Origin of the sequence: Allorhodopirellula solitaria (assembly GCF_007859855.1) — a bacterium.
Taxonomy (GTDB): Bacteria; Planctomycetota; Planctomycetia; order Pirellulales; family Pirellulaceae; genus Rhodopirellula; species Rhodopirellula solitaria.
The window spans coordinates 62,311-119,981 of record NZ_SJPK01000008.1 but is presented as its reverse complement, the minus strand read 5'-3'; the positions used below and the strand labels follow the sequence as shown (position 1 = coordinate 119,981).

The following is a 57,671-nucleotide window of genomic DNA, read 5'->3' as shown; positions in this document are numbered from 1 at the left end:
TGGTTGAGCGTTTTGTTTGGCTCGGTTTCGTTCTTGTCTATGCAGTAGTAGTTGAAGTTGAAATGGATGCTACCATCGGGCTTGATGTCGATAATCTTCTCGGTCCGTGCCTGCTCAGACTTGCGATAGGTTACTGGGGCGGTGGTCAATCGCTCTAGTAGTTCCGACGCGTTTTCCTGCAGATATTTGACAAGAACCGGTCCGTCGACGAATGTGGTAGCACCACCTTTGAGCGCTTTGTTCACGCTGTAGAAGACCATGATATCGGCAGGATCTGGAATATAGGACTCGTCTGTGTGCAGCGGTTGGGCGTTCTTGCTGTGCCGGTAGGCTGAAACGTCTGGGATGTCGGCGTCGTAGCGGATCTCCAGCCACTTCTCTCCGGTCTGAGCCCCCCCCTTTGTAAAATCCTCCCCGATATTCTGTGCTACACCGATATTATCAGTAAAGACGTCGTAGAACGCACGGAGGTCGCCAAGGTACCACTCTGGGACAACTTTGACGACTTTCGAGCCTTCGAGGGCTTTTCTCGCAATCTCCGACGCTTCCATTGGGTCAGCAGTGCGAAGCTTGATTTCCGTCAAAAATTCCATGTTACTTGCTGTCGGTGGGAGGGGGGCGAGCCTGGAGATCAGGCATTCTAGCAGTGTGAGGCGGGATCATCATCCCCAGATGCATCTCGCGACGTGGCAATAGGAATAGAGTTTAGTGACAGTCTGCTTGAAGTCAACGTTACAGAAGGCATTCTGTGTCGCAGATCGAATGCTGTCTTGGAATGGTGGCGTTATCGCTCGTACGATCTGATCGCGTGCCAGCAGAGGTATTCGCTGCTGAGCCATGTCAACCGAGAGCAGAGGAGGAGACTCAGGCGGGGTTCGGTCGCAAGGGGCAACTGCCGTTTCAACGAACGCCGTCACTTCGTCATTGCGCGAGAGCACAGGTGTGACGCTGCGTTTCCTGGTCGTGGCATTCAATCGCATGGATTCGGTGTCCAATCGCCAGTGGTGCATTCTCGCAATCTGCTGGCTCAGCACCTCAGGGCGAAGCAGTTGCTTGTTGTGGTTCAACACCTCCAGCGCTCCACCACAATTCCCCGCTTGCCTCCACCATTGGCATTAAAAACGGAAGGCTCCCAGGGCAAGGCAACGCACCTCCTTCACGTCGGGTTTCGCAGATAAGCTGAAAAGGCTTCACGGTTCGCGGGCCACGCTCGCCAGGACACACGCTAGTTTTGGTTCTGCGGAATATAGCTATTGGGTGGAGAGGTGGTTCTTCTAGAGTCTTTCGTCCATGGAATTCCGAGAAGTTGGAATTGCTGAACGCAGGTGGTGCAACTATGCTTTGGGTGTTGATCTGCTGCATGCCCTCTTTGGGTCGAGGGCGTGTTTGAAACAAGCTGTCCTAAGTACGTCTGGCAAATTCCTTGGCGTCATGACCCAGCGGCGAGAACGGTGGATCCCCCACAAGTAGCGTCTTCGTCTCAATAGAGACCTGCAGAATGATTTTGCCGGAGTTGCTCAAAGAATACCGACGTTTGCAGGCGAGTCGCAGATTGCGATGCAACAGAAAAAAAGTGGAATCAACTGATGTCAAAACTGACGAGATGGATGGACCGTGCCTTTTACCCCAGCTTTCAAGACAAATGGGATAACCAGATCTTTCGAGAGATCGTCTTGCCTCACCTGGATCGGTCGTCCACTGTCTTGCTCGACGCGGGTGCGGGACGCGGATACCTTGAGCATATGAACTTCAGGGACCAAGTCAGGCGAGCTATCGGTGTTGACCCGTCACCTGAAGTGAAGGGCAATCCATTCCTCCATGAATCCTACATTGGCATGTGTGACGACATGCCTTTTTTAGACAGCGAGTCAGTCGACATTGCTGTCAGCAATAATGTGCTGGAGCACGTTGAAACGCCGCGTGATTTTCTAGCTGAAGTGCATCGAGTCTTGAAGCCTGGCGGTTTGCTGGTCGTTAAAACCCCTAATTTCTGGCACTACATGGCATTAATGGCAACGGTGACGCCAACGTGGTTTCACACAAAATACAATAGGTGGAGAGGTCGGCCAACTGCTGACACTTTCCCAACGCAGTATAGAATCAATACAAGACATGATCTCTATCGACTGGCGTCGCAGGCTGGGTTCTGTGTAGAGGAGTTTAAGCTAGTCGAAGGACGCCCGGAGTATCTGCGAATCGCGGCGCCTCTCTATGCAATGGGTATTGTTTATGAGCGGATGGTTAACTGCCTTCGGATCGACCGGATTAAGATAGTCTATTTTGCAACGCTCAGGAAATTGTAATCGGTTTATCTTATCGGTGGTGTGCGTCTGCCGTTGCTAGGGTGCTGATCTGTAGCCTGGGTGTTCGAGGCAACTGTATTCGCCTGCAAAAGGACTCTGTTATGTTGTCGAGTTTTGTGTGTTTTGACTGGCGTTTGAGGGTTTGGCTCTCTCGTCGTCGTTCGGACACTGTTTTCAAGCAGTGTCTTTTATGTTTCCATATAACAATTAACGCAAGTTTAAGATGCCGCAAGTACAGCAGGATATTCGCAGAGGAACGACCTCTGTTGTAAGTGTACCAGAGCCTGTAGCACGTCCCGGCGAATTGCTCGTCGCTAATCGTGCTAGCCTGATTTCGGCCGGTACTGAGAAGATGGTGATGGACATCGCCAAGAAGAGCTTGATCGGCAAGGCCCGCGAACGGCCTGATCAAGTGCGGCGGGTGATCGAGAAAATGAAGTCCGAGGGGGTTCTCGATACGATTCGGCAAGTTCGTGAGAAACTCGACCAGCCCATGGGACTGGGGTACTGCTCTGCGGGAGTGGTGGTTTCCGCCGGACAAGGGGTTGATCAGTACAAAGTGGGCGACCGCGTGGCCTGCAATGGGCCGCATGCCGGTGTCGTCTCGGTGCCCGTTAATCTGTGTGCCTCGATCGCCGAAAATGTGTCCTTTGATCAGGCTTCCTTTGCCGTACTGGGCTCGATCTCCATGCAAGGCGTGCGCCTGGCCAAGGTGTCCCTCGGCGAGACCGTGTTGGTGATCGGTTTGGGATTGGTAGGGCAAGTTGCGGTGGGGTTGCTCGCCGCAGCGGGCTGCCGCGTGATCGGCACGGATCCCGATCCAGCGAAATGCGAATTGGCACTGCAGAGCGGCGCCGCGATTGCGCAACCGAACCTGTCGGCATCCAATGTCCAGGCGCTCAGTCGCGGGGCAGGGGCCGATGCGGTGCTGATTACTGCCTCCACGTCAAGCAATGGACCGATCGAGTTGGCCTGTGAAGCGGCGCGAACCAAGGGGCGAATCGTCTTGGTCGGTGTTGTGGGACTCGAAGTACCTCGGCGGCCGATGTATTTCAAAGAAGTCGAATTTGTCGTTTCGTGCTCCTATGGCCCCGGTCGCTACGATCCCAATTATGAAGAGCGGGGGATCGATTATCCCATCGGACATGTTCGCTGGACCGAACAACGCAACATTCAAGCAGTGCTGGACTTGATGGCCTCGGGCAAACTGTCAGTCGATCACCTGATTTCGCATCGCTTCGATATTGAGCAAGCCGAGCAGGCTTACCAGATGATCTCCGAGGGCAGCGAGCCCTATCTGGGAGTCGTTCTGAATTACGCTGAGTCATCGCAAGCAACGCCGCGGATCCCACTTGGGAAAAGCACTCCGGTCGCAGGTGCGTTGAAGCTCGGGGTTTTGGGGGCAGGGAATTTCGCAAGAATGACCATGTTTCCGCAACTGCAGAAGGCGGGCGATTTTCAGTTGACGACGATTTGCTCGGCCAGTGGGATGTCGGCTCATAGCGCGGGTGACAAGTTTGGTTTTTCCGAGTGCACCGCCGATGAGCAGGAGGTGATTCGCGATGAGAACACCGACGCGGTGATGATTTTGACACGGCATCACCTCCACTCGGGCCAAGTTTGTGCTGCCCTGGACGCAGGCAAACATGTGTTCGTTGAGAAACCTCTCGCCGTTGATGGCCCCCAGTTGTTGGCCGTGGAAGACGCGGTCAATCGCAACCCGAATCAAATCGTCATGGTTGGATTCAATCGACGGTTCTCCGAAGCGGCGCAGCAAGTCAAACAGCACTTTGCCAAGGTGATGCAACCCCTGACCGTGCAGTACCGTTTCAATGCAGGCTCGATTCCTGCCGATGTTTGGATCCAGCACCCCGAAGAAGGCGGTGGCCGGATCATTGGCGAGGCCTGCCATGCGATCGATTTGGTGACGTACCTGACTGGTAGCCTGCCCGTCGAGGTATACGCAACCTGCATCGGTGGCCCCAACGCTCCCGAGATCGTTGACGACCAGGCCTTCATCACGATTCGACATGAGAACGGCTCGATCAGTTCGATCGGTTACCTGGCAGGCGGTGATCGGGCGATGTCCAAGGAGCGCGTGGAGGTTCTTGGCGGTGGCAAGATGGCAGTGATCGATGACTTCCGCCGGGTGGAGTTGGCATCGGGCGGCAAAGTCAACACGATCAAGACAACATCGGGCAAGGGGCATTTGGAAGAGGTTCAGGCATTCGCGCAGGGGATGCGGAAAGGCCGTTGGCCGATCGAATGGTCGGAGTTGTTGTCGACCTCCTGGGCGTCCATTGCAGCGGTTCAGAGTCTGCGAGAAGGGATACCGATTCCACTGCATTTCGCCCGTCAGCCGAACGAGAACACTGCTGTCGATTGATGGTAGGACGTGCTTCGGAAGGCTGTCGCAGTTTGGGTATTTAGACTGGAAAGCCAATGAACGGGTTTCAACCACGAAGCAGACGAAAGGACAATGGATATTGACTTTCGTGTTGCTTGTGTGTTTTGCGGTCAAGGGATGTCTCTATTTTTGGTGTCCCTAAACGCTTGCTCGATCATGCATCGACGAGCAAAATGAGAGGCAACGGGCTCCAGAGCCGATGAGCAGGTGCAGGGAAGTCCTTTGGTGTAACCCAATGAGCCGGTGGGCATTAGCCCCGGTTTGCTGTCGCCAAACGCGAAGCGTTGAAGGAACCGGGGCTAGCGCCCACCGGCTAATAAACCGGAGCAACTGCCTCGACGTGCTTAGCGGGGCACGATTTGTAAGCTAGAGTCTGGAAACGGATTCATAGGATTGATATCAAAGCGTTTTATCGTCGTAAACTGACCGGAACTGAGTCTCATTAAATTCTCAAGCATCGTTAGCCGAGTACGCGTTCCCGTCGCAGTCATGCGCGCGATGGGTCCCGCGTGGACTTACCAACGCGTGCGGGGCCTGTTCGAGCACAAGCTGGGCACGCTTGAGCGCCGGTTGCCGAATGCCGATTGGTGCGATTTTGATGTCAATGTGAACGCGGACGCCTTCCGCCAACGACGGATCTGGCCAATTGATGTCCATGCAGCGAGGCAACAGACGCGACAATTTCCAGATCCCGCGCTGCAGGTAAGCCTGCACGACTTGCTCCATGGCAGGCTAGCGCTTTTTGGTGGGAAGCAGCGTGCGGTCGGTTGGCCGCCCGATTGGCACTTCAATGCTGATGACGGTCATCGCCTTCCTGCTAGCGAGCATTTTTCACGGATCGCGACGTTCGGTCACGGTGACATCAAGAACTTTTGGGAACCGGGGCGATTTGGGTTGGTGTGGCTGCTGTGTCGCGCGCATTTTGCTGGTCACACCGATGACGCCGCAGAGTTGTTCTTTGGCGCGGTCCGAGATTTCGCCGAAAAGAACCCTCCCTTTCGCGGCCCTCAATGGATGTGCGGCCAGGAGGCGGCGCTGCGCGCGGTGACGATTGCTGGTGGGTGGTCGGTATTCGGTGCCTCTGCGAGTGATGATGATGTCCGTAATGTGACGCGATTGTTTGTCGCAACGGCTCAGCGAATCGCCGTCCATCTGGACTACGCGCTTTCCCAAAAAAACAATCATGGGTTGTCTGAGGCGATGGGATTGCTCGTTATCGGATTGGCGCTACCCGAACACACGAGCTCATCCGCATGGATTGAAAAGGGGCGTATGACGCTCGAGCGTGAGGCCACCGCATTGGTAGATGAGGATGGGGGATTCTCACAGCAGTCGGCGAACTACCACCGTGTCATGATTCATGACTTAGTCGCTGCGGTCGCGATTTCGCAGCACCATGGAATCGAACTTCCTCAGTGTCGCGCAGCACTCGATCGGAGTGCTGAATTCTTGCACAGTATGATCGTGCGAGATGGTCGACAACCGCGTTATGGACATGATGATGGAGCGTGCGTGCTGGATTGGACAGCGTGCGCGTATGATGACTTTCGTCCTGCACTGCAGGAAGCTTCGTTTATCAGCGGGAGAGCCCTGCCTGTGGAGCCTGGGCCATGGGATGCTGGGTTACCTTGGTTGGGTTGTTCGTCGCCAGAAACGGTGCAGCGTGATGATCGTCCATGCTTCAACAGAACTGTTTTCTCACAGGCAGGTTTGGCGGTGCTCCGTGGAAAAGATCGCCGTGGTGTTCGGCAGTATGCTTCGATGCGAGTCCCACCAGCAATCTTTCGTCCCGGCCAAGTCGATGCAATGCACGTCGATGTCTGGATTGACGGATTCAATATCGCAATCGATCCAGGGACCTACCGATACAATGCCGACGGCGACTGGTCTACGATTCCACTTGCATTAGGAAAATATCACAATGTGATCGGCAGCGATGGCCAGGACTTAGCCCGTCGCGTGGGCCGCTTCCTCTACATTCCTTGGCCGAAGGCGACCGTCGAGGAGGAGTCGTCTGCTGGAGATTCGGAGCGATCGATTACCGGCCTGTGGGGTCGCCCAATTGGAGGGATTGAGAAGTGGAGACGGACCCTCGACGTGACGACCGACGGAATTGTGATTCGTGATCGAGTGCGCTGTTGTCCCAATTGTCTTATCGATCTGCGGTGGCAACTCGCCGACGGGGTGGTCATCGATGCGCCCGATCCAGTCTTGGAGCCGAGCCATTTCTTTCGATGGCGGCTTCCTATTGGCGTGGTCGAACTCGATGTCGAGACTGATACGCCTGAAGCGAGCTTGGTGCTCAAGCATGAGCGAGCGGGTAAGGGAGCGGCCGGGTGGTATGCACCACGCTACGGTGAACTAGCGCCATCGCACCGGGTCGTCGCAGAAATTCAGAGCGGGCCGGCGGCGGAGATGATAGTCATCAGCCGGTTTCGACTGCTCGATTCTAACGAGCTATCTATTTGATTCAGTTGAAAGTTCATGAAAATACTGTTAATTCACCAAGCGTTTCGCACTCCGGCCGAAGGCGGAGGGACCCGGCACTATGAGCTGTTGCGCAAGTTGGTCGCCGAGGGGAACCAGGCGACTGTGATTGCATCGGACGTCAGTTATCTGGACGGTGCCCGTTCCGAAGGAGGATCGGTGGCGACCTGCGATGGGATTGAGATCCGTCGGGTCAAGCAATTTCGAAACATCCACAAGTCCTTCTTCCACCGGTTGCTCGGCTTTATTAGCTTCATGGTATCCGCGTTTCTGGCGGGGTGGAAATCGGCCAAGGATGCGGACGTCGTAATGGGCACGAGTCCGCCGCTTTTTCAAGCATTGTCTGCTTGGGGGGTGGCTCTCTTGCGGTGGAAGCCATTTTTACTAGAGATCCGTGACCTGTGGCCCGATTTCGCCATTGAGATGGGAGTGCTCCGCAATCCAGTCCTGATCTTCCTGGCCCGGCGTTTGGAGTGTTTTCTGTATGCACGGGCAACGCTGATCCTGGTCAATTCGCCTGCCTTCATCGACTATCTCGTCGAACAGAGAGGCATCTCACGCGATAAAATTCGCTTGATTCCAAATGGTGTTGATCCCGCAATGTTTCATCCAGAGGCGCGTGGCCAAGATATTCGCCAAAGCTGGGGTGTGTCGGATAAGTTCGTCGTGTTGTATGCCGGGGCGATCGGTCCCGCCAACGACCTGCCCACCTACGTGCGGGCTGCGGAACTGCTTAAGGACAATTCCCAGGTTCATTTCATTCTAGTGGGTGATGGCAAAGATCGTGTCAGGGTAACCGGTCTTATCGAGAAATTAGGTCTGACAAATATTCAGTGGCAGGGCGTCGTAGGCAAATCCGAGATGGCCGATGTGCTAGCGGCTGCCGATGCGTGCGTCGCCGTGCTGCAGGATCTGCCGATGTTTAAAACGGTCTATCCAAATAAAGTTTTCGACTACATGGCGGCTGGGCGACCTACAATTCTCATGATCGATGGCGTGATCCGCGACGTCATCGAAGACAGCGAAGGTGGATGGTTTGTCAAACCGGGGAATCCACAAGGCCTGGCTGATGCCGTCGAGCGTCTCGCCAATAACCGTGCCGAAGCCACTGAGATGGGGGGGCGTGCACGAGACTATGTGACTGAACATTTCGATCGATCCGAACATGCCCAGCAGTTCAGCGACCTGCTAATAAAATTCATCTAAAATCCGCCATGAACCAATCTTTGCTATCCAAATTTATTAAGCGATCCTTCGACATTAGTGTTGCAGCCTTCGCGCTTTGTGTGCTTTCGCCATGCCTTTTGTTAATCTGGGCGCTTGTATCGCTTCGCCTGGAACGTCCCGCTTTGTTCTGCCAGGAGCGTTTGGGATTAATGGGAGTGCCGTTCAAAATCATCAAGTTCAAGACAATGATTTCTGCAGTCGATGCCGGTGGTAATGTGCTGTCAGATGACCAAAGACTAACTCCACTTGGCACGTGGCTGCGAAAGACAAGTTTAGACGAACTGCCGGAGCTTTGGAACGTTCTTGTTGGAGAAATGAGCCTCGTCGGCCCACGTCCGTTTATCAGTCAATATGGCCCGCTCTATTCGGAATACCAGAGCCGTCGCCACGAAGTGCGTCCCGGCATTACGGGGTGGGCCCAGATCAATGGTCGGAACGCAATCAGCTGGGAGGAGAAATTCGAGCTGGATATCTGGTATGTGGAGAACCAAAGTTTGTGGCTAGATTTGAAAATTCTTTGGGGGACACTATGGCAAATGATTCGACGAGACAACATCAGTTCTGAGGGGCACGTCACGATGCCGGTTTTCAAAGGCAATTCCTCGGCACAGGATGACCGAGCATGAATCAACCGAGGCAATTTTATGTGGTTGGAGCGGGTGGGCACGCAAAGGTGACTAGTTCAGTGATCACCTCTCTTGGTCATCAGGTTGCGGCTGCACTCGATGATGATCTTGCGAAGAATGGTGGCGAATTGGCGGGCGTGCGAATCGTAGCTCCATGTGATGAATTGCGAAACATGAAGCCGAGGCCTACCATTATTGGGATTGGGAGCAACCAACTACGCCAAATAACAGCAGGCCGCTTCGATGTGGAATGGGGCATCGCTGTGCATCCCAGTGCAATTCTCGACCCGTCGGTCACGATCGGGCGCGGAAGTGTGGTGATGGCGGGAGCTATTATTCAGGCGGGGACGCGAATCGGCGAACACTGTGTGATCAATACAGGAGCCACCGTGGATCATGATTGTAGGGTGGACGACTTCTGTCATGTCGCCCCCGGTGTCAACCTTGCTGGTCACTGCGAACTCGAGCAGGGAGTATTTGTCGGCATCGGAGCCTGCGCTATACCGTCCGTGCGAATCGGTGCATGGGCAACCGTTGGCGCCGGAGCGGCAGTCGTGCATGACCTCCCCTCCGGCGTGGTTGCCACGGGTATTCCCGCGCGCCCTCGCTGAGTTCACCGATTCGAGTTGGGTCGTCCCCGTACCTATCCTTTTTACGAAGACCACCCAGCCAGTAGTGAGTTTTTGCCGATTCTGGTTACACTGGCATCGCCTTGTTCTCCTCCCATTCTTATCTTTCGTTTTCCTTCCCATGACCGCTTCTTCACCACGTTTGTATCTTTCGGCACCTCATATGGGCTCGCGTGAGCGGGAGCTATTGCTCGATGCGTTCGATTCGAACTGGATCGCTCCGCTGGGCCCTCATGTCGATGCTTTTGAACGTGAATTTGCTGCGATTTCCGGACGGCAACATGCCGTAGCTGTCTCCAGCGGCACTGCGGCACTGCACCTCTGTCTGCGGTTGCTCGATGTCCAGCCGGGCGACGATATCGTGACCTCTTCGCTGACGTTTGTGGCGACGGCGAACTCGATTCGCTACGCAAACGCCAAGCCAGTTTTCCTCGATAGCGATGAGGAGACCTGGAACATGGATCCCGCGCTGCTCGCGGAGGAGCTCGATCGCCGATCTCGGCAGAATCGCTTGCCCGCGGCGGTGATGGTGGTCGATGTCAACGGCCAGTGCGCCAACTACACCCGGATCAGTGAGATCTGCGAAACTCACAACGTCCCGATTATCGAAGATGCCGCCGAATCGCTGGGGGCGAGTTTGAACGGGAAACCGGCTGGCAGTTTTGGCGAGCTGAGCTGTTTCTCCTTCAATGGGAACAAGATCATCACCACGTCGGGTGGCGGGATGTTGGTCACGGACAATGAGGCATGGGCGAAGCAGGCCCGGTACCTGGCCACCCAAGCACGTGATCCGGCGCCACACTACGAGCACTCCGTCACCGGATACAACTACCGGATGAGCAATCTGTTGGCGGCGATCGGTCGTGGGCAGCTGCAGGTACTCGCCGATCGCGTGGACCGGCGGCGCGAGATCTTTGCTCTCTATCGCGAAACCCTCGGGGAGTTACCTGGGGTGCAGTTCATGCCCGAGCCGGACGGTTTTCATTCCACGCGTTGGCTGACGGCGTTGACGATCGACGCCGGTCGGTTCGGCGCCGACAGGGAACAGGTCCGCTTGGCGCTGGAAGAGGCCAATATTGAGTCGCGCCCGGTGTGGAAGCCGATGCACATGCAGCCCGCCTTTGCCGATTGCGAAATGATTGGCGGCAAGGTTTGCGAGCGACTGTTCCGCGACGGTCTGTGCTTGCCCAGCGGCTCATCGATGAGCCAAGCCGATCAGGATCGGGTGATCAAGATCGTGCGTTCGCAATGCTCGGCGGTCACTCCGACTATATCGGCGTGAGCCAAGGTGGGCATGAGTGAGTCCCGGTGGGTCCGGTGGTTTTCACCACCGGCATTGGGCTGTCGTCCCTGTCGGGACTTGGGGGGTAGTTGCTGATGGGACTTGGCGGACATGAGAGAGTCCCGGAGGGACAATAGCCCTTTGCCGGTGGCGCGAGCCACCGGTGGGTTTGCTAGGCTGAAAGCTTGAAGTCCCGATAGGGACGGTAGATTCCAGGACTCACAGGGGACCGATTCCATGTCCGGTACGCATCACCAGCTTCTCTACCACCTTGTCTTCAGTACCAAGAATCGCAAACCCTATTTGCAACCCCAGACTCGGAAAGAGATGTTCGAGTACTTGGGCGGTACGATCAAAGGGCTGGATGGTATTCCCTTGATCGTCGGTGGCTGGGTCGATCAGGTCCACTTGCTTGTGAAGCTAAAGACCACGCACTGCTTGAGCGATTTCATGAGAAACCTGAAGGCATGTACCTCCAAGAAATTCAATGAAGAATCCGGAATGCTGCAGAAGTTTGGGTGGCAGGATGGCTATGGGGCATTCACCGTCGGTCGCTCTCAACTAGGCCATGTGACTCGCTTCATTGAAAAGCAAGAGCAACATCATTCCAAGGAAACATTCGAACAAGAATATGTTCGATTGTTGGAGCTCTGTGAGATCCCCTAAGACCTCCGCTACTTGTGGGATTGATCGGGCTGTCGTCCGTGCCGGGACTTGAGGGGCAGTTCCTGATGGGACTGCTCGGCGGGAGGGTTTTTACTGGGTGGGTCCGGTGGTTTTCACCACCGGCATTGGGCTGTCGTCCCTATCGGGACTTGAGTGGGCAGTCTTGATGGGACTTGGTGGGTGGGGGGTTTTGCTGGGTGGGTCCGGTGGTTTTCACCACCGGCATTTGGCTGTCGTCCCTACCGGGACTTGAGTGGGCAGTCTTGATGGGACTTGGTGGGTGGGGGTTTTTTGCTGGGTGGGTCCGGTGGTTTTCACCACCGGCATTGGGTTGTCGTCCCTACCGGGACTTGAGGGGCAGTCTTGATGGGACTGCTGGGGATTCTCTTACTTCGCGAAATGATCCGCGATTGCTTGCAAGATCCGGTCACAGGCGTGGCCGTCTCCATAGGGGTTGTCGGATGTTGCCATGGCGTCGTAGGCGGCCGAGTCGGTCAGTAGTTCGCTCACGCCATCGACGATATTTTCGCGGACGGGTCCAACGAGGCGGACTGTTCCAGCATCGACCCCCTCGGGCCGTTCGGTCGTGTCCCGCATCACCAAGACGGGCTTGCCCAACCCCGGTGCTTCTTCTTGAACGCCGCCGGAATCTGTCAGCACGAGTGTGCAGGCGCGCATCAATGCTACGAACGGTCGGTAGGACTGTGGCGGCAGGAGGAGAACATTGTCGAGGTTGCCGAGTGACTGCTCGACAGGACCCTGCACGTTGGGGTTGAGATGGACGGGGTAGACGAAGCGGACGTCGGGGAATTTTGCGGCAAGTTCTGCGATTGCGGCGCAAATCGATTCAAATCCACCGCCAAAGTTTTCGCGGCGGTGCCCCGTGATCAACACGAATCTCTTTTCTCGCCAATCGGCGGGTAGAACCTCGGTGAGTTGGGCATCGATCTCGGCGGCGATCTTGGGATCGTTCTGGCGTTCGACTTCCAAGTGCAAAGCATCGATCACAGTGTTGCCCGTCACGAAAACGCGTTCCCGTGGCACACGTTCATCGAGCAGGTGCTTCTCGCTTACGCTGGTAGGTGCGAAATGCAGCGTGGACAAAGGTGTGGCCAAAACCCGATTGGCTTCCTCAGGAAATGGACTGGTCATGTCACCTGTTCGTAGTCCGGCCTCGACATGCCCGGTGGGGATCCGGCGATAGAAGCATGCCAACGACGCCATCAGGACAGTGGTGGTGTCGCCTTGAACGAGTGCGAAGTCGGGTTGTTCCGACTCCAGCAGTTGATCGATCTTGCCGATCAATTTCGAGGATAGGGATGCTAGCGTTTGCCCTGGGGTCATGACGTCCAGGTCGTGGTGAACCGGCAGGTCAAAAATGTCGACGACTTGATCGAGCATCTCGCGGTGTTGGCCGGTTGAGACGGACATCAATTCAAAGCGATCATCGGACTGGAGGGCCGTCACTAACGGGGCCATCTTGATCGCTTCAGGACGCGTGCCAAAAAAGACGGCAATTTTGGGTCGACTCACAGACTTGTGCCAATGGGAATGGTGGGGAATTGGTTGATAGTTGTACCGAGTACTCGGGAGATCGCTCCGGCAGTCGGCACGACTGCGGTACAGTCATGCGGCGTAGTGTGACTGGCACGATAGGCTGACTCAAGTCCTTTCTTGACCACGCTCTCCCATCGAGATCTTGAAGATCACGACGATGCGGGTTGGGGCGATTGATGCGGTTCGACCGGATGGCCCATGAGCCCCTGGCGGCGGTGGGAAAACCGGCTTGGGGGGCGGCTTTTTCGCCATTCTAGGCCGCTGGGGCGAACCGGACGGGCGAGTTGGCGTTTTTAGGGGTGGTTTGAGAGTGACAAATGGCGTGTTTGCTACGGTAAATTCAGCCGCTGGGCGAATTGTGGCGGACTTGATGTATTTGCCGGGGCGATGGCACGCGGGGTGCATTCGGGAACGGTCGCATCTCCTCAGTAGGTAACCCGATGGGTCAGCGAGGACAATGCAGCGTTTTGCGTGGTCGGTAGATCACCCTCGCTCACGCGTCGGGTTGCCAAGACTGCTTCGCAAACCAAAGTAAGTGCCATTCGGCTATCGCCCGCCGGTTCATGGGGCTGCGCCGAGAGATTCGCCTACACCTGCCTATTCACCTTCATCATTCTTTTTGGGAAAAGCCTTCATGAATCAACAATCGAGTATCGGCCGTTCGTCCTTTGTCTGGCTGCTCACGACGGCGGTCATGGCGATCACGCCGAACCTTGCTGTGGCCCCGTTGGCCTTTGCTCAAGAGAAGCAAGAGGTCCGTGCCAGCGATGCCCTCCGCCAGCAGATTGTGGACAAGGGCTTCGCCTTTCTCGCGCGCGAGGGGCAGTCCGAGGCGGGGACCTTTTCGGACAAGGTGGGGCCCGGCGTGACAGCCTTGGCCCTGACTGCGGCGTTGAAGAACGGTCGCTCTATTGACGATTCGATGGTTGCCGAGGGGTTAACTGCATTGGAGGGGTACGTCAAACCTGATGGCGGTATCTACGGCAACGGACGATTGAAGAATTATGAAACTTGCGTGGCGATGGTCTGTTTTGCGGAGGCCAACAAGACCGGGAAATACAATCAAATCCTTAAGAACGCCAAGAACTTTGTGACTGGCATCCAGTTTGGTGAGGGGCAACGAGATCCGTCGGATCCGTGGTATGGAGGTGTGGGCTACGGAGGTGCTGGCCGCCCTGACCTCTCCAACACCGGCTACATGATCGAAGCGTTACGGGCCGTCGATGAGGGGCCCGAGAACGCTGCGATCCAGCGGGCTCTCCTGTTCGTTTCCCGCTGCCAGAACCTCGATTCCAAGCACAATGACACCGCATTCGCTGGCAAGGTGGATGATGGCGGATTCTACTACGAGATCCCAACAACGAAGATCGACCCCAGCACATCGGACGAGCGATATACGCCCGACGGCGGACTGCGCAGTTACGGGTCGATGGGTTACACGGGTCTGAAGAGCATGATTTTCGCGGGGCTGACGAAAGAGGATCCGCGAGTCCAAGCGGCGCTGCAGTGGATCACCGACCACTATGATGTCGAGAACAATCCGGGCATGGGATCGGCGGGCTTGTTTTATTACTACCACACGTTCGCCGCCGGGCTCAGTGCGGCGGGCGTGCAAACGCTGACCGACGCCGACGGTGTGGATCATGATTGGAAGGCCGATCTCATCGCCGAATTGGCCGAGCGGCAGAACGAAGATGGATCTTGGTCCAACGACAATGCCCGTTGGTTCGAGAACGACAAGAACTTGGCGACGGCCTTCGCACTGATGTCGTTGTCCTATTGCAAGTGAGGAAGGGGACAAGCTAGTGGAGCGGGAGCACCAGTCGAGGGAAGTTTCCAGAAGGCGCGGACGCGTCCTCTGGAGCTTGCACCTGATCGCGATGGCGAGCATGTTTGCCTGGGCGTCGTTCGATCTGCGGTTTGAGTCGATGGTTCAATCGTTAGGGACTGCCCTGACCTCTCCGTTGACTTCCTTGCAGGCTACGGTTGCCACCGTGGGGCTGGCCCGGACAGCTGTCTTTTCGGGGTTTCTGTTCGTCGCGCTCCTGACGCTTGGGTTGTTGATTGCTGAACGGTTTCGATCCACTCGGGCTTCGCATTCCCGCTCGCTTCGCTCGCTGATGGCGATAGTCTCGGTCGTCGCGATATGGTGTAGTCTCTCGGTAAACTATTCTGCATTGGCATGGCAGGGGAATCGAATCCGTATGGCAACGCAGCTCGATGAGCTCGAAGCGATCACCGAACCGCTTCGTCAGGATTGGCCTCAGCGCGATGGCGAGGTCGCTCAAATTGGGCCGTTCATGGCCTACCCGTTCGGCCGGCCCAGCGTGCTCGTTTTGCTCGCCTCGCCAACATTGGCGAATGATCATCTCAGCATCGCAGCGATCGAACGCAATCATCAGGGGGCGATCAAGTTACAGCTCAACGGCACCGATCATGATGATTGGGCCGAGTGGCATCCGGCCGGGAGCCAGCCTGAATCGTTTGTCGGCGGCTTGAGTGACCCGCACGAACTGGAGTCATCCGCCCGCCTGGGGCAGGGCTGGAGTCTCGTCCGATATCGATCTGAATGAGGCGACCCGCTCTAGATCGCTGGCGCAGTCGGTATTGAATCGTATTGTCCTTAGGGCGTCAGCCACTGCACCATCGGTGCGGGGCGGCCCACGAATTGAGGCCGCGTCGATTGGGAATCTTTACGCATAGCCTTCGACGATTCGCTAGAATACAGGGTTTGGCCCCGCCATCAATCCTTCATTCTTCGCCGCCACACACTCGGTGCTCGCCCATGGACAGCAGGATCAGGCAGTTTTACACGCTTGCATTCGTGCTCGTGCTGACGTTTTTGGCTGCGTCACTGTGGGGCGTATCCATCACGCTAGCGTGGGTGCGAGACTTGCCCAATCGCATCGTGATCGACGAGGACGCGTTGTCAGTGGCGATCGGTTCCATTGTCACGGAGTCTTACCGCGCGGTTTTTCGCGATGGCGACACCGCGACTCAGGCGCAGGTACTCACCGAACAGTTTCTCCCGATGGTCACCGACGACGTGGCCGGTCGAGATTGGGTTCGCGACGAATATCGTGACGACTTGCTTCGGCTCTCAGATTCGAGCGACGCGGCGGTCGCCTCGGCTGCTTCCGCCGTACTCGCCGTTCTCGAACGCGGTTCCGACCTGGCCGCTCCAATACCTGTCAAATGAAAAGCCCCGTGAGGAAGAACAATGTTCGAGCTTCCATGCGAGTCGGTTACTGGAGTTCTTTCACCTGATGAATAAAGCTCTCCAGTTTGGGCTGAAGTGAATCGAGCAGCCTCAGCGCCTCGCTCTGGTTGCCTTCACGAGCGGCATCGATGAGGGGCTGCAATCCCTCAATTGGTTGACCGGTCTCGAAGGCGCTGAGCAATCCTTTGAGCGCGTGGGCAGTGTGCGCTGCCGCCCGGAGGTCACTGTCGCGCACTTCGCTCTCCAGCTTCGTTAAGAGCGGTGGTGCATCTTCAGCCGCCATTGCTGCCAGCACAACCAACATGTCGGTATCTCCTCCCACACGTTCCAGAGCAGCGGCAAAGCGTTCTAGCTGTTGGTCTGTCAGAGTTGCCATATTTGTGTCCGATTTCATTTTACGCCAGCCTCCACTTCGACATCGTTCTTCAAGACAATTCGGAACGAGGTGATGCGGTCACGCAGCTTGCCACGAGTGATTCCCAATATCTCCGCCGCTTGACTTTGGTTGCCATTTGTTTCACGCAGGACTTCCGCGATCACGTAGCGTTCCATGTACTGCGTCGCCTCAGCGTAGACGTTGGTGGATCCTTTCTCTAACAACTCTCGTACCAAAGCGGGCAATCCGGAACCCGACTCCGTCGATTTGCTCGCGGACGCCTTGGGATTCGGTGCGGAGTCTCCTGAGACTTCGCGTGGCAATCCGTCGGGCGTAATCACGGGCATTACAGTGTCAAGCACGCAGCGGCGAATCACCGCCCGCAGTTGCCGCACGTTGCCCGGCCACTGGTAGGCGTTCAAAAGTTCGACAGCGTCAGGCGATAGGCCCTCGAGGTCAGGTTTGTTGAACTCCTTCTTGGCGCCACTGAGGAAGAACTGAATCAGGGCTGGCACGTCGGTAAGCCGGTCACGCAGTGGCGGCAATTCGATCGTGACGCCATTGAGTCGGTACAACAGGTCTTCGCGGTAGTCGCCGTCCAAGACCATCTGTTCGAGCGGGCGGTTGGTAGCGGCGATGATGCGCACGTTGGTCTTCAGTTCTTTGTTGCCTCCAACTCGCTCGAATCGTTGGTCCTGCAGCACCCGCAGCACTTTGGCTTGCACCGACGGGGCCATGTCGCCGATCTCGTCGAGGAAGAGTGTTCCGCCGTTGCACTGTTCGAACTTACCAATCCGGCGGGATTCGGCGCCGGTGAATGCTCCTTTTTCGTGCCCAAACAGTTCGCTCTCGAGCAAGTTATCGGGCAGGGCGGCGCAGTTAACGGCAAGGAAAATTTCGTCACTACGTTGGCTGTATTGGTAGAGTGCCCGAGCGACGAGTTCCTTCCCTGTTCCGCTTTCGCCACGGACGAGAATTGGCACATCTTGCTTCGCCACTTTGCCGATCGCCTTGAACACGTCGAGCATGGCCGGGGAGCGACCGATGAAGAGCTCAGCGTTGGTGTCTGAGTCCTGGTCGTCCGCTGAGATCGCCACCGGGACGCTGCTGATCTGACGTTGTTCAATCGCCTTTTCGACCAAATCTCGCAATGGGTCGACTGCGAGCGGCTTGGCGATGTAGTCAAACGCTCCGAGCTGCATGGCTTCGATCGCCGTGTTGCTGGCCGCTTCGATCGTCATGAAGATCACGGGGATGCGGCGATCGTGTTCGCGGATTTCGCAATAGACAGCGAGTCCGTTCTGATCGGGGAGCTGAATATCCAGCAGGACAGCGTCGTAGTCTCCGCGGCGAACCTTCTCGAGCCCTTCGGCAGCGGTTGCGGCCGTCTCGACGTCTGCGATCGAAGCAAGTGATTTCTGAGTCAGGGTGAGGACCAGACGATCGTCGTCGATGACTAGCAAACTGGGCATCGTTTTAAACTCAGAGGGCTGTGGCTGTGGCCGGGACTGCACCGCCAATCCGTCTTCTTCGTGGGGCGGCTTCGCAATTCCAGTGGACATGAAAAATATTTCCTTCCGATTTTAGACGACACGATCAATGGCTGTCGATTGGACATCCCTAAAAGACTGCCCGATTAAGGCTTGAGCTTCCAACCGACGAAGACGCCGAGGCCAAATGCCCAGCAGGCTGCGACATCGGGTTTGTCTTTTGCGTACTGCTTGGCAAGGCTCAACAAATCTCCGGCTGGCTCGCTGACGAAATGGCGAGCGGCGTCCTGGGCCGCGTCGCCTGCGCCAGAGGCGGCTCGTTCGGCGGTCTGGCGGGCGTGGTCAGACATGGACTTACCGGGAGTGGAGGATGGAGGAGTTTCCGACATTTGCATCTACCTTCGATAGTGGGAGGAAGCAGCGGCGGCATCGGCGCCGTCACTGTAGGAGACAGAGGTGCGATCGTAGAACGATTCGCGGCGAAGCTGATTACGGGCCGAGGTCTGCGGGGAGATCAATGTGGCTTTGAGCCAACGCAAGTTTTCGGTGAATTCGGATTTCGTTTCGCTCATCGCGGCCGAGGCAGCGAGGATCGCCCGGAAGGCCACCCAACCGAGTGAGGCGACGATTAGGAAAAACGCTACGCTGACGATCAGGAGCGATCCACCCGTGGTCAGTTGCGTGAATTCGCCCAGGACAAAGCCAGCCCCGACCATCGCAACGGTCAGTGCCGAGCCCGCTAGAGCGAGGGCAACTGCCCCGCACGCGACCGCTCGAATCAGGCTGCGTTTGGCTGCCTCGCTATCAACGGCGATCAACTGCATCTGCAGTTCAAGCAGATCGAGCACATCGCGGACGACACGCTGAAAGCTCGAGAGCGGCTGTTGGGGATCTGCGGCGGTGGACATTAGCTGGACCATTTCTTTCGTTTGACCAACCAGCCCACGCCGATTCCAAAGGCGACCGCAACGGCGATCACGGCGGCGGGTTGCTTCTCGACGAAACGAGAGATCCGTTGAGAGGGCTGGTTTTCGGCGCGGCGAATCGCTGCGGCATGACGCCGCGGTGACGATTCGGGTACGTGTTCGACCAAAGGAGCAATCATGACGAGTGAACTTCCGGTTGAGAGGGAGACGGAGAGGCACCGCTACGGGCAGACATCGCACCGACTACTTGGTTGGTGGCGACGCGGAGGGCCTGTCTCGCCAAGAGGGTCACAAGCGTACCGGCGATGCCGGCAAACATGCCCTTCTCAGAGGGCGTGTCGATGGCTCCGGCGCGGTCTTGTTGGACCACTACGGTTGACGCTGACGACTGCTTGGCAGGGACGATGAGATAGCCCACGACGGCTGCGGCCGCCGCGACTGCGAACGGTCGTTGTGACACGTGATACTTCCAATCGGATAGCTGCTTAACCCGTGCTCGAGCGTCATCGACGTCGTAGGGCAAGTCACTCCGAATCTCACGCATTCGGCTTCGAATCGCCTCGGACTGTTTTCGTGTCGCTGTGGTTACCGACGAAGGCATGACTACCGTTTCCGCCCGAGGAAGAATACGGCTCCCGCAGCGATACCGAGCCCGAAGGCGATCGCTAGCGATTCGGCCGGACGACTGCGGACGGTATGGGCGAGCTGCGCTGAATAATCGCTCGATTGGGCAGCCAGTCGGCGGCCTTGATCACGAGCATAACGGCCGGCGTCATCGGCGAAGTTCTGCGCTGCGTCGGCGTAGTGTTGGATTTTTTCAGCGGCTTGGTCGCTTACCGAGCCCTGGAACATCCCATCGAGGAAGCTCTCCACTTCATTGCGAGCGGCGCCCGTTTTTCGCTGGACCATGCCGACGAGTTGATCGGCGCTTCCATCGAACTGACGGAGGTCGTCGTCGGTGAGTTGCCCCCAATGTTCCTTTAGCCGACCTTTCACTTCGTTCCAGTGGCCTTGGAGTTGTTCGCGGTTTGCCATGTTGAGATCCTGTTGGTTTGTGCGGTTGAGGCTCCGCAGCTAAAACGCAAACGGTTGGCCGCGGAGTGTAAGAAAGTCTACGTTGCATTCGCTGTGCCAAACGAAGAATTGAAGTATTTCAGCAAGAGAATCTGGAGGCTGATTGGCGTGAAATCGACCATCTTGGCAAATCATGCCGCAAAAACTTGGCGATCGCCGTCAGAGAACGGCTAGGAAAGCCAAAGGGGCTTTCCAGATCTGGCGCGGTGCAAATGTTTGCGGCGGTATGGCCAGCCTTCCCTGAAAGACTCGTTGGAGGCACGTATTTCGACTCTCCCTGGTTGCCAGTACGCAGGCACTCGCTTGTCAGCGAGACCGCCCGCAGGGAGGATAGGTCATCGCTGCCCCGGGCACCTTTCTGCAGTTTCCTCTCTCACCTGACAAAGTAAACGATGCCGTTGCAATCTATTCCTCTTGACGGTTCGATCAAGACGCTGGCGTACGCTGACCAAGCCGAAGATCTGATCGATACCGCCAACGAGGCGATTGAGACTTTCATGCTGGCGGACCTCGAAGTGATCGAGAACTTTGTCACCTGTGATTTCCACTTGCTCGATCAAACCATGAGCTGGATCCACGGCAACCATTTGTTGACGGGAAACCGGTTCTGCGAATGGGGGGCTGGCTTTGGCGTCGCCACCATGCTGGCGGCCCTGCGAGGTATGCAGGCCGTGGGGATTGAGATCGAACCGCGACTGGTGCATCAAGCCGAAGAGGTTGCTCAACGCGTTGGTAGTTCGGCTAGATTTTTCCAAGGCAGTTTCGTGCCGCGGGATGTCGAGGGTCTCGCCGAGATTGCTGGCGAAGTCAAGAATGTCGAGACCGAAGAGGGCGACGTATACGATGAGATTGGCTGGGAGATCGATGAGTTCGACCTGGTCTTCATGTTCCCTTGGCCAGGGGAAGAGTCTTTCTTTGAGCACATTTTCGCTGCTTGCGCCGCCGACGGCGCGCTGCTATTGAGTTATCACGGCCGTGAAGGCATGCGGCTGCTCCGGCAGGAGCGTTGAGCAGGCAGCTAGCGCCGACTCAGCCAGGCTGATTGTCGGGCGTCGGTCACCAATCCAGTACGTGGGCAAAGATGAGCGGTGCGCAGATCGTTGCGTCGCTTTGGATCATGAATTTGGGTGACTCCGGGTCGAGCTTGTACCAGGTGATTTTTTCGTTGGGGACCGCTCCGCTGTAACCTCCGTAGCTCGTCACGGCATCGCTGATCTGGCAGAAGTAGCCCCACAATCGAACGTCTTTCTCCAGGTCCTGTTTGAGCAGTGGCACGACACAGATCGGGAAATCACCAGCGATCCCCCCACCGATTTGAAAGATTCCGATCGGCGTGTCGGCGCTGTTGGATTCGTACCACTCGATCAGCCGCTGCATCTGCTCGGTGCCGGGGGCAAACGCGGTGTGGTTGGGGACCGTCCCGTCGTGAACGCGGGCGGCGTAGATATTGCCGAGCGTGGAATCTTCGATGCCGGGCGTGTAGACAGGAATCCCGGCGTCCTTTGCCGCCGCCATCCAGCTGTTCTCTCGGGGCACCTGGAAGTGCTCAGTGAAGCCTGGGTCGTCGAGCAGAGCGAACATGAAGTCGCAAGGCATCGCTGTCTCGTCTCTGGCCGCCTGTTCGATCCACAGCTTCGTCAGGCGATGCTCGAGATGACGCATCACCGTCTCGGGGATGCAGGTATCGGTAACACGGTTAAAACCGGCATCCCGCAGCCGCACCTCGTCCTCGACCGATAATGCCCGCCAATTGGGGATCGTACGGTATTCGTCGTGCGCGACGAGATTGAAGAGGTCTTCCTCCAAATTCGCGGCGGTGCAGGTCACCGCATGGACCTTCCCCTGCCGGATCATTTCGGCGAGCGAGAGACCGAGCTCGCCAGTGCTCATCGCCCCGGCGAGCGTAACCATCATTTTACCGCCGTTGTCGATGAACTCGCCGTAGCCGCGAGCGGCGTCTCGAAGTTCGCGTGCGTTGAAGTGGCGAAAGTGCGTTTCGAGAAAATCAGTAACTTTCATCGGGAGCTCTAGACGGCGGGGCGTGTGCGTTCGGGGACGCGTGTTTGTAGCGAGATTCCGCCGGATTACAATCGCTGGGTCGACCGCGAGTCTCCTTCGCCCCGCCTGCTCGAACGCTTAACCCCGCAATTTCCAGCCGACGAGCACGCCCAATCCGAACAGCCACACGGCGGCGACATCGGGACGGTCTTTAGCATAATCGCGGACGAGTCCCGCGACGTCTTGAGCGGGTTCGGCGACATAATGGCTGCCGTAGGCTTGCAGGTTCTCCGATGTGGAGTGCGTTGCATCGTCCAAGCGGCTGCGCATTTGAGCGACGGTCGAGCGGGATTTCGTACTTTGTGTATTGGAGGGCATAACTGAAGTTCCTAGCAATCGGGGGTGATGAAAAATGGAATCAAGACAAGTGGCAACTACCTGACGTTCCAGCGGTCTCGCCAGGTCGGCTGTCGGTACCGGTCCGCTGCCAGTGAGTACCCGATCGCGGCGCCGACGAGCAATCCGATGCCCAACGCCGTCACGACCGATTCGGCTGGGTGTTTTGCGACCATCTCGGTCGATCCTTGGTAACTTTGCTGCAGTTTGTCCCCTGTCCAAGAGAAGCTGGCGCCGCAGTCCGCGTACACCTTGCTGAGAAAGTCCTCGACCTCTGACCGGGCTGCGCCCACCTTTTTCTGGATCAGGCCGATCAACTGCTCCTGGTCGCCTTCGACCTGGAGGAGTTCGTCGTCGGTGATTTGCCCGTATTTTTCTTTTACCGAGCCGTGGATGGATTTCCACTGTCCCGATGCCTCTTGTTTCGTAACCATGTTCTTTTCCTTTCATAAAAAACAGCTTCGCCCGGGGGAATCCAGACTTCCCAGTGGAATGCGGGCGAGCCTCACGGGCTGAAAGCTGATGCAAACTGTGTACCAAGGCGAACGCCAATGAAGCCTCACAGCGTTACTCACCACGCCGGTAAACATTTTTCTGCCGCTCGCCCCGAGTTCCTGCCATGCTCATTTTCCTGCTCGCTCGAGCTTTCAACGGCGAGCATGCAAGAGGGATTCCTGTCGAAATATCCTGACCCGCACAGGTGCCCCATCGGAAGATGGGGGGGCTCGCGTTGTGAGGGGCGTGTGGCGGATGCACTTTCTTCCGCTTTTTTTAGGGGGGGCGGAAAGTTCTGAGAACTTATCCCCTCGCGCGACGTTTATTAGCGTATGCACGTGATTTCCCAGTTCGGTTCGATCTGCATCTCCTCGCCTTTTTCTTTCTTGAGCACCGACGTCGATGTCCCACTTGAAATTCATTTTACTCCTCAGCACGCTGCTGGCGTGTGCCTCGGTGGCTCCCGTCACAGGCTCGGCAGGGATCATTCAGAATGGTGCATTGGTGTTGGAGCTGGGAGCCGCCAGCAAGTCGTCCAATGCTGAGCACACGGGCGCCTCAGGTCGCGTGGAGCTAAGGTTCGCTGATCTTTCAACTGGCCTCGTGAAAGTCACGGCGAAGGTGTTCAACACGACTAGTAGTCCCCTTTTCGGCGCCGGAGCAACCGAGTCGTACCTGACCGGTTTTGGTTTTGACCTGATCGATAACACCGAGTTTGGTACTGGCAGTTTTACCGCTGGAGCGAACCTCGACAATCTCTTGACCCCCTTTACGCTCGACGGCCAGCGTTCGATGGAGATCGGGTTTACAAGTATCGATAAGAAAGGGAACGGGAAGGGGAATGGAGGCGGGAATGCCAACGGAGATCCCAAAGGCGGGATCAAGGCGGGCGAGGATGACAGCGTTTCCTTTCAGCTTGTGAGCTCGACACTGGATGCTGCTGGGATGCTCGAGGGGTTTTCCGTCGCATTCCAAAGCGATCCTGTGCTGGGCGCATTGATGCGTTTCCAAAGCGTCAATGCTGGAGCGGGAAGTGACAAGCTGCAGTATGTGCCACCGGAGGAGCATGCTCCCGAGCCAGCCTCATTGGCCATCTTTGGCGTGCTGGGGCTAGCAGGCATCGCATCTCGCTGCCGCCGAGCTCGCAAAGCGAAGGCGCACGCAGTCCGAGCGGGCTGATGAGCTCTAGACTCTTACTCCGATCGAATTTCAGAAATGAATCGGTTGGCGACATCCGATTGAGATCCAGTCGCGGAGCTAGCGTCGTCTCAACATGCAATGAACTCGGTGAGCGGCGCTGAGCGGTATGGAGCCGAACAGAAACTGCTCAGGATAGCCGCCTGCTTCATCATCTCTCGCTGGTCGCTCTCGGAAACCGACGCCTGCGGCCGGTAGGAACCGGCCCTACTTGGGGTTGGGAGGCGTGTTAGGATGCATGCTGCATTGCACGCTAAGATTCCGAAATGAGAAGTGGTTGGACGATGATTCAGCAAGAACGTTTGCGACCGCGTTCCGCGGGTATCGCCCGATTGGTCGCCCGCTCGAGCGGGCGATGGGCGCTATGGATCGCTGGGGTGGTATTCTGCACTGGGCTCTTGCCGGCCGCCGAGCACGATATTCGTTTGGGCTGGATCGATCGGTTCCACAGTGGCTCGTTTTCCCAGGCTCAGATTGCTGCGTTGAAGACCCGCTTGGTCGGCTACGATGCGTTGGCGTGTCCGGAGCAACGCATCGTATTGCAGCGGGTACCCGACGAAGAGATTTTTGCCGATCAGCGTGAGCTACGCGGCGCCTGTGGCTCGATCGTGCAGATTCCCGAGGACTTTGATGTCAATTTAACCGGGCATGTGTATCGGGGCGTGATCATGGATCCACTCCGCCCGGAACGCGAATCTCGTCAGGCCTGGATGCAGCGATCGCGTCGTTGGAAGCAAACCGATGGATCGCCGGTCGTGGCGATGCCCGTCCTGCGTCCCGAATCGTTGCCGAGCGACGTCGTGGTTGGTATCGACGAAGCGGGGACCTGGCAGATTGGTTGCGATTTCAACGCCAACTTGAGCTTCGAGCCAGCGGAGCGTTTTGTTTTGCCCGCCGACCAAATGGATGCTCCTGTGGTTGCATCGATCGCGGGCACGACGGTGGTATTACGCGCCGCCGAAGGAAGAACGGATGCTGCCGTCGAGCCAACCACCCTGGGGCTTGAGGTTCTATGTGTCGATGCTCTGCCTGCGAAAGAGCATTCATCGGAAAGTGGGCAGGGGATGATTGCCCAAACCGTGGTGAGGATGGGTAAGAGTGATGACGGCGCGAGCGTGCAGTGGGTGTTGTTACCGACGGGCGGCGGAGCTGCCGATGTAGCGGCTGCCATGGCGGCGGCCGAGCGTGCTGATTGCGACGCGGTGCTCGTCAATTTGGACGGGCTACTGCACTGGCCCACCGATGCGGCGCGGCTCTTGGCTTCGCTGTCGCGTCACTCCGGACTGCCGGTCGTGACAACACGCCAAACACCGATCTCACCCAACTTCCATGTCGAACCTGATCGAAGTTCCGTTGCCGATCTGGCGGAGATTCTCAGCAGCCAATCCGATTCTCAAAAGACGTTTGCCCGCGCTGTCGGAGAACTGATCACGGACTTACCTCGGTTCCGCCAGGCGATCCAATTGGATGAGATGACGGCAGCAGGCGTGCTGCCGAGTGTCTCGCTCTCATCGATCGAGGAGAACGCCACGAACGACCGTTTTGTGACGATCGCCGGCACGCAGTCATGTATCGCGCGGATTCCCCGAGATGCGGTCGACGGTCGGATTGAAATCGGAAACCGAGCGGCGAGGTTCGAGGAATTGGACGTGAGGCTTTACGACGAACTTGGGATGCGAGTGACGGGGGTCGAGCACAGCAATGGCGTGCGGTTTGACTCGATGCCTCTTGCTCAAGCGATGCGGGCACGAGGTGGATATGTCGTAGCCGCTCCCTCCTTGTTCTATCGGGGCCGCACGGTGATGGCCGCGGGTGACGACGTCCGGATAACCTGGACCCACGCAGCCGCTGTGCCCGCCGACGCCAAATCTCCCGTCGATTCCGAATCGAAAATCGCCCAAGAACAGCTGCCACCGGGTGTGAAGGTCGCGCCGAGGTACCGCGTCGACCGATTGCCGCCGATGGCGACGGACGACGTTCCAGATTCGGTCCAGCAAATCGCGGCGGGACTGACGTCACGGGGCCCAACCGTGGCTTCATGGTGGTACCGGGAGCCACCTCGTCATGGATCGATTGCGTACCATCATGTCTTTGAAGACGAATTTCCTGGATCGACCCAGTGGCCCCACCACCGATTGCAGTTTTGGGTTGTGTATGAAAATGGCCGGCTGCTACCAGGATATCGCAGTGTTGGTGATCTGGGCGGATCCAATCCCGCTGACGCGTGGATCTTGGTGCAAGCGGCTGTGACCGATGACAGGAATCTCGCTAAGCCGCCCCGATTGTTGCAAACCGCGTCGCTGCGAGGTCGAGCACCGAGTGAACTCGATTGGCAACGAGTCCCGATCGAAACTGGCGATCGCCAGCCGGCAGCGGATCTCAGTTCGCTATCGACGGAAAAGTCTTTCTTGTTGGCGGAGCTGCGAGCGGAGGATTCTCACCCGAGTGAGGGCTGGGTCTGGGCGACGGATCCTCAGCAGTCAAGCGACCCAATGCCTTGGCTGCAGTACTATGATCACGATATTATTCAGGCGGCGATCGCTGAGCTGAAAGCACGGGGGAAAACAGCCGCGGAGATCGTTTCGGCGTCACCTCGCCCGAGCGACGACTCGAAGGACTTGACCGCCTGGCGCGAAAACCTCGTGGCGATCGATCAAGTGGAGGTGCGAAAATCCAATCTCGATGCGGTGGTGGAGACGTCGCGGCGTGTGTTGGAACTATGCCGTGAACGGCTTGATGGGTTGCCGCCTCCGGAACGACCTTACTATGAAGACATGTTGGCCACGATTGAATCTCCGGAGCAGAACTTTGTTGGCAAAGCTGACGCCTTCCAGTTTCAATCGGACCCGCAGTGGCTGCAAACCTACGCGGGGGCAGTCGACGCTGCCTATCGCCTGACGCGAGCCATTGGGTATCGCGAATTGCCGGAGTTGGTCGCCGAACAGCCGATCGTCGACCAAGCCGCACAGGATGAGGCCTACGAAGCGGCGCTATTCCAGCTCTGCGGGTTGGTGGAGATCAAAGACCCACGCTTTGTCCTGACGCTGCGTCGGTATCACCATCGCCGTGATGAACCCATCAAAGCGTATCGTGTGTTGAGACGTCACGCCTACGAAGGTCCCGCCACAGCTTGGTATTTCAAGAAGGAACGCGACGCCTTTGAGCAGAGTGGTGTGCCGGCGCTGTCGCGTCTGGGTCACGCTCGCTGGTTCCTCCGGGAAATGGCCGAGCCCGTCCGGCAGGCTTCCCCGTGAAGACCTCGCTGTGAAAGACTGTGGCCTGCGAACTAGGAACGCGGGAACAATGAGTCTCCTCGTGTACCACCAAACAGTGTTCACGAAAATCGGCAGTTATCCTTGCTGATCCGGTTTGAGTAGGCGCGCACCGCAACTGATGTCCGACCGTAAGACAGCCCCGCAGTGGCTGCACGTCATCACGATATTTTCACGCCAGCAGTAAACCGTCCGTCGTAATCCAAGCCTGCGATCGCCGCACTGCAGTTGGCAGAGTCGACTGCTTAGGATTGCATCGATTGCGAGTTCGCCATCGCGACTGCGTGGCGGAGACCGGCGTCTGGGTCGGACGTGGGCCAGTACTCCAGCCCGACAAAGCCGTCGTAGTCTGTCGTCCCGATGGCCGCGAGAATTTCCGCGTAGTTGAGTTCGCCACGAGTGAGTTCGTGGCGTCCGGGGTTGCCGGCGGCGTGAAAGTGACCGATCGCATCGATGCGTTTGGTCAATCGATCAATGACGTGTCCTTCACTGATTTGCTGATGATAGATATCGAAGACGACCTTGACTCGATCGCTGTCGACAGCGTCGACAATTTCGAAGGCTTCGTCACTTTGGACGAGGTAGTAGCCCGCATGGTCAACGAGTTCATTGAGCGGTTCGATGACGAGCGTGATGCCGGCTTGCTCGAGCATAGGGGCGGCGGCGGCGAGCCCGTCGACAAGCGATTGATGTTGCTGGTCGCGAGGCACACCCGGAAGAAAATCACCGACTTGGGAGATCAGCGTGGGGCACCCGAGACGCTGGGCCGCCGCGATCGATTCCTCAAGTCCCTGCAGATACTGGTCACGCAAATCGGAGTCAACGAGCGACACGAATCGAGTGCAGCAGGCTGCGATCGACAGGTTGTGTTTGTCGCGAGCGGCGATGATGGCATCGAGATCTTTCTCCCACCAGCACCAGAACTCGAAGGCGTCGATTCCCGCCTCCGCAACGCGAGCGATTGCTTCGGTTTCCTCCACCCCTTCGAAGACTGCGTCAATACAAACCGATAACTTGGGCGCGGAGGTCAACAGTGAGGCTTTTTTAAGTGTGGGGAAATTGAGTAGAGAAGCGTAGGGACAGTACCTATTGTGTTCTGTGGAAGCTGTCCTGTCGACTTGGTCGCCTGTCAGACATTTGGTCACCTGTCAGGCGAACGGGCAGTCGATTTTATCGGCGCTGTCGCGGCAATTCTGAGCCGAGGGCCGTGAGGCCCCGGGTGGTATTACCCACCCGGCCGCTGACGCGTCTCGGCTCACTCAATCGACAACTCGTTAGGCGAACGGTTTGTACTTGCCGGGAACGGGCAGTGGGTACTTGCCGTCGGCGTCCTTGACCACGGGGGGTGTCGACTGCAGGGTGTACTCGTCGATACCGGGTGCCAGGTCGCGACCTTTCTCAAGCAGTTCGTCCCACTTGATGACCTTGCCCGAGTAGCAGGCTTCGCGTCCGAGGATCGCTGTGAAAGTCGAATGGGCTCCGTATTCGCCTTCGTTGTAGATTTCACCACGCATCAGTGCTTCGATGATATCGTGCTGTTCCTGTTGGTGACCATTGACGCGTTTGCCCGAGAACTTCCAGGCGTTCGGGCCAAGAATCTCACCGCCGGGGACAGCAGTTCCCTTGGTACCTTGAGCGAATTCGCCAACGTGGCTCCATCCACCGGCGAGGTGCCGGCCCTGCGAGAACATCTTGGTTCCGTCTGCGAAGGTATACTCGCAGAAGGTGTGGTCAAAGATTTGGGACTTCGAGCCGTCGCCGTTTTCACGTTGTTGGTGACCGCCCATTCCGTTGCACTTGACTGGGTAGGCGCCCTTGACCCAACAGCCCACGTCGAGGTTGTGGATGTGTTGTTCGCAGATCTGATCGCCAGAAACCCAGTTGAAGTGGTACCAGTTATTGGTCTGGAACTCCATTTCGTTCTGGTCGTCTTTTTTGTTTCGGTACCAGATGCCGTTGCCGTTCCAGTAGACCTGTTGTGAGATCACGTCTCCGATGGCGCCGTCGTGGATGCGGCTGATCGTCTCTTTGTAGACGGGTTCGTGCCGACGTTGCAAACCGATGCCCACCATCAGGTTCTTCTTCTTGGACTCTTCGACGCTCTTGAGCACGCGGCGAACGCCGGGTGCGTCGACGGCGACGGGTTTTTCCATGAAAACGTGTCGGCCTTTGTTGACCGCATATTCGAATTGTTGGGGTTTGAACCCGGGTGGCGTCGCGATCACAACGAGGTCGCAGTCCACATCGATGGCTTGCTTGTAGCCATCGAGATCGCTGAAGATCTGGTCTTCGGGGACATCGACTTTGTCACCATGCCGTGACGAGAGTCGCTTGATGGTGTTGCGGGCTTTGCTCTCGAAAGCATCGTGAACGGCGACGAGTTTAACGTTGCCCTTGGTATTCATGATCTGGTCGGCAGCTCCGGTACCGCGTCCACCGCAGCCGATGAGCACAACGCGGATGACATCATCACCCGCGGCGTGAGCGGTGGGGATCGCCATAGCGCTCAGGCCAGCACCGGCGCCGAGGGTGGTTCCCGCCAAAAGTGATGAGTTCTGTAGGAACCCTCGGCGCGTCGCTGATGAGTCGCTCCCTGTCGAGGGGGTGGTAGCCGAGGATGGAGGGGTGGGCTGCGTTGAGTTTTGCATGATGCTTTCAAACAGGGGAGGGCTTGAGAAATCCGGCGAACGGCCGACGGCTTTCCTATTGCATTGGATTATAGACAGAAGTGAATTCACCCAACACCGTAATTAGTGGAGGACTTTGCCAATATCCTACCATAAAGCGGGAATCCAGGACGAAAAACATCGGATCGACCCAGAACCCGTCTGCTTGGGCGAACGTCCCAAGGGTGTTCGAATGTGCTGCTCGATCTGATTATCCCGATCATTTCGAGGGGGCGAACAAACCTTGAAACAACAATTCGACAGAATTGGCTTTGCCGGTCAACTAATTTGCGTAGACTGGGAGGGGCCTTTCGATATCTCCTCTGGTCGCCCGATGGGGCTGCTGTGCAGAGGCGTCTTCTCCGAACTCACCCCTCCCCTCATGTCCTTTTCCATTGCACACGGAATGCCCCACGGGTGGGTGTGCATTTCATTGCCCTCACTGGCTTCGCAGTGATTCGCTTGTCTCCTGTACTCACTCTTTTCCGACGACTGTTGCTCTCGGCGCACACGGTCAATCGCTGTATCGATTTATCGAGTGGATCGACGTGCGCTGAGAGGGCATGCCGAGCAGCTAGGCTGATGGCTGGGGTGTTATTGTTGGCGTGGTGGAGCACGGTCGGGGGAGTAGAGGCTGGTTATGGTCAGGGGCCGGGGACATTGCCACCTCGGGGGTTATTGCAGGATAACGAGCCCTGGCCCGAGCAGCTGGAGGGGATTCGCCCTGACGCGTTCCTGTTCCAGGACGAATCCGACACTCCGGTGGTAATGCCACGGATGTCGTTTGAAGAGATCGATCGGCTGAGGCGGCTCGATCGCGGAGGGCGTTCTGGCGACCAGGTAGCAACGCTCGAGAGGTTGTCGATCGCGGGCACGATGGGGCGGGAACGGGCCCAGTGGAACGCGGAACTGGCGGTGCGACTCGATGGCGCGGCCGTCCGGGAGACGGTGGGGCGATCGGTGGTGATCGATGTTGGTATGGCCGGCGCCCATCTGTTGAGGGCCGCTGACGTTCGTTTCTCGCCCGGCCTGAACGTTGATCGCGAGGATGCATTCCCTGAGACCGCTGCGGTCGATCGGACCGATGGTGGCGCGGGAAATACGATTTCCGGAGAGACCGGCTCAGCCGACGGCGACGCAGCGATCCTGGGGGAGTCCGTGCCAGGGGCCTATCTGCGTTTGGTCCCGCCGCAGCCATCGGGTCGAATCAGTGCGATTTCTGCAGCAGGCGCTTCAACGCTGGCGAGCGAGTCAGGTGAGATGGGGAGCGATTCGGCCGACTTTGCATCGCTGCCGTCGACGTTTCCCAACGTGCTCCGCCAAGCGATGGGGACACATAGCGAGGCGTTGATGCGTCGCGATGCCGGTTACCAATTGGTGTTACCGGTGGAGTCTTTATTGCAGAAGTTTCTTTCGCCACGCAGTTCGATGGTGGTCACGGTCCGTTTTGAACTATCGGCTCGGGTGTGGTCGACGCCGCCTGGACACTCGTGGTTGCCATTGAGTTTGCCGTCCGTTTCAACGCTGATTCAGATGCAGCTCGACGGCGCGGACGATGACGGCGATGCGGCCTTGCTCGATGTTGTGGGTTCGGGACGCGAAGTCGCCCGGCGACTCGAGGGATCGGACCGCTATGCGGTGGAGTGTGACGGTGGAATGATCGCACTGCGCGTCACGGGTGCCACTGAGAACGCGGGAGATACCGGATCCTTGATCGAAGTCGAGTCGGAAACCCAGTTGCAGTGGGAGTCACCGACCGAACCGCCCACGATGGACGTGCGGTTGGTCACTAAGAATTTGCGTGGGTCATTGAACGGATGCGAGATCCGATTGCCCGCATCGGCGGTACTCGTTTCTCCACCGGAAATTGTATCGGCGGGCAGTGAGTCGCGTGATTCGAGCAACTCGACCGAGGCGGCATGGTGGGAGGTCGTCATCGCCCGCGCCGATCATCCAGACGAGCCCCGTAGCGAAGCTACCGAGCCGGCGGCTGGACCGACACAGCAGGATGGCGATGAAGCCACGCGGATTGTGGTGCGGTGGGTGGGGCCGGAACAGATGCAGGCCCCCTCATCGGTTCGCTTGAGACTGCAGGTGCGACAGTTTCCTCCGGATGCAACCGCAGCAGAGCCGTGGGTACTGCGAATCCCACAGGTGGCCGATGCGATTGGGCACCGTGGGCAAGTGACGATTCGCACGGCGAGCGATCATCGTCTTCGCTGGCGTCCGCGGATGGGCATCGATGCGGTCGCTGCGGAGCAAACCAATTCTAGCAACGGCGACTTGGTGTACCCGTTTCGCTTCACCCAAACTCGCTTTGAGTTGCCAATTTGGCTCTCACGCAAACAACAGCAGATCCGTTTGTCTGCCGACGCGGAGCTCTCGGTCACGCGTCGTGCGGCCCGCGTCGAGATCGACGTGCGTGCTGGCGGTATCGGAATTGATCCCAAGGGCCTGCGTCTGGAGCTGGGAGATTGGAGACTGCTCGGAATCGAAACAGACGTTGCCGGTACAGAACTCGATATCACAACAACCGATGGCAATGCGGAATGGCAGGTCGACACATCCGATGGCAAATGGCCTTCGAGCTATCTGATCACGGCTGAAACGATGGCGACCACGGCGACGGAGCCGTTGGAATCATTGACATTGCCGCAGCTGGTTTCAACCGATTCTGCGAGCGTCGTGCGCGACGTGCGATTGACACTCGCTGACGACCGCCAGGAAGCGTGGTTAGTCGATCTCGGGCGGAGCCCGGCGCTGCAGCGGATCGCGGGACAGAATAGTTCCCGGTTCCGATTTCTTATCCCCGAGTCACCTTGGGTTCTCAATGGCGACTTCGCCACCCGGCCACTGGAGCTGGAGTGGGGTGGTGAGGTATCAGCAACTCAGTCGAGCGACCACTGGGTGATTCGATCGCAGTGGACGATTACCAGTCCACTGGACCTCGAAGGCCGATTGAAATTTGTCATCCCGGGCTTAGGAGCACGTGATGCAGGCATCAACGGGAGGTTGGATGCTGCGGCGCCGTCGCAATCACCTGCAGAACCGGTGTCGTCCGGTGATTCTGCGCCCTCCGGTGATTCTGCTCAGCTCACACGATCCTCCGGTGCAGACGAGAACGCGGCAACAGATTCCGCAGCGAGCCGGCTGGCTCCGCCGCAGCAATGGACGGCGTTAGTTGACGGGAGCCCTGCGATCGTCCGGGGGCCCTTGGCCGAGTCATCGACGGGGTCGGAGTTTGCGAATCGGAATGTTTACGAGATTGTTTCACCCTACTTGGACGCCGGGACGCAGCAGGTAGAGCTCGTTTTTGAGCAAGCGATTTTGCCTCCCGGTTCACCTCATCGATCTGCCGCGAGCGGCTCGCTCAGCGTCGACCGAGGTGAGATCAGCGGCGTGCTCGCCCTGCCCTCTCCGGTCGCCGATCGGTTGGCGATGCCGTCGCCGCTACGATTGAAAATGCCGTTGGGCGTGGTGGATTCGGCGGGATTGTTTTGGCGAGTTCTCCCCGACCTGGATGGTTCGATGGGAGAATACGGTGAAGCTGGCAGTTTCCAACTCTCACCCATCCCCTCACTGGGCGGAGATTCGCTGGACGAGAGCTCCGGCTTGAATGAATGGACATTCCAGGTCGTCCCGGATTTTCCGATTCCGATTGTGCTCCGCAGCCGGCTCGGCGAGGAGAAGCTGACAGAAATTCCCCGTGCATATCTGCGTAGTTTGGTTGGCAAACAGTTCCGGCATGAGCATTTGCTGGCATCGGTCCGCGGGGGCCGCCGGGTTCGCTTGGGCCTGCCCGCGAGCCTGCGGACGATCCGGGTCGAGGTGATGCTGGACGGGCGCCCTACGGCGAGCACCCGTGACGCCACCGGTTTGAGAATTGACCTGCCCGATACCCCGCACTCAACCCATCTACTCGATGTGCGGATGTGGGTGGAAGAACCTAACAACCCGTGGTGGTCGCGTACCGAGCCGATGATTCGCTTGCCGGTTGGATCGGGGTTGCAGTACTGGCAATTGGTCGTGCCCACGGATTCGCACTTGTTTTGGGCATCGGCTCAATCGGGACGCGCGATGCGGTGGCAGCGTGACGGTCTGAATTTGTCGCGGGTGCCGACCGCGAACGATACAGCCCTGATCCGCTGGGCACTGGATTTGGATTGGCAATTCGGCGAAGACACATCGCTCGAGTCTCGATCCGAAGCCGCCAGCGTCTCCTCGGAGGTGGCGACGGCAAGTTCGACAGACCGCCCGTCTGCTGACGGCGAGTTGCAAAGCAGCCGCAGGGACGTTGGTACGCCGGACCGGATCTCCGAGCAGTTGTTGCAGGCCGCGCTGCGTGAGTCGCTCTCCAATGCCACTTTCGCGGTACCCGGCAATCGATATCTGTTCTATGCAGGCAACGTGCTGTCCTTCGCGGCGATCACGGTTTCGCGTACCGTTCTCTGGCTCGCGGTGGGCGGTTTGGTGTTATTGCTCGCTGCTGCGGTACAGTGGTTTCCTGGGCTGCATCATTCGCTGGTCGCGTTCCTGGTGGCAATAGGGTTGGCTGGATTGTTGGTGATTGCACCCGATGGGATCGTCCTGACGGCTCAGCTCGTGATCATTTCATTGACACTCGTGGCGGTGTTCTATGCGATTTCAGCACTCGCGGTACCGCGCGGTGGGCAACGCGGTCTGCCGCCTCGATCGAGTTCGCGCGAGAGTGGTGTCAGCCGTGAAGGCAGCTCGCGCCGTGGTAGCAATCGTGTGGTATCCACCCAACCTGCAGGCCGTGCGCAGCCCGCCAAGACTCAGCTTCAGGAATCGCTGGAAGACCAGCAGGAAACGCGAGAGATCGATGCCAGTCTTCCCATCAAGGATGCCGATCAATCCGTTTCGTTGATGCCGAGTACCAATCCTGCAGCAGGAGTATTGGAAAATGAGCCTGAAAGGGATCAGGGGGAGACAGACGAGGAGGAATCCCATGGAAGCCAGCAGACGACATCCGGGGAAGTGTATCGCAAGGCAGATACCCCTACCGATTCGGACTCGTCGGAGGCGTTCAGGTGATCCGGTACTCCGCATGGGCCTGTCCATGGTTGATCGTGGCTTGCCTTCTGTTCCTCGCGTCACCCCTCGCCGCTGACGGCCAGGCCACCGCTCCCAATGCGGTGCCCGGGGCGGGCGACACCGGGGCGGGTGATGTCGGTGAGGCAAGCGCGACCAGTGTGGAACCCGACGATGAACTGGAGGAGGAAGCTGCCAAGACAGGCGAGGGATCACGGGAGGAATCGCAAGAGGCGAGTACCGATGAGGCGGATTCTTCCGCACCCGCCAAGCCGACCGAGGCGGCCGGATCCCGCTCGGCCAAGCTCTCACGTCCGCCGAGTCCGCTCGCGGTGCCTCAGTGGCGAGGGTACACGCCCCGTTGGATCGGTCTGTACGGATCACAGTTGGCTGATTTGATCCCGGAGAGTTTCCGTCCAATCTCGATCGATGATCTCGTCAAAGCTCTGCGAGACAGCTCTCATCATTTGCAACCGCCGAGCGAGGTGCCGATTCCGCGGTTGACAGTGGTGGCCCACACCCACTCCGATCATCTGGTCAGCGACGCCAGCCGATTGGTGCTTCCTAAGGCGACGCAGAGGAATGCCGTGAGCGAGGAGGATGAAACGCATCCCGCATGGCAGCGTTATCGGTTGGGGGCGATGAACCTCGACCTCGCCCCTTCTTCCACGGCCGCGACGACCAGAGCGGATCGACTGTCCCAGGCGAGGATTGTGAGCGATCCCGAAGGGAATAGTTTTGCTTGGGGACCGCCGGAGGCAGCGATCGACTTTGAATGGTCGGTTCGTTGTCAACGCACCATCGATGGACGGCAATGGACGCTGCAGTTGCCCGATGCCACCGTCACTCAGTTTTACCTCAGTGTCGCCAAGGGGACCTCATTGATTGTCGAGGGCGGTGCGGCGACGAGGCTGACCGAGGCACCCCCGTGGGAGGAGCTCGGCCTCCACCCCGATTCCCTGGAGCGATCGCAGGCGAGGTATTCCGCTGACCACGATTCACTCATTTGGTATTCGATCGAACCCACGCCGGGGCAACCTCTCGTGATTCGTCAGCGAGCGACGGATGGTTCCGGCTCCGTTTCGCCCTGGATGAGCGTGGTCAGGGGATGTCACCTCCAAGCACGGTGGATGGGCGATCAATTGCGGTGGACCTACCGGATTACGTTTGACTCGAGCAGCTCCCACGACCTTACCGAGCTGGCGTGGGCGGACGGCGAGGTCACGGCGGTTCAGTGTGACAGTCTATCGGTCCCGTTCGTTTGGCATGGTAACATTGCTCGGTGGGGGGATTTTCATCCAGGAAATGGATCGACCGACGACGCAGCTGCGGACGCAGTCGGCACCACCACGACCACGTGGGTGGTCGAAGGTGTTTCCCGTCGTCAGGGCGATCGCGTTTCGTTACCCCGCCCTCTGCTGCCTCCAGATCACTTCGTGGTTCCGCCTCAAGCGTGGCACATGCAACTGGACATTCCGCATTGGAGCATGCTCAGCGAAGTGCGATTGCCGCGGGGGTGGAGCGTGCGGCGGCTGCCGACCGAAGCCTCGCGGCCCGTGCGACTGTCGAGTCTCGCGGCAGACGGCAGCGAAGAGCAGGATCTAACCAATGATGTGTCGATAACAACTTGGATGGCGACGGGACCGGCCCCCCAGGCCGATGCGCCCTGGTCAGTGTCGCTTGTTGCCAACGATTCACTCGTCTTTGCTGACCATCAAATGCGATTCGAGATGGATGAAAGCTCGATTCAGGCCCGTGGCAAGATCAGTGTGGAGATGCCTCGCGGAGCGATTAGCCCGGTGACACTTGAGTTGCAGGATGGTTTCCAATTTGAATTGATCGGGGTCGGGGAGGGACGGCGAAGTGTGCCGGTGGGGACCGGCACCGGTACCGGTACCGGAAGGCGATTGACCATCTGGCCTGGAAACGATGAGGTGATTGATAACCGGGTGGTCGTCTACGTCAGTGGCCGGTCAAGGAGGTCGAACATTGCCAATCGGATGCCCGCTGCTGGGACCACAGGAACTCCCAATGATGAGCAATCCCTGGCGGAGGCACCCAAAACCGATGAGGAGGTGGAGGAGACAGTCCGAGCGACGGCGGAACAACCGGATCCGACCGCGCAGGATTCACCGCGTGGAAACCGGGCAGCCGCGCTCAGCGATCAATGGCTTCAACAGACCGAGCCGCTGTGGCTGATGCGGGCTGTCGATTGTCCAGGTCAGCTACTGGCGACGATTGTGCCGCCCGCTGGAATGACATGGTCAGCCAAGGCGTCCATTGAGCCCTCGCGGATCGCATTCCCGGATCTCTCTGCAACTCAACGACGCTTTTTCGCACCGCTGCCAGGTGACGCGATCGTATTCGGTGGTCCAATCGATGCAACGCCAGAAGTTACCCTTGAGAAACCAGACGTGTATCTTTCGGCATCCCTGCGGACTCTTTTGCACGCGGGGCCCAAGGCGACTCCAACGTGGCGGTCACCGTCTCAGCGGAGACTCAGTTCGCCCGGCTCGCAGGAGCCTGCATCTCTCTGGCAAACCGTGGAGGTGAAAACTGAGGGTACCGCAGGAGAGATTCGTTCCATGCGACTGCGGTTCGCAGCGCGGTCACCGGAAAGAGGCTCTCTCTCCAGCGAGCGAAGCACGACAGGGGCGCCGGAGGATGCACCGGCGGAATCCAGTCCGACGGGAGCAGCTACGCCTCCTTGGCAGTCGCTGCAGTGGTATGTGCAACTGCAACCCGGGCAAGCCGAAACACCTCTGGCTCAACATGCCGTGACTCGACACTTCGTTGAAAATTCCGGTGACTGGGAGGTGCAGATTGCTTTGCCGCCTCAATTTACCAATCAGTCCCTCTTACTGGGGCGACGTCGACTCAGGGCAGAGACAGGACGGAAGTTTGCCATTGGGTTGCCCAACGTGCCCGACGCGGCGTCACAATCAGCAGAAATCTGGATCGATTCGTCACTGCAACTCCATCGACACCCCGAGACACTCAAAGGGGTGCCGATGGTGGACTCGAGCTTCCATGATCGTACGGGCACGGACGCAACAGCGTCACGTGATGGCGGGCGTGATTCCTCTTTCACAACGACGACACGTTATCGGTATTCCCCCAATGACCAACCCTGGGTAGAGGTCCGGCCACGGGCCCACCCGACGCCGTTGGGATTGATCGTGGGTGAGCACCTGACGGCTGAGGCGTCGGTATCGGGTACCGATACTTTGCGTTTAACCTGTTTGGCGCGATCTCGCACTGAGATGCTTTTGACGTTTCCTCCCTCGTTGCATTTGGTCGATCTTCGCTGTGATGGTGTATTGATCACACCTCGAGTCATTCCTGGGTATGGTGTGGTGATTCCTACGCCTGCCACCGTTGCAGCGGCGAAATCGCCATCGGCCGATTCGCTGGCAAGAACGCCCGGATCGAGCCGTTCAGAACCTCGGCGCTCGGACGCCGAGGAATCCGAATCCCTGCAAACTTCGTCTGCACCGCGTTGGGTTCGGATCGAAGCCAACTGGGTTTCGGAAACGCCGCTGAACCGTTGGTATCGATGGTATCAATTTCCCCTGATCGAGTTGGATCAGTTAGCGGTTGATCGCCGCAATCAACTCCTCGCTTCCACGGGGACGCGAGCTTTTCACTTGCCTGGCTTTGCCCGCCCTTGGTACCCCGCCGCCTCGCCGCTCTTATTGCCGACGGGATTGGTGACGGGGATCGGGTGGGTGGCTGCCTTTCTGTTGCTCGCTTTGGCCTGTTTAGTGGGGCGGCGCAGCCTCCGTGTTGTCGTCGCAGGAATTCTACTGACAGCAGTCGCCGTGGCGCTTTGGCCGGCCGCCGCGATGGCATTGCTGACCTTCGTGGCGCTGCCGTTGACGCTCGCTGCCATCCAGCTCACCACAGCGGTTTGGCATCGTGACGATGAGGGTGGCCGAAAAGACTCTGAGGCACGAGCGGCGCAGTCGTTGAAAGACCCGTCTGAATCCAGACTCTCGGGCGTCTCACCGCTCGTGGGTTGGATTGTATTTGCGTTGACGTTTGCCGGGTCCGCTGCCACGACGAATCGATTGGCTGGACAGAGCGTCGAAGCAACGGCGACGAGCGAATTGTCGTCTGCGGGGCGGGTGGTCAATGACAGCGAAGATGATAAGTCGGCGCCGACTATTGACGTCTTGGTGCCTCTGCAGGGCGACGGGGAGATCCTCGGCAATAAGATCTACATTCCTGAATCCTTCTATAACGATCTGTTCTTCCGCAGCGACCGCTTGTCCTGGCAGAACCCGATGATCGACCGTGTGTCCTACGAGTTGCATCTGAAGTCACCCTTGGAGAACAGTCGTTCGATTTTGGGGGCGGGTGATTTCTTTGAAAGCAATGGCTTTGAGAATCGTTCGTTGAACCAAAGTCAACAACCTGATTCGTCAACTGACGATGCCATCGTGAGCGATGAAATACTCAGTCAGAGTGGCGCCGCGAAGCTGCAGGCGAGATTGAAGCTGACGCTCCCGCCGAATATCCGTCGAATTCGATTGCCTTATCGTTTCGACCAAATCGACAACGTGATGCAGGTCAATACGATTGGCGTTCCCGTGACAATCCGCTGGGGCGGTGAGCGAGATGGATGGGCGTGGGTTGAGATCCCGATGCTCGGCCGTGATCCTGAAATCATGGAGCTCACGATTTCACTGAACTGTGAGTTGCAATGGCAGGATCCCTGGGTGAGAGTTGCTTGCGACCTTCCTTCGCTTCCCGCAGCAGATCTTGTCGTGCGGGCGAACGACGCCGTTGAGAATGTGATGTTGTTGACGCCGACGACGAGTTGGTTTGTTGATTGGGAGTCTCAGCGAGAAGACGAATCATCGCCGCCGACAGATCCCTTAGGATCAGTCAGGACAATCGATGAAGGCGGCGAGCGTCAGAGCACGGTGATGTTGCTCGGCTCGCAACGTCAGTTGAGCTTGCGTTTTCAGATCCCGAGTTCTGCTAGGGCGTCAGTGGAGGAACTACGCGTGCCGGCAGAGAACGCTGGCGATGAGGGGACTCGCAATTTGGCGTCGAGGGATGTCCCTCGCTTGCCATGGCAGGATGCCTCGCAGTGGCAGCAACGGTTCTGGATCCATTCGGAAAGCGGGAAGACAGTGATCGAGTGTGAGCTCGAATGTCTCCAGACGCTGCCACCGGAAGTCGTTGTTGCGATCACGACGTCGGCGCCCGCAGTGCTCGCGATTGATGCCAAGGGCAACCGAGCTGAATGGCGGCCCACCGAGTCCCAGTTGGCTCGGGGGCCGGTCGACTCATGCGACGTCGTGGGGACGCAGTGGACGTGTCTGTCACGTGACACTAGCTCCACAGCCTCATCTCAGACAGTGCGTTTCATGTCATTGACGACGCCTGCACGACCGATCCGATTGGCTTGGACCCTCGCGACGCCACAACACGGAGCCTGGCAGATTGGCATGCCGAAAATCGCGATGGAGCCTGGCCACCGGCTCGATGGCGGAGCCCCAGAGCAGTCTCCAGCAGCGGGCTCGGAGGCCGTGTCCCCGGAGGAGGACACCGTCTCATCGATGTCTGCGGCGGAACCGGACGAACGGAACGCAACGTCCTTCCCTGCGCCGTGGGTCGCCTGGACTTTTGCCGATGATGTGCAACCGGATTGGTCGACAATGAGTGAGCTCGAACCACTCCCGGTGGAACAATTCTATGCCAGTTGGACGGGGTACCTGAGCACTGTCGACCGTGCGGCGGTCGGACGCGTCGGTCAGTGGATACTCCGGCAACGTGACGCTCCTCAATGGGAAGTGTCGACCCGTCACGACATTTCCGTCCAAAACGATACTCAGCATGTCCGATTCTCCGTACAGGTGAATGACCCGGAAAACGTCTCCCGCGGACGCGTGGTGGCAGCCAAAGTGATGTCATCGACCCCGTCGTCTACCGTTGGTTCGAGTCGCTATCGGGTGCGGCTTCCCCAACGTGCCGAGTTGCTCGATTGGAGCTACGAGGCAGAGGGCGAATCACCGATCTCGCCTCGCACTTTCTTGTCAAAGGCATTGTCCCGCGCGACCGATGGCGGTGACGATGACGGTCTATCCACAACAACCGATGGTGACCCGGAGTCAGACGTGCCGCCCGCGGATGTCGCTTTGCCTCCCTGGACAGTGTCGAGAATCGATGGGGTGACCACTCTGTACCTAACCAGCGATCAGAGTTCGTTCCAGATCTCGGTCGATGCGATCGTGCCCCATCGCGGTGGTTCCGATCCAAACGAGCTGGGGCTGATGACGATTAGCAAGATCGCCAGCGATACTTTTCAGGCGGCAAGTGAGAACGCCGGCCCGCAGGCGGACCGACAGGCCAGCGAGATCCGAGCCGCCGCGAGCAGGCAGCAGAGCCACGAGCTGCAAATCACACGACACGTCGATACGGTGGTCAACTGGGTGCATGCGGTGCCCAGCCCACGAATGGATTCAGGGGTCTCCGATGCTGCTTCCTTGCTCGCCGACGGCGAGATTCTGGTCGACCGATTTCAAGCCGACGGCTCGGTTCTCGATGCCTTCGCAGCGGCACGGTTCCGCACGGGCAAGAACGATCAACCTTTCGACATGGATTCGCGGATCACACTGCGATGGGAGGAGGGCCGTTGGACGGCTCAAACGGATTGCTTGATCACGAGCGATTATTGCCCCGATTATGTCGATATCGCCCTGCCGACGCGGTGGTGCGAATCGTTACGGATCGAACCGCACTGCGTGTCCTCACGGCAACCCACCCTGGATCCTGCGATGCAGGTGTTGCGACTGCAACTTCGCCGCGGCCCGGCCGGTCGGTCAACCGGCGGTTCCCAATCACCACCCGCCGGCGGTGACTCCCAGGCGGAGAAGTCCGCGAGCGATCCGGCAGGAGGTTCCTCGTTCGAGTACACCCGCGCCTTCCGGCTCGTCAGCCGTTTGGCCGTCAGTGAGGTGACGCGTGTGAGTGTTCCTGAATTGAGAGTGATGGATGCGGATCGGCATCGAATTGATGTCGTGGTCCCGACGCGTTTGACCAACGAACAGGTGCGGTGGCGCAGTAACTTTGCTGGGCCCATTGAGAAACCACGATGGAGAATCCAGCCCTTGCCCGATACGGATTCGGCAGCCTCGAAGAAGGCGAACGAGCAAGCCTCCGATGCGGAGTTGTCTGTGTATGCGGTCACCAGCCCTCGGTGGTCGATCGATTTGGAGACGTTGCCGCGGACCGACCGAATCGCCCGCCTGCTGCACGCCGATCACTGTGTATTGGCTCGACCCACGGACGAAAACCTCTTGCTGGTCAGCCGATTCGATGTGCTGCCCGGTGACCAGCCATCGTTGCGGTTGGCGGTTGATTCGGCCGTCGAGTTGCAGGGCGTTTGGGCAGCGAGTCGGCAAGCGGATCTACGGCGGGTGTCGAGTGATTCGGAGGACGCGGAATCGGGTGCTGGCGACAGGGAAGTGTCCCTCTGGGAGGTGTCACTGCCTTTGAGCCGGCTCAGCCAGACTGTCGAGGTGCTTGTTTCGGTCCGCCGTGATTCCCGCGACGTGTTGTTGCCGTCTCTCGTCGGATTGAGTTCCGATGCGGCTCGGGCCAGCGTGAATTGGTGCCAACTTCCAACGACCAGTACACTCTCGGATCGTTCAATCGACCAGATCATCGGTGGGGATCGTGGCCATCCGTCCTCGGTCGTCGTATTCCACAACGACCCACAGGCAACCGCGTTAATTTCATCGCCACTTGATCCCGATAAACGCATCGCGTGGTTGGCGTCCAATGTCGTCAAGGCGATCGGTGCCACGTCGGACTCACTCGCCGATCGGCGCGACGATGAGGTAGCGGTGTGGTTAAAACCATGGATCGCACGCTATCAGATGCTCTGTCAGTCGGCGGGCCGGCAGATTGGTGACCCGGATCCGCCGAGTCGCGAAGATACAGGTCCATCGGAATCCCAAACTGCAGGGGGAATCCCTCCCGGCGATCTACTCAGTTGGGAGGAGATGGACGATTTTATTGTCACCCAAGAGAGCCGTTATTTCCCTGATGATTCGTTTATCAGTGGCGATGCTTCGGCAACCTGGTCGGACTATCTTGCGATCACCAAGCCGCCGGGATACACCGATCGATGGACCTTCACGTGGAGCAAACCGAGGTTGCCGATTCAAGCCTTGGCGGCGCAGCGTCTGCCGGTCAGCGAGCAGACGCGTCAATTGGTCCTGAGGAGCGGGCTGTTTTTTATCGTCGCGAGCCTGCTGATGATCGTGGCCCTATTCCCGCGTCGGAAACCGGCCCAAACGGCCGACCGCAACGCGAAGACGCCAACCACATGGCGCTCCGTCACGCTCAACCCATCGCTGTGGTTAGTAGTATTGAGTATCATCGGCTTGGTGCTCATTCCGCTGCCGATGGCACTCGGCCTGCTTGCCGTCGCACTGGTTTTGAGTGCGAGTCATACGAAACACTGGATTGCCTCGCAGTGGAATCTCTCATCGCGGAAAAACTCTCAATCGTGACGCGAATCTATCTCGATCATGCCTCCACGAGCTGGCCCAAAGCGGCTGGCGTGATTGACGCCATGACGGAGTTCATGCGTGATTGTGGTGCCAATTCGTCACGGGGCAACTACGCTTCGGCTCGCCAGGCTGCGACGATCCGGGAACGGGTGCGAGGCCGCTTGGCGGAGCTGATCGGGGCGGAAGGGAGGCAGTGCGTGAGTTTTCACAGCGGTTGCACCGCAGCGCTCAACGCCGCAATCCATGGCTTGATGCCCGCCACCGCCGGCTCGCAACATCATGTGATCGCTTCATCGGCAGAGCATAACTCTGTCCTGCGTCCGCTCAGGCAAGCCACACGTCGCAGTGGTACCGAACTCGAAATCATCCGCTGCGAAAAAGATGGTTCGCTCGATGCCGATACCATTGTCGGAGCAATCAACGCCCGAACACGGATGGTTGCCCTAACGGATGCCTCCAATGTCACCGGGATCCGGTACCCGGTCGCCGAAGTGGGACGCCGGATCGCGTTGATCAATGCGTCGCGGTCCAGCGCCGATTCGATTTTATTATTGTGCGACGCGGCGCAAACCTTCGGTTCGCTGCCGATCAACGTTGCCTCGATGGGCGCGCATGTGCTCGCGGCCCCGGCACACAAGGGCAGTGGCGGACCGCTCGGTATCGCGATGTTGTATCTCCACCCGAGCCTGCACGAGCGGATCGAGCCGACGATCCAAGGCGGCAGCGGTCACGATGGACTCGCCGACCGCATGCCCGCGTCGATGCCAGGCCGACTCGAGCCCGGCAGCATGAATATTGCGGCTCTGGCCGGTTGGGATGCAGCTCTCGATCGTCAACCCACCGCCCCCGAAACCTGGCATGCCCTGACCACGAGGCTGCACAACCGGCTGAGCGAAATCGATGGCGTCCACATCGTGGGTGGGCAAGGCGTCCTGCCGATCGCGAGTATCGAGTTCGGCGCGATGCTCTCGTGCGCCGAAGCCGCTGCGATTCTCGATGCAGAATTCGGTATCGAGGTCCGCTCCGGCTATCACTGCGCCGCCGAGCTCCACGATTGCCTCGGCACTCGAGAGTCGGGAACGCTGCGAATCAGTTGCGGGCCAAGTACGACGCTCGACGAGATCGACCGCCTGGCCGATGCCTTGGCAGAAATCGTCGAATCTTGAGTTCGAAGGCTGGCGGCACGGGGATGCCGGCCGTAATTGGTTCGGGAATCCGTTCGAGAACACGAGAACAAAAAGTGGCGTAAGCTTCCAGCTCGCGGTCGGCCAAAATCGCAAGCTGGAAGCTTACGCTACTGCAAGAAGTCGGTACCCTATGGGCATCGGCACGCCTGTTTCGCCCGCCCCGACATTCCAGAATTGACTATGTGGACCGCTCTCGCTAATCACCTGCCGCACCTCAATGCGGCTCTCAATGTCCTCGCCACGGTGTTATTGGCGTTGGGGCTATGGAATATCAAGCAGGGGCGTGCGAAGAAGCACAAGAAGCTGATGCTGAACGCATTCTCAGTCAGCGTCATCTTTCTGGTCTTTTACTTGTTTCACAAGCTAGCGCTTTTCGAAGCCACGGGCCAATGGAATCGACCGTTTCCCAAAGACGCTCCGCAAGGTGCCCGGATCACCTACTTCTCAATCCTGATCCCACATATTCTGCTGGCCATGGCAGTGCCGTTCTTAGCCATTCGGGCCATCTATCTCGCCAAGAATGGTCGCATCGTGGCGCATAAGAAATGGGTTCGCTACGCCTTCCCGATCTGGATGTACGTGTCGGTCACCGGCGTGCTCGTGTACCTCATGCTGTATCAGTTGTACGCCTGACCGATAGTAGTATCGGCTTCTAGCCTGTGTTGAGTCATCGTCACAGGCTAGAAGCCTATGCTACGTGGGTGTCATTGGTTTTCGATCTTTTCGCGTAGCTTTTCGCAACCTTCCGATGGCGAGCTGCACATCGAGCATCGTGACACACCATCCTCATCGGTTCGCGCGTTCAGTCCGCCGCAAGAACCGCTGATGGCTCGTCTGCCGAAGATCACTCCCACGGCCATCGCAGCCAAGACAACTGCGAAGCCGATTCCAGTCAGCAGAGCGATCGGTCCCATTCGCTCAAAAAATCCGGCACCGTCGGCTGCCGCGTTTTGAGCGAGCGTGCCGCTGTTTTGCATTCGATCGGCGATCGCCGCCAAAGTTCCCGTTCCCATGTAGTTCATCTGATTCTCCAATGATTCGTCGAGAGTGCCGTCGGTCGTGGGCCCGTTGTCACGGCGCGTGATCAGCAAAGTGTCCAAGTCGTTTTCGGACGCGAGCTGGGCAGCTCGCTGAGGACCGGCAACGTCCAACGCAGTCGCCCAGGCGTCGGCCGCCATGCACGATGATGCGACTACGGTTACCGACGCGAGGTTGTGCCGGACTGGACGGAGCGTCACCGGATCGATTGTATGTGAGTACCGCTCTCCCTCGAATTCGAAGAAGTTCCGATAGTCGCCGGAGGTCGCCATCGCCGCGTCTTCGATCCGATACGCGGCGACGATCTCATTATTCATCGCGTCCGGTTTCTGAATCCCCACCCGCCAAGGCTGAGGACCGTCCGGTGTCTGTTTCTCGCCCGTCACACGTACCTCACCGCCGATCTCGACGAAGACGTTCTGAGCTCCTAAACGCGAGAGCACGTCGACAACGCGGTCGACGCCGTGCCCCTTAGCGATCGCTGACAGATCCACCCGCAGTTGCGGGATGTCTTTCTTGAGCGCGGGCGGATCGAGCCGCACGGACAAATGAGATTGACCGATCTGCCTGCCGATGGCCTCGAGCTCCTCTGCGGACGGGACGTCCCGATTACGCTCGCCGGGACCGAAGCTCCATCGATCGACCAGCGGTCCGACCGTGACATCGAATGCGCCTCCCGAACGTTGGCCGACATCCAACGCGAACTGCACGACCGATGCGGTCTCGACGCTGACATCGAACCAGTCCGTGGACCCCGAATCGTTGAAGCGACTCAGTTCGCTCGAGCGGAGATAAGTCGACATCTGGTCGTTGACGCGGCGCAATTCTGCATCCACGGCGAGGGTCGCTTCTGATTGCCAATCCGCACGCTCGGGCGGTCGAGAAACCTTGACTGAATACGTCGTCCCCATCGTCCCGCCACGAAACTGTATCAGAGCCCCCGTCGGAGAGGGGGCGGCAACGGCAGCAGCACCTAACGGGAACGCCCCATTGGCAATCGTCATCCAATGAGATTGAGATTGTCCGGCCCAGCATGGCTGCGCCAGGATCAGTGCTGTGGTGGCAAGAAAAAACGCGACGGGCCGAAAACCTCGTCGCGTCATGCGATCGGAATGGATCATCAACATCAGCCACCAAAGTCGTCGTAGGCGATGTTTTCTGGCTCCACACCGAGGTCATCAAGCATCTTGAACACAGCCGCGTTCATCATCGGGGGACCGCAGATGTAGTACTCGATGTCTTCGGGAGCAGGGTGATTCTTGAGATAGTTTTCCAACAGGACCTGGTGAATGAACCCGGTGTAGCCGTTCCAGTTGTCTTCGGGGGCGGGTTCGGACAAGGCGATGTTGAACTTGAAGTTCGGGAACTCCTTCTCGATCTCGCGAAAGTGGTCGACGTAGAACAGCTCACGCATGCTGCGGCCGCCGTACCAGTAGCTGACCTTGCGGTCGGTTTTCTGTCGCTTGAAGAGTTCAAAGATATGGCTACGCAGCGGAGCCATCCCAGCACCACCACCGATGTAGACCATTTCGGCTTTGCTGTCCTTGACGAAGAATTCTCCATAGGGACCACTGATCGTGGCCTTGTCACCGGGTTTGAGTGAGAAGATATAGCTACTCATCTTGCCCGGTGGTGTGTCTTCGGGAGCCCGCGGCGGCGGCGAGGCCACGCGGACGTTGAGCATGATAATGCCCTTTTCGCCTGGGTAGTTGGCCATCGAATAGGCGCGGACGACGGGTTCCTCAACCTTCGAGGTGTACCGCCAAATCTTGTATTGATCCCAGTCAGGATGGAATCGATCTTCGATGTCAAAGTCCTTGTAGTGGACCGTGTGCGGTGGTGCTTCGATTTGGATGTACCCACCGGCTTTGAAGTTGACTTCCTCGCCTTCGGGCAGCTCGAGGACGAACTCCTTGATGAACGTCGCCACGTTATTGTTGCTGCGGACCGTGCATTCCCACTTCTTCGTCTCGAAGGCTTCGGCAGGCACTTCGACGTCCATGTCCTGTTTCACCGCGACTTGGCAGCTCAATCGTTCACCTTCGGCGGCCTCTTTCTTAGTGATGTGGCCGGTTTCGGTCGGCAGCAAATCGCCGCCACCTTCGGTGACTTTGACTTTGCACTGGGCACATGTCCCACCACCGCCGCAGGCGCTCGATACGAAGATCCCCGCATCGGCGAGTGCGCCGAGAAGTTTTCCGCCCGCAGGGACGGAAATCTCTTTCTGGTCGTTGATCATGATTTTGATCTTGCCCGAGGAAACGAGCTGTTTCTTGGCTGCCAAAATCAGCATCACCAGGGCGAGTACGATGATCGTAAACATCGCGACGCCGATGGCGACGATGGCTGCCGGTGGGGCGTCACCCAGGAGGAGAATTGGGAACATCACAATGGACTCGTGTGCGGTGAAATGCGAGGAGATTGAAATCGAGATTGCTGGTTGAATTCGGCTCTAGAGCGTGATGCCGCTGAAGGACATGAACGCGAGCGCCATCAAACCAGTGGTAATGAAGGTGATACCGAGACCGCGAAGCGGGGGCGGAACATCGCTGTATTTCAGCTTTTCGCGGATACCGGCCAACGCCATGATCGCCAATGCCCAGCCCACGCCACAGCCGAAGCCGTACGTGATCGATTCACCGAACGAGTAGTTGCGTTCCTGCATGAACAGCGAGGCACCGAGGATGGCGCAGTTTACTGTGATCAGCGGCAAAAAGATGCCGAGTTCGTTGTAGAGCGCTGGCATGAATTTGTCCAAAAACATCTCGAGAATTTGGACCAATGCCGCGATCACACCAATGAAGCTGATAAACGACAGGAAGCTGAGGTCGATCGTGGAGAAGTCGATTGTGGACGTGGGGATGAATTGATTCGCCCAGCCCAACGCGCCCTTCTTCAACAGCAGCGAATAGATCGCTTGGTTAGCGGGAACGGTGATCGTTTCAATGGCGATCACAGCCATCCCCAAACCGATCGCAGTCTTAACGCTCTTGCTCACAGCGAGAAACGTGCACATGCCGAGGAAGAACGCCAGGGCGAGGTTCTCGACAAAGACCGCCTTCAAAAAAATGCTCAGGTGAGCTTCTACTAAATTCATGATAGCCTCAGGATTCTTCGATTTGTGCGGGTTTGTTCAGGCGGATGACCCAGATCATCATGCCGATGATGAAGAACGCGCTGGGTGGCAACAGCATCATTCCATTGGGGTTGTACCAACCTCCGTTGCGGTCGAGCTCGAGGAGGGTGAAGCCAAACAGCGAGCCACTTCCAAAGAGCTCTCGGAAAAAGGCGACGACCAACAGCACGAAGCCGTACCCGAGACCGTTGCCGATCCCGTCCAGGAAACTGATCCCGGCTGAGTTCTTCATTGCAAAGCCTTCGGCGCGGCCCATCACAATGCAGTTCGTGATGATCAGACCGACGAACACGGAAAGCTGTTTGCTGATATCGAACAGGAATGCCTTGAGGAATTGATCAACCACGATGACCAGCGAGGCGATCACGCACATCTGTACGATGATCCGGATGCTGCTGGGGATGAACGAGCGAATCGCACTGACGGCGAGGTTGCTAAACCCCGTCACCGCGATCACGGCAATCGCCATCACGACCGAGGTTTCCATCTTGGTGGTCACCGCGAGTGCCGAACAAATCCCCAGGACCTGCAAAGTGATCGGGTTATTGTTGACCACGGGATCGGTCAACACGTCGAGTGTTTTTTTAGCCATGGTTATGCTCCTGCCTTCGTCGTTGCGTTGCCGGCAGAGGAAGGACTTTCCGCAGCAGCGGCTTCCTCCTCAATTTGCTTCTTGAGCGTCTCTAGGAACGGGCCGTAACCTTGCTCGCTGGCCCAGTACTGCACCAAGGCGGTCACGCCGCGACTGGTGATCGTGGCACCGGAGAGACCGTCGACGGCCGAGGGGTCGTCGTCGGGGGCGGGGCCTTTGGCTACGTAGGCCGTGGGATCGCCTTGGTCATCGTAAAGCTTCAGTCCATCCCATTGTGACTTCCAATTGGGATTGTCGACTTCACCACCGAGACCTGGGGTTTCCTTGTGTTGATAAAACGTGATGCCCTGCACCGTCTCTAAATCGCTTTTCAGAGCAAGGTATCCCCACAGTGTTCCCCACAAGCCTTTGCCGTAGATCGGCAGAACGACTTGCTTGATCGGTCCTTCTCCCTCGTGGCGAACGATGAACACCTTCATCGTTTTGGGACGGCGATCTTCGCCATTGTCGTAGGGGTCGCCCACGATCGGTTCGCTCGTCTTGGGATTGGACGCTTGCTCTTCGAGGCTGAAAGTGGTGGCATCGAATTCGGTGTTGTATTGGCCCGTGTCCAAATCAACCATCTTCTCCTCGATCCAGGTGTAAAGACTGTCAATCTTTTTGCTGGTCAATTCCGAGGCCGGTTTCCCCAATTCATCTTTGGGGATACCCGCCGCATCGAGAATGTTCTTTTTCTGGTCGAGCTTCGCGTTCTCGACTTGGTACGGTTTCAACGCGACCGCAGCGGCGCTCACTGCGAGCGAGCACACGACGCATAGGATCGTCGCGATCAGGATGGTTCCTGAAGTAGAATCTTTAGCTGGCATAGCGAGCGACCCTCCGGCGGACGTTGGCTTGGACGACGAAATAATCAATCAAGGGAGCAAACACGTTGCCGAACAAAATCGCCAACATGATCCCCTCAGGGAACGCGGGGTTGATGACCCGGATCAGGACGGTCATGAAGCCGATCAAGATGCCATAGAACCACTTGCCCGTATTGGTCATCGACGCGCTGACCGGGTCGGTCGCCATGAAGACGAGACCGAAGGCCAAACCGCCAATGACGAGGTGCCAATAAAACGGAACTCCAAACATCGGGTTGGTTTCACTGCCGACTGCGTTGAGCAGCAGAGTCGTCCCGATCACGCCGAGAATCACACTCAGCATGATTCGCCACGACCCGATTCCCGCGGCAATCAAGATCCCCGCACCGACCAAACACAGCAGTGCGCTAGTTTCACCGATACTGCCTTGGATCGTGCCGAGGAACGAACTCATCCACGTGATCGAGCCGGTGTCGCCCCACACGTATTGAACGGAATCGAGCGATTCGATCGCGCCGCCTTCGGCGATCGCCATCTGGCCCAGTGCGGTGGCTCCGCTGAAACCATCGACCGCCGTCCAGACTTTGTCACCACTGATGCTAGCGGCGTAGGAAAAGTACAGGAATGCGCGAGATGCCAAGGCGACATTGAGGAAGTTCCGGCCGGTGCCGCCAAAGACCTCTTTGGCAACAATCACACCGAAGGCGATCCCCAGTGCAACCTGCCAGAGCGGGATCGAAGGTGGTAGCGTCAGCGGGAACAACAGCCCCGTCACCAAGAAACCCTCGTTGATCTCGTGGCCGCGTAACACCGAGAAAATCATCTCGATATGACCGCCGACGAACATCGTGACAGCATAGATCGGAATGAAAAAGATCGCCCCGTAGATGAAGTTGTCAGCGAAGCTGCCGGGGTCGTGCCCCAGTCCGAAGAACGTATGCACGCTGTGGTGCCAGTCGTACTCGATCGGCACGTCCGCCTCGGTCATCTTCACGATCGCCGAGTTGGCTTGGTAGCCCGCGTTCCACATCCCGAATAGGGTCACCGGGATCAAGGCGAAGACGACCGTGATCATCATTCGCTTCAAATCGATGCCGTCGCGCACGTGCGTTCGTCCACGAGTTGTTTCACCAGGTGTGAACAAAAACGTGTCGATCGACTCGTAAACAGGGTAGGCTTTCTCGAGAATCCCCCCCTTCGCAAAATAGGGGTGAACGCGATCAAAAGCGTCACGCAGTGGTTTCATGTTTAGCCTTCACGTTCAATCGTGGTCAAGTTCTGTCGCAACAGCGATCCGTATTCGTATTTTCCTGGGCACACAAACGTGCACAGGGCCACATCTTCTTCTTCGAGTTCGAGTGCTCCGAGCGACTGGGCCGCATCGGTGTCCCGGACGATTAGCGAACGCAGCAATTGCGTCGGCAACATGTCCATCGGCATGACTTTTTCGTAGGTTCCCAGCGGCACCATCGCTCGCTCGCTGCCGCCGGTCGACGTCGTGAACGCAAACTTCTGCGACGGGTTCGCCGCCGATGCAAAGACGCGTGTCACGGAGTATTTGTCAAAACCTGGTTTTTGCCAGCCCAAGAATTCGCGATCGTCGCCCTCTTCGATCACCGACACCTGCTGGTGGTAGCGGCCGAGATAATTATGCGGCGCCGCAGCGTTGTGTCCGCACAAAACCGACCCCGAGATCAAGCGAACTGTGCAGTCGTCGACCAAGGCGTCCGCGACGAGGTCGTCGATGCAGGCACCGACTCGTGTTTCGATCAATCGAGGCTGCTTGACCTTGGGGCCCGCCAGCGAAATGACGCGTCGCACGTCGAGTTGGCCAGTCTGAAATAACGAGCCGATTGCGATCACGTCCTGGTAGCCGATGTACCAAACCGTTTTGCCTGGGCCGACCGGATCGAGATAGTGAATATGTGTGCCAGCCAATCCGGCTGGATGAGGGCCAGCGAATTCGGCCATGGTCACGCCCGAAACCTCTTCGCCAGCAACCGAGGCGCCCGCAGCTTTGCAGACGTAAACCGCGCTACCGCCCAATTGAGTCAACGCTTGCAAGCCGAGCACGAACTGGTTCTTTCGCTCGCTCAGCACGACCGCTGGGTCGGCCGCCAATGGATTGGTATCGATCGCGGTGACGAAAATCGAGCTCGGTGTGGATCCGATCTCAGGAATCTTGCCGAAAGGGCGTGTTCGCAAGGCGGGCCACAATCCGCTCTCGACCAATACCGAGGCCACCGCCTCGCCGCCGAGCGAAACAGGGTCCTTCTCCTTGGCCGCTTCGAACGTCACCGCCTCGTCGCCATCGAGGTTGATCGTGATGGCCTCAAATTTTCGCTTCGCACCCCGGATGACGTCGCCAACCGTGCCCGCGCCCGGAGATGTGTAAACCACACCCGGCGTTTTCTTGTCCTCGAAAAGAGGTTGCCCCAAGGCCACGCGGTCGCCGGGAGCCACCAACATCGTGGGCTTCATCCCCACGTAATCGTCGCCCAACAGCGCCACGCTGCGGACCGCTGGCCCGACCTCCACTCGTTGCTCGGGGCAGCCGAGAATTGGCAGATCGAGACCCTGTTTGATGACCGTGCGGCGTGGGGAAGCAGGCATGAAGACGGAGACTTTGTGAAAAATGTAACAAAGTGGAATGGAGAGAAAAGCTCACCTCAAGTGAGCTTTTACGGAATACTATGGCACGAGAACCGGACTTTGACAACGGCAGAATCAAATCTGATTTTACTGATTTTGGACCGCAATCCCTGTGGGCGTCCGGCGCCTCCCTACGGTCCCACGAGGGTGGTAAATTTGTTTTTCTGCTTGCGGTCTGTCTAGCCTCCATGCAGGACCACTCGCAGACGCGTTTCCGGCCCGCTTTAACGGCAGCGGATCAGTTCCCCGTCGGCGATCCCCCGCGCGGTCATCACGCATCGCACCTGTTCGATGAACCGATCGGCGTCGACCGGATACCCCGCCGTAGGGCGAAAATTCGCTGCGGGTGCCGCTGCTCGGAAATAGTTGTTCAGGGCGGCCATGGCAACTTCCCGGAGGTATTTTGCGTGCAGCGAGCTCAGTGCGACGGGCGTGAAGCGATCGCCTTTGACGGTGAAGTGCAGCCGCACCGGCGCACCACGCCGCACCGTTTCATAGACGCTCTGCCGAGCGTCCTCGCTGACGATCCGAACGCTTTCGCCCCCGAAAAACTGCTGGATCACGCCCGCGTAGTAACGCCGGCCGCCGTGGCGGTCGAAAAAAATTTGCACGCTTTCGGGCGACGATGGATCCTGCACCGCATCGAGTAGATCAGCGGCCAGCGTGATGCTTGTCTCACCGAGCAAGTCGCTTTTGTTGCCCTGGGGGCCAACACTCGGTGTCTCTTGGGAGCCGGCGGGATCGCCCGCGCAGTAGCGATTGAAAGACGCGGCATCGATCATCCTCGCCTGGCAATCACGCAGTTTCCAGTCGGACCGCCCCCATTGCTCGACGGCTTTACGAGTCTGCTCGAGCGAGGAAAACGCGAGCGGTCCGGTGGAGTCGACACCGATGGATTCGAGCCAGCGAACGCGTTGGATCGCGTCGAAATCACGCGGCAGGAGTGTGGCCAGTCGTTCGAGAAGCGTTTGCTCCCGTCTGCCGCACGCATGCAGGGCGACCGAAACAATCCGCTGCAGCATTGTCAGCGACCCGCCCTTGAAGATCTGTTTGGAATCGTCCACGCGGACCAGGCCATCGGCGACACGCACCGGAGCCGCGATCGCAGCAAACGGATTCGGCTCGACCTGATCCACCGACCAGTCCTCGACTGGCTCGACACCAGGACCCTCGATCGGCTCCGAGCCAGCACGCTGCCAGGCCGTTGCCCCGATAACGAGCGGCCCCAGCTTCGGTCCATATCCCGCCTCGTCGACAGCAATCAACCACATGCGTTTCTTCCCGGTGTGCCGACTCGGCTGATCGAAGCGATTGAATTCAATGTAAAATGCCTCGTTGAAACGAAGTGCCTCGGATCATCCGATCGAGGTTGCCAGAAACGCATAGGGGTAGAGTTGATGAGGCATTCTTTTCAAGAGGTTCTTTCGCGGATTGTAGCTGAAAGTGATCCAGATGCTCGCTCTCAATGGCAGCGATGCCCGAGTTGAGCGAAAGAGATGTTGCTTGACACCCCTTTTGAGCCGTGTGAGGATGGCCAATGGGCCCATTCCACCCGGGGCGTCTTCTGGGAGCTTCCCAGTACGACGCTACTGACTCGGATTGAAAATACTGTTCCGTGAATAGGATGAACACGATGCGCCGCTTTCTCTCGATGACCGTACTCCTTGTCATTTTGGGATGCAACGCGTCGCATCAGAGCGAGCCAGTCACTGGCACGCAATCAACTGCGGGAGATGCGATTACCCTGTCAGCCGATGGAATCGACCTACTGGGCACCTCACTTAATTTTCCCTTCACGGTGTCTGAAATAGCGAAGGTGATCGGCCCCCCAGATCGCGTTTCAAGACTAGCGAATCATGTGTCCACCTGGGACGGCTTCGGGTTGGTGGTGTTAGAAGAGAGTCCCGGTGATCCAATCGTCGAGATGGATATCTGCTTTCATGACGAAGACGAGTTGGACTTCAGTCCAAAACACGGATTTGACGGAATCGTTCGCTACAATAGCGTTGACATTTCAAGTGACTCGAAACGCATGGATCTTGTGTCTGCCGGATTCATCCAGGACGAAATGCTTGAATCACTATACAGAGCTGAGGATGGAGATCTTAAGATGTGGGCAGAATACGACAATGGCTTAGTGGAGATTACAGCCGCCTGGTAGACAGGGAACGACGGCTTGCAACGCAGACGGCCATGCAAGCACCTTGGCGATGAATAGGCAATCCACCCGGCCCGCGGCACCGTTGCGGACTGCGAGCGGAACAAGGTTTTTGGGGCGCTGCACATTTTCGTCGTCCCTTGAACTCACGGAGTTGATGGTTGCTCGCTGGAATGGGTGGAGGAAAAAGACGCAGAGACGCTAAGACGCAGAGACGCGAAGAGCCAAGAGATGCATAGCGACTTCGCGGCTTGGCGTCCTTGCGTTTCAATCGACACTGCATGCCAGTCAGTCGCTCGATCAAAACCAATCCAATACGATAGCGTTATCCTGATATGACAGCTCGATCTCCCTACGAAACACCGTTAGCCGATGACAGTGATCGCCCAGTGCATGCGTACCCTGAGCGTGTCGTTCGCCCTGCGCTGACTTCCATCCTCTCCTCCATCGCCTTAGGCTTCACCGGGCTGTGTGTCTGGCGCGCAGTCAGTATCGTTCCAGCTGGATCGCCACGTGGCCACCCGAATTTCCCACCACTCGAGTCCTTTGTCCTCGTCCTCTTTGTTTGCCCGGTCCTGCTTCTCTTCTCTATATCGCTGGCTGCAGCCGCGTTTCTTCGGCACGAGCGGTTCCGTTGGGTGGCGGCGTTGTTGCACTTACCATTTGTATTGGCGTTGATTGTTTTCCTCGCGAAATTGTTTTTCTAGCATCGTCCTTGCGTAGGTATCGGCTTTGCATGCCAGGCAGTCTCCAGAGCGAAGCGATTGAACGGAGAGCCGGCAGCCCGTCTTTTCGCAATGGACAATCGTCTCCCTGTTCCCCGCTGATTACCGCCGTAATTTGATGAACGCACAGCGAAGTTTCGGATACCAAGGCATGGCGAATGACGCTGCCTAAGCGCGGGCCCGACCGGGTGTCACCGCGAGCAATCGACCTCGCCTCTGTACCCGTAGATCACTGGTTTACGACATGGGTTGCCGGAATGCTGTTTCCGGTTGCGTTGTTCGTGTGCGGTCTCACAGTATCGCTCACCCCGCACGCAAAGATTCCGAACCTGCGGTACTTCCGACATCTTGATCCGCTGGGCAATTCGCTTTGGATTGAATTGCTCGGTTGGGAGGCCGTGTCTTTCGGCCTGATGACGATGTCCTTGGCACTCGCGATGCATTTTCACTGGTTTTGGAGCGTTCACCCGAAATTAGTTTTCCTGTTCGACCCACTGAGACACGCCGCTGTCGCTTTCGCTATGCTGATGCTTCTGTCGCTCATTGCATCTCTGTTGATTTGGTAGACCGTGCTCCCTTCGAACCGATGTTCGTATGAGTTCACACTGCCGCTGAACCACACCAGGAACTTCGCGCTGGCCAGCCTGACTTGTTGTGCGATCTTTGCGGCATTGAGCAAATGCTGCTGGCTGCGGACGTTTTCACGCCGTCGTGGAGATCGTTGTTCTGGCAAGAGGATGAGCGGTGCCTAGCCTGGTTTATTGATCGCCAACGTGAGTCGTACCGCCACTACTGGACGGGATGCTACAGGGCGGATTACTACGGTTGGGATTTAGAGAGCGAGGTTGCCTGGATGACGACGATGCGACCTTCGTACGCTGCGAATTGGATTCGTTCTCTCGGGAAAACCGATCTGGAACGTTTGATCGATGAAGTGAAACGCGGTGAAAGCGAGGCGATTGGTCGCTCAATCGCGTTTGTGGTTGCGGAGAGCTTCGGCTACTGGCACAACAGGGCTCGCGCAAAACTTTGTCGGCATTTCAAGAACCACCCGCCGGCACCCAGCGATTGTGATCGACTGGTCAGTACAGTTGTCGATCGTTTACTCGGTGGATATTTCTATGAGCAATTCTTCGATCAACTTTCAATGGCGATTCGATTCGCCCCGGACCGCATGGGACATGCCGCCTCAGTGGCCGTTAAATCTGATCGTGAGTACATTCGACGATATGGCGTTAGGGTGCGTCATGCGATCAAGTCCATCGGGTGCGATCCGCGTAGTGCGCCTGTGATCCGGCGAGATTGGTATTCATGAAAAGAGGCTTCCTCCTGCAAAATGTTGGTGCTCAAACTAACACCGCAGGAAAGGAAGCCTCATGGATGTCAAAGGTATCGTCGGAAGCCTCACTCAAGCAATCGCAGATTCTGAAATTCAATCCC

Annotated in this window: 45 protein-coding genes (1 of these 45 running past the window's edge); 21 read left to right on the top strand and 24 right to left on the bottom strand. The window is 57.9% G+C overall.

The annotated features are described in order from the left end of the window. Positions 1 to 593: the 5' portion of a TauD/TfdA family dioxygenase gene (locus CA85_RS15835; RefSeq protein WP_146392310.1), read on the bottom strand. 184 nt of this gene lie to the left of the window's left edge; 593 of the gene's 777 nt are visible here — the first part of the coding sequence; the start codon lies at positions 591 to 593; its stop codon lies off the left edge, out of view. Positions 594 to 662: 69 nt separating this feature from the next. Next, positions 663 to 1,070: a hypothetical protein gene (locus tag CA85_RS15830; protein WP_146392309.1), complete on the bottom strand. Its 408-nt coding sequence runs from the start codon at positions 1,068 to 1,070 to the stop codon at positions 663 to 665. Positions 1,071 to 1,586: 516 nt separating this feature from the next. On the opposite strand from CA85_RS15830, the gene CA85_RS15825 reads away from it, so the two are divergent. The 8 genes from CA85_RS15825 (at position 1,587) to tnpA (ending at position 11,627) form a co-directional block, all read left to right on the top strand. After that, entirely contained in the window at positions 1,587 to 2,303 is a 717-nt protein-coding gene (locus CA85_RS15825; protein WP_146392308.1) for a class I SAM-dependent methyltransferase, read from the top strand. Between the two features lie 358 nt (positions 2,304 to 2,661). Then, a complete protein-coding gene (locus tag CA85_RS15820) occupies positions 2,662 to 4,689 on the top strand; it encodes a bi-domain-containing oxidoreductase (RefSeq protein WP_222435461.1) in 2,028 nt (675 codons plus the stop codon). A 519-nt stretch (positions 4,690 to 5,208) separates the two neighbouring features. Further along, positions 5,209 to 7,179, top strand: a complete 1,971-nt coding sequence (locus CA85_RS15810) for a heparinase II/III family protein (RefSeq protein ID WP_186774987.1) — start codon at positions 5,209 to 5,211, stop codon at positions 7,177 to 7,179. Between the two features lie 15 nt (positions 7,180 to 7,194). After that, entirely contained in the window at positions 7,195 to 8,403 is a 1,209-nt protein-coding gene (locus CA85_RS15805) for a glycosyltransferase family 4 protein (protein ID WP_146392304.1), read from the top strand. 8 nt (positions 8,404 to 8,411) lie between these two features. Continuing rightward, complete coding sequence (locus tag CA85_RS15800) at positions 8,412 to 9,050, top strand: sugar transferase (protein WP_146392303.1); 639 nt, start codon at positions 8,412 to 8,414, stop codon at positions 9,048 to 9,050. Then, entirely contained in the window at positions 9,047 to 9,661 is a 615-nt protein-coding gene (locus CA85_RS15795; RefSeq protein ID WP_146392302.1) for an acetyltransferase, read from the top strand. The genes CA85_RS15800 and CA85_RS15795 overlap by 4 nt, the downstream gene beginning before the upstream one ends. 139 nt (positions 9,662 to 9,800) lie before the next feature. Next, entirely contained in the window at positions 9,801 to 10,961 is a 1,161-nt protein-coding gene (locus CA85_RS15790; protein ID WP_146392301.1) for a DegT/DnrJ/EryC1/StrS family aminotransferase, read from the top strand. Between the two features lie 237 nt (positions 10,962 to 11,198). Then, on the top strand, positions 11,199 to 11,627 hold the full coding sequence (gene tnpA, locus CA85_RS15785; protein ID WP_146392300.1) for an IS200/IS605 family transposase: 429 nt from the start codon (positions 11,199 to 11,201) through the stop codon (positions 11,625 to 11,627). Positions 11,628 to 12,014: 387 nt separating this feature from the next. Here tnpA and wecB read toward each other — a convergent pair whose 3' ends face one another. Beyond that, positions 12,015 to 13,160 carry a non-hydrolyzing UDP-N-acetylglucosamine 2-epimerase gene (wecB, locus tag CA85_RS15780; protein ID WP_146392299.1) on the bottom strand — a complete coding sequence of 382 codons (1,146 nt, stop codon included), beginning with the start codon at positions 13,158 to 13,160 and terminating at the stop codon, positions 12,015 to 12,017. Positions 13,161 to 14,394: 1,234 nt separating this feature from the next. Next, entirely contained in the window at positions 14,395 to 14,829 is a 435-nt protein-coding gene (locus tag CA85_RS26160) for a DUF6420 family protein (protein WP_222435460.1), read from the bottom strand. On the opposite strand from CA85_RS26160, the gene CA85_RS26155 reads away from it, so the two are divergent. The 3 genes from CA85_RS26155 to CA85_RS15765 all read left to right on the top strand — a co-directional run bounded on the left by CA85_RS26155 (position 14,821) and on the right by CA85_RS15765 (position 16,383). Continuing rightward, the gene (locus CA85_RS26155) at positions 14,821 to 14,973 is read left to right on the top strand and encodes a hypothetical protein (protein WP_222435459.1); all 153 of its coding nucleotides are present in this window, start codon (positions 14,821 to 14,823) and stop codon (positions 14,971 to 14,973) included. The two genes, CA85_RS26160 and CA85_RS26155, sit on opposite strands and share 9 nt — an antisense overlap. A 91-nt stretch (positions 14,974 to 15,064) precedes the next feature. Beyond that, positions 15,065 to 15,757: a hypothetical protein gene (locus CA85_RS15770; protein WP_246112847.1), complete on the top strand. Its 693-nt coding sequence runs from the start codon at positions 15,065 to 15,067 to the stop codon at positions 15,755 to 15,757. Positions 15,758 to 15,969: 212 nt separating this feature from the next. Next, a complete protein-coding gene (locus tag CA85_RS15765) occupies positions 15,970 to 16,383 on the top strand; it encodes a hypothetical protein (protein ID WP_146392298.1) in 414 nt (137 codons plus the stop codon). Between the two features lie 46 nt (positions 16,384 to 16,429). Here the strand turns inward: CA85_RS15765 and CA85_RS15760 are convergent, their stop codons facing one another. The 7 genes from CA85_RS15760 to CA85_RS15730 all read right to left on the bottom strand — a co-directional run bounded on the left by CA85_RS15760 (position 16,430) and on the right by CA85_RS15730 (position 20,231). After that, on the bottom strand, positions 16,430 to 16,798 hold the full coding sequence (locus CA85_RS15760; RefSeq protein ID WP_186774985.1) for an Hpt domain-containing protein: 369 nt from the start codon (positions 16,796 to 16,798) through the stop codon (positions 16,430 to 16,432). Next, positions 16,795 to 18,252, bottom strand: a complete 1,458-nt coding sequence (locus tag CA85_RS15755; protein ID WP_146392405.1) for a sigma-54-dependent transcriptional regulator — start codon at positions 18,250 to 18,252, stop codon at positions 16,795 to 16,797. Before CA85_RS15755 ends, CA85_RS15760 begins: the two co-directional genes overlap by 4 nt. A gap of 164 nt (positions 18,253 to 18,416) precedes the next feature. Beyond that, positions 18,417 to 18,659 carry a hypothetical protein gene (locus CA85_RS15750; RefSeq protein WP_146392297.1) on the bottom strand — a complete coding sequence of 81 codons (243 nt, stop codon included), beginning with the start codon at positions 18,657 to 18,659 and terminating at the stop codon, positions 18,417 to 18,419. A gap of 6 nt (positions 18,660 to 18,665) precedes the next feature. Continuing rightward, positions 18,666 to 19,178: a phage holin family protein gene (locus CA85_RS15745; RefSeq protein ID WP_146392296.1), complete on the bottom strand. Its 513-nt coding sequence runs from the start codon at positions 19,176 to 19,178 to the stop codon at positions 18,666 to 18,668. Beyond that, the gene (locus CA85_RS15740) at positions 19,178 to 19,375 is read right to left on the bottom strand and encodes a hypothetical protein (RefSeq protein WP_146392295.1); all 198 of its coding nucleotides are present in this window, start codon (positions 19,373 to 19,375) and stop codon (positions 19,178 to 19,180) included. Before CA85_RS15740 ends, CA85_RS15745 begins: the two co-directional genes overlap by 1 nt. Next, positions 19,372 to 19,797 carry a hypothetical protein gene (locus CA85_RS15735; protein WP_146392294.1) on the bottom strand — a complete coding sequence of 142 codons (426 nt, stop codon included), beginning with the start codon at positions 19,795 to 19,797 and terminating at the stop codon, positions 19,372 to 19,374. The genes CA85_RS15740 and CA85_RS15735 overlap by 4 nt, the downstream gene beginning before the upstream one ends. Before the next feature lie 2 nt (positions 19,798 to 19,799). Next, positions 19,800 to 20,231 (bottom strand): CsbD family protein, encoded by a 432-nt coding sequence (locus CA85_RS15730; RefSeq protein ID WP_146392293.1) that lies wholly within the window; start codon positions 20,229 to 20,231, stop codon positions 19,800 to 19,802. Positions 20,232 to 20,662: 431 nt separating this feature from the next. On the opposite strand from CA85_RS15730, the gene CA85_RS15725 reads away from it, so the two are divergent. Continuing rightward, positions 20,663 to 21,280 (top strand): methyltransferase domain-containing protein, encoded by a 618-nt coding sequence (locus CA85_RS15725; RefSeq protein WP_146392292.1) that lies wholly within the window; start codon positions 20,663 to 20,665, stop codon positions 21,278 to 21,280. A gap of 46 nt (positions 21,281 to 21,326) precedes the next feature. Here the strand turns inward: CA85_RS15725 and CA85_RS15720 are convergent, their stop codons facing one another. The 3 genes from CA85_RS15720 to CA85_RS15710 all read right to left on the bottom strand — a co-directional run bounded on the left by CA85_RS15720 (position 21,327) and on the right by CA85_RS15710 (position 23,098). Next, on the bottom strand, positions 21,327 to 22,289 hold the full coding sequence (locus CA85_RS15720; RefSeq protein ID WP_146392291.1) for a deoxyhypusine synthase family protein: 963 nt from the start codon (positions 22,287 to 22,289) through the stop codon (positions 21,327 to 21,329). Positions 22,290 to 22,406: 117 nt separating this feature from the next. After that, positions 22,407 to 22,646 (bottom strand): hypothetical protein, encoded by a 240-nt coding sequence (locus tag CA85_RS15715; RefSeq protein WP_146392290.1) that lies wholly within the window; start codon positions 22,644 to 22,646, stop codon positions 22,407 to 22,409. Between the two features lie 56 nt (positions 22,647 to 22,702). Beyond that, on the bottom strand, positions 22,703 to 23,098 hold the full coding sequence (locus CA85_RS15710) for a CsbD family protein (protein WP_146392289.1): 396 nt from the start codon (positions 23,096 to 23,098) through the stop codon (positions 22,703 to 22,705). 472 nt (positions 23,099 to 23,570) lie between these two features. On the opposite strand from CA85_RS15710, the gene CA85_RS15705 reads away from it, so the two are divergent. After that, the gene (locus tag CA85_RS15705; RefSeq protein ID WP_186774984.1) at positions 23,571 to 24,338 is read left to right on the top strand and encodes a PEP-CTERM sorting domain-containing protein; all 768 of its coding nucleotides are present in this window, start codon (positions 23,571 to 23,573) and stop codon (positions 24,336 to 24,338) included. Positions 24,339 to 24,640: 302 nt separating this feature from the next. After that, on the top strand, positions 24,641 to 27,610 hold the full coding sequence (locus CA85_RS15700; RefSeq protein ID WP_146392287.1) for a hypothetical protein: 2,970 nt from the start codon (positions 24,641 to 24,643) through the stop codon (positions 27,608 to 27,610). 263 nt (positions 27,611 to 27,873) lie between these two features. Here the strand turns inward: CA85_RS15700 and CA85_RS15695 are convergent, their stop codons facing one another. Beyond that, positions 27,874 to 28,659: a hydroxypyruvate isomerase family protein gene (locus tag CA85_RS15695; protein WP_146392286.1), complete on the bottom strand. Its 786-nt coding sequence runs from the start codon at positions 28,657 to 28,659 to the stop codon at positions 27,874 to 27,876. 243 nt (positions 28,660 to 28,902) lie between these two features. Next, entirely contained in the window at positions 28,903 to 30,276 is a 1,374-nt protein-coding gene (locus CA85_RS15690; protein ID WP_146392285.1) for a Gfo/Idh/MocA family protein, read from the bottom strand. Between the two features lie 600 nt (positions 30,277 to 30,876). Here CA85_RS15690 and CA85_RS15685 point away from each other — a divergent pair. The 4 genes from CA85_RS15685 to CA85_RS15675 all read left to right on the top strand — a co-directional run bounded on the left by CA85_RS15685 (position 30,877) and on the right by CA85_RS15675 (position 45,697). After that, positions 30,877 to 35,349 carry a hypothetical protein gene (locus tag CA85_RS15685; protein WP_146392284.1) on the top strand — a complete coding sequence of 1,491 codons (4,473 nt, stop codon included), beginning with the start codon at positions 30,877 to 30,879 and terminating at the stop codon, positions 35,347 to 35,349. After that, positions 35,346 to 43,877 carry a YML083C domain-containing protein gene (locus CA85_RS15680; protein ID WP_186774983.1) on the top strand — a complete coding sequence of 2,844 codons (8,532 nt, stop codon included), beginning with the start codon at positions 35,346 to 35,348 and terminating at the stop codon, positions 43,875 to 43,877. Before CA85_RS15685 ends, CA85_RS15680 begins: the two co-directional genes overlap by 4 nt. Continuing rightward, positions 43,841 to 45,043, top strand: coding sequence for an aminotransferase class V-fold PLP-dependent enzyme (locus tag CA85_RS24990; RefSeq protein WP_186774998.1), 1,203 nt, complete (start codon positions 43,841 to 43,843; stop codon positions 45,041 to 45,043). Before CA85_RS15680 ends, CA85_RS24990 begins: the two co-directional genes overlap by 37 nt. Before the next feature lie 201 nt (positions 45,044 to 45,244). Further along, entirely contained in the window at positions 45,245 to 45,697 is a 453-nt protein-coding gene (locus CA85_RS15675) for a DUF420 domain-containing protein (RefSeq protein ID WP_146392282.1), read from the top strand. A 71-nt stretch (positions 45,698 to 45,768) separates the two neighbouring features. Here CA85_RS15675 and CA85_RS15670 read toward each other — a convergent pair whose 3' ends face one another. The 8 genes from CA85_RS15670 to CA85_RS15635 all read right to left on the bottom strand — a co-directional run bounded on the left by CA85_RS15670 (position 45,769) and on the right by CA85_RS15635 (position 54,619). Continuing rightward, positions 45,769 to 47,223 carry an FAD:protein FMN transferase gene (locus tag CA85_RS15670; protein WP_186774982.1) on the bottom strand — a complete coding sequence of 485 codons (1,455 nt, stop codon included), beginning with the start codon at positions 47,221 to 47,223 and terminating at the stop codon, positions 45,769 to 45,771. A gap of 5 nt (positions 47,224 to 47,228) precedes the next feature. Continuing rightward, entirely contained in the window at positions 47,229 to 48,488 is a 1,260-nt protein-coding gene (nqrF, locus tag CA85_RS15665; RefSeq protein WP_146392281.1) for an NADH:ubiquinone reductase (Na(+)-transporting) subunit F, read from the bottom strand. A 66-nt stretch (positions 48,489 to 48,554) separates the two neighbouring features. Further along, a complete protein-coding gene (gene nqrE, locus CA85_RS15660) occupies positions 48,555 to 49,199 on the bottom strand; it encodes an NADH:ubiquinone reductase (Na(+)-transporting) subunit E (RefSeq protein ID WP_146392280.1) in 645 nt (214 codons plus the stop codon). Between the two features lie 7 nt (positions 49,200 to 49,206). Beyond that, on the bottom strand, positions 49,207 to 49,830 hold the full coding sequence (locus tag CA85_RS15655) for an NADH:ubiquinone reductase (Na(+)-transporting) subunit D (protein WP_146392279.1): 624 nt from the start codon (positions 49,828 to 49,830) through the stop codon (positions 49,207 to 49,209). A 2-nt stretch (positions 49,831 to 49,832) separates the two neighbouring features. Continuing rightward, entirely contained in the window at positions 49,833 to 50,696 is an 864-nt protein-coding gene (locus CA85_RS15650) for a Na(+)-translocating NADH-quinone reductase subunit C (protein ID WP_146392278.1), read from the bottom strand. Further along, positions 50,686 to 51,942, bottom strand: a complete 1,257-nt coding sequence (locus CA85_RS15645; protein ID WP_146392277.1) for an NADH:ubiquinone reductase (Na(+)-transporting) subunit B — start codon at positions 51,940 to 51,942, stop codon at positions 50,686 to 50,688. Before CA85_RS15645 ends, CA85_RS15650 begins: the two co-directional genes overlap by 11 nt. A 2-nt stretch (positions 51,943 to 51,944) precedes the next feature. Further along, the gene (locus CA85_RS15640) at positions 51,945 to 53,309 is read right to left on the bottom strand and encodes a Na(+)-translocating NADH-quinone reductase subunit A (RefSeq protein WP_146392276.1); all 1,365 of its coding nucleotides are present in this window, start codon (positions 53,307 to 53,309) and stop codon (positions 51,945 to 51,947) included. A gap of 263 nt (positions 53,310 to 53,572) precedes the next feature. Then, complete coding sequence (locus CA85_RS15635) at positions 53,573 to 54,619, bottom strand: hypothetical protein (protein ID WP_146392275.1); 1,047 nt, start codon at positions 54,617 to 54,619, stop codon at positions 53,573 to 53,575. Between the two features lie 362 nt (positions 54,620 to 54,981). Between CA85_RS15635 and CA85_RS15630 the strand changes: the two genes are divergently transcribed. The 3 genes from CA85_RS15630 (at position 54,982) to CA85_RS15620 (ending at position 57,546) form a co-directional block, all read left to right on the top strand. Beyond that, on the top strand, positions 54,982 to 55,509 hold the full coding sequence (locus tag CA85_RS15630) for a DUF7738 domain-containing protein (RefSeq protein ID WP_146392274.1): 528 nt from the start codon (positions 54,982 to 54,984) through the stop codon (positions 55,507 to 55,509). A gap of 880 nt (positions 55,510 to 56,389) precedes the next feature. Next, positions 56,390 to 56,797 (top strand): hypothetical protein, encoded by a 408-nt coding sequence (locus CA85_RS15625; RefSeq protein ID WP_146392273.1) that lies wholly within the window; start codon positions 56,390 to 56,392, stop codon positions 56,795 to 56,797. 113 nt (positions 56,798 to 56,910) lie between these two features. Continuing rightward, positions 56,911 to 57,546 (top strand): hypothetical protein, encoded by a 636-nt coding sequence (locus CA85_RS15620; RefSeq protein ID WP_246112846.1) that lies wholly within the window; start codon positions 56,911 to 56,913, stop codon positions 57,544 to 57,546. Positions 57,547 to 57,671: the final 125 nt, after the last annotated feature.

Coding starts and splice junctions, on each gene's coding strand:
- CA85_RS15720 (WP_146392291.1), bottom strand. CDS start 22,289: ATGAAAGTTACTGATTTTCTCGAAACGCACTTTCGCCACTTCAACGCA.
- CA85_RS15655 (WP_146392279.1), bottom strand. CDS start 49,830: ATGGCTAAAAAAACACTCGACGTGTTGACCGATCCCGTGGTCAACAAT.
- CA85_RS15690 (WP_146392285.1), bottom strand. CDS start 30,276: ATGCAAAACTCAACGCAGCCCACCCCTCCATCCTCGGCTACCACCCCC.
- CA85_RS15810 (WP_186774987.1), top strand. CDS start 5,209: ATGGGTCCCGCGTGGACTTACCAACGCGTGCGGGGCCTGTTCGAGCAC.
- CA85_RS15820 (WP_222435461.1), top strand. CDS start 2,662: ATGGACATCGCCAAGAAGAGCTTGATCGGCAAGGCCCGCGAACGGCCT.
- CA85_RS15630 (WP_146392274.1), top strand. CDS start 54,982: ATGCGCCGCTTTCTCTCGATGACCGTACTCCTTGTCATTTTGGGATGC.
- CA85_RS15740 (WP_146392295.1), bottom strand. CDS start 19,375: ATGATTGCTCCTTTGGTCGAACACGTACCCGAATCGTCACCGCGGCGT.
- CA85_RS15725 (WP_146392292.1), top strand. CDS start 20,663: ATGCCGTTGCAATCTATTCCTCTTGACGGTTCGATCAAGACGCTGGCG.
- CA85_RS15790 (WP_146392301.1), top strand. CDS start 9,801: ATGACCGCTTCTTCACCACGTTTGTATCTTTCGGCACCTCATATGGGC.
- CA85_RS15625 (WP_146392273.1), top strand. CDS start 56,390: ATGACGCTGCCTAAGCGCGGGCCCGACCGGGTGTCACCGCGAGCAATC.
- CA85_RS15825 (WP_146392308.1), top strand. CDS start 1,587: ATGTCAAAACTGACGAGATGGATGGACCGTGCCTTTTACCCCAGCTTT.
- nqrF (WP_146392281.1), bottom strand. CDS start 48,488: ATGTTCCCAATTCTCCTCCTGGGTGACGCCCCACCGGCAGCCATCGTC.
- CA85_RS15715 (WP_146392290.1), bottom strand. CDS start 22,646: ATGCCCTCCAATACACAAAGTACGAAATCCCGCTCGACCGTCGCTCAA.
- CA85_RS15765 (WP_146392298.1), top strand. CDS start 15,970: ATGGACAGCAGGATCAGGCAGTTTTACACGCTTGCATTCGTGCTCGTG.
- tnpA (WP_146392300.1), top strand. CDS start 11,199: ATGTCCGGTACGCATCACCAGCTTCTCTACCACCTTGTCTTCAGTACC.
- CA85_RS15730 (WP_146392293.1), bottom strand. CDS start 20,231: ATGGCAAACCGCGAACAACTCCAAGGCCACTGGAACGAAGTGAAAGGT.
- CA85_RS15800 (WP_146392303.1), top strand. CDS start 8,412: ATGAACCAATCTTTGCTATCCAAATTTATTAAGCGATCCTTCGACATT.
- CA85_RS15795 (WP_146392302.1), top strand. CDS start 9,047: ATGAATCAACCGAGGCAATTTTATGTGGTTGGAGCGGGTGGGCACGCA.
- CA85_RS15710 (WP_146392289.1), bottom strand. CDS start 23,098: ATGGTTACGAAACAAGAGGCATCGGGACAGTGGAAATCCATCCACGGC.
- CA85_RS15675 (WP_146392282.1), top strand. CDS start 45,245: ATGTGGACCGCTCTCGCTAATCACCTGCCGCACCTCAATGCGGCTCTC.
- nqrE (WP_146392280.1), bottom strand. CDS start 49,199: ATGAATTTAGTAGAAGCTCACCTGAGCATTTTTTTGAAGGCGGTCTTT.
- CA85_RS15735 (WP_146392294.1), bottom strand. CDS start 19,797: ATGCCTTCGTCGGTAACCACAGCGACACGAAAACAGTCCGAGGCGATT.
- CA85_RS15635 (WP_146392275.1), bottom strand. CDS start 54,619: ATGTGGTTGATTGCTGTCGACGAGGCGGGATATGGACCGAAGCTGGGG.
- CA85_RS26160 (WP_222435460.1), bottom strand. CDS start 14,829: ATGATCCACACCGTCGGCGTCGGTCAGCGTTTGCACGCCCGCCGCACT.
- CA85_RS15750 (WP_146392297.1), bottom strand. CDS start 18,659: ATGTCGGAAACTCCTCCATCCTCCACTCCCGGTAAGTCCATGTCTGAC.
- CA85_RS15670 (WP_186774982.1), bottom strand. CDS start 47,223: ATGATCCATTCCGATCGCATGACGCGACGAGGTTTTCGGCCCGTCGCG.
- CA85_RS15640 (WP_146392276.1), bottom strand. CDS start 53,309: ATGCCTGCTTCCCCACGCCGCACGGTCATCAAACAGGGTCTCGATCTG.
- CA85_RS15755 (WP_146392405.1), bottom strand. CDS start 18,252: ATGCCCAGTTTGCTAGTCATCGACGACGATCGTCTGGTCCTCACCCTG.
- CA85_RS15685 (WP_146392284.1), top strand. CDS start 30,877: ATGGCTGGGGTGTTATTGTTGGCGTGGTGGAGCACGGTCGGGGGAGTA.
- CA85_RS15700 (WP_146392287.1), top strand. CDS start 24,641: ATGATTCAGCAAGAACGTTTGCGACCGCGTTCCGCGGGTATCGCCCGA.
- CA85_RS15645 (WP_146392277.1), bottom strand. CDS start 51,942: ATGAAACCACTGCGTGACGCTTTTGATCGCGTTCACCCCTATTTTGCG.
- CA85_RS15770 (WP_246112847.1), top strand. CDS start 15,065: ATGGCGAGCATGTTTGCCTGGGCGTCGTTCGATCTGCGGTTTGAGTCG.
- CA85_RS15620 (WP_246112846.1), top strand. CDS start 56,911: ATGCTGCTGGCTGCGGACGTTTTCACGCCGTCGTGGAGATCGTTGTTC.
- CA85_RS15760 (WP_186774985.1), bottom strand. CDS start 16,798: ATGAAATCGGACACAAATATGGCAACTCTGACAGACCAACAGCTAGAA.
- CA85_RS15745 (WP_146392296.1), bottom strand. CDS start 19,178: ATGTCCACCGCCGCAGATCCCCAACAGCCGCTCTCGAGCTTTCAGCGT.
- CA85_RS15650 (WP_146392278.1), bottom strand. CDS start 50,696: ATGCCAGCTAAAGATTCTACTTCAGGAACCATCCTGATCGCGACGATC.
- CA85_RS15805 (WP_146392304.1), top strand. CDS start 7,195: ATGAAAATACTGTTAATTCACCAAGCGTTTCGCACTCCGGCCGAAGGC.